Origin of the sequence: Mesorhizobium escarrei (assembly GCF_935825525.1) — a bacterium.
GTDB classification, from domain to species: Bacteria; Pseudomonadota; Alphaproteobacteria; order Rhizobiales; family Rhizobiaceae; genus Mesorhizobium; species Mesorhizobium escarrei.
On the sequence record NZ_CAKXZT010000117.1, the window covers coordinates 59,450 to 115,280 of the forward strand.

The window sequence follows — 55,831 nt, forward strand, 5'->3', positions numbered from 1 at the left end:
CCGGCAGGGCGATGAGGGGCGGCGCCGACTTCGACAAAAACTTGCTGGGCGATCTCAGGCCGTCGCTATATAGGCCCTGATCTCCGCTGCCTCGCGCTCGACATCCTCGATGCGCCGTTTGACCACGTCGCCTATCGATACGATGCCGTCGAGCAGGCCGTCCTTTTCCACAGGCAGATGGCGGAAACGGCCACTGGTCATGATCTCCATGACCTCGTTGACGGTGTGGTTCTCATTGCAGATCTTCACCTTGGGCGTCATCGCAGAACGCACCGCAATATCCAATGCTGCGGCCCCTTCCCTGGCGAGGACCCGCACGACGTCGCGCTCGGAAAGAATGCCGACGATCTTGTGATCGCCATTGGTGATGACCAGCGCACCGATCCTGTGCTCGGCCAGGATGCGAATGGCCTCGCTCAGCTTTTCGTTCGGCCCGAGCGTCAACACGTCGTGGCCTTTCTGCTCGAGAATTGCCTTAACAGTCATGGCGTCCTCCTCAGTTTTACTTGCCGGTTCCTGCCCTGACCGGCTTTTCCTAGTGCCAGACATCGTGCGCCGCGATCGATTGGTTTTCAAGTGCGGCGCCTTAATGCGCATCGCATGTCGTTGTCGCAAACCGCGGCGCAGCCTCGGTTCAAAACCGAGGGCATGCTTTTGGGCGACATACTTCAGGCCCTGAACTCATCCGCCTGCTGCCGCCGATCGAAAGCCCGCAGGCCGAAGAAACCGGCGACGAAACCGCCAATATGGGCCTCCCAGGCGATCTGGCTGTCGATGCCGGGCGCGAAGGCAACGAGGCCGGTGGCGAGATTGATCACCATCCAGATGACAAGAAAAGTCACAACGCCGCGCGAGCGGAACACTGCCGCCATCGGCAGCGGCGCGCCGGCGAAGGCGGCCTTGCCGGACGAGCGGTCGATGCGGAAGCCGAAGCGGGCGGCGGCCCCCATCATGCCGGAAATCGCCCCCGATGCGCCGACCAGCGGCGTCTGGCCGATCGGATGCACCGCCCAGAACAGCAGTACCGCCGCCAGCCCCGTCGCCGCGAAGAACAGGCTGAAACGAAGCGCGCCGAAGCGGTTCGCCAGCGGTGAGCCGAAAGCCGCCAGCCACACCATGTTGATGGCTAGATGTGCAAAGCCACCATGCAGGAAGGCATAGGTGAATGGGCTCGAAAACGCGTAAAAATCGAGGTCGAAGCGACCGGAATAGCGGATCGGAATGAAGGCGGTCCGGATCAGCAGGGAGAAATCCTGGTCGTCGGTGAGCCAGTAGAACCGGATCAGGTGAACGACGACGCAGATGCCGATCACCGCCAGCACAACGGGCGGCATGTTGAACACCGGCTCGCGGCGCGGCTCCGGCTCGCGGCCGACAGGTCCGCCCTCGCCCTGTTCGATTTCCGAGGGGCTTGCTGGTTCGCTCATATGGCTCGCACTCAGTCGCTGGATTCGACTTCGCGAGCATGTAGATCACGGTCACCCGATTCACAAAGGGGCGAATCGCCCCACGCAAATCAAAAATGGCGCGAATCAAAATTGGCGCGAATCAAAAAGAAGCCGTCCAAGGTTGCCCTTGAACGGCTGGTCGAGCCCCCGTGCTCCCCAAAACTCTTGACTGAAATGCTGCCGATCGCTGCGAAACGACCGCTTCTGGAGTGGTTTTAACGTGCCACGGGCCCGGGCGGAGCGCAACGTAAACCACTTGTTAACCTTAACGGCCCCGACCCGTGAACAAGTGTTAACGATGCTGGCACGCATCCTGCTCCGCAACGCATGTAGGTCCTCGGAGGGCGCCCTTCTGTTCACCGATGGGACATCAGACGACAGATTGCGCGGAGCAGCATAGCATGAACCAGAACGGATCGATCACGCTGTTCCATTATTGGAACCGGCTGCGTGACGGGCGCCCTGCCCCCAAACGTTCGGAAGTCGAGCCAGCCGACATCAAGTCGCTGCTGGCCGACACATTCATCCTGGAAAAGGATACGCGCGGCGAAGCGGTATTCCGGCTCGCCGGCACCAGGCTTTGCGCGGTCTATGGCCGTGAACTCAAGGGGTTTTCCTTTCCCTCGCTGTGGCGCGAGAAGGACCAGCGGCTTATCTCGAAACTGATCCACGGCGTCTTCGATCAGAAATCCGTATTGCTCATCACCTATGAAGGTTTCAGCCGCACCGACCGTTCCAGCAAGTTCGAGCTGCTCGCCCTGCCGCTCGACGGCGGCGTCGAAAATCCGCGCTGCCTTGGCGTGATAAGCGCCGCTGAAAAACCCTTCTGGCTGGGCGCGGATCCGATCGCCGACGCCCTGATCGATTCGATCCGTGTCGTCGATCCGGACAAGGAACCGATATTCCTCAAGAACCGGCCGGCCATCGACGTTCCCTCGCTTGTCCCGTCGGAACTCGATCCGCCCCAGACGATTTCGGCGCTCGGCCAGGCGCGCCGCATCCGCCATCTGGTCGTATTCGAGGGCGGGCGCGAGGAATAATCTAAAACCCTAAAGTAGCGGCGTCAGGTTTTCCCCTTTGTTAACCCGCTTCGCTGTAGCTTTCCGACGAAGTTCCTCGCATCAACGCGCGGAATGCCAAACGGGGTGTAGGCAGTCATGAGGTCAGCGGCGGTCGACACCGCGCCGTCCCAAGCTGAAAGGCGTAACTTTCAGCGCGTCCGCGTGAAGATTTACGGACGCTTCATGCTGGAGGATCGCACCGAACATCCGTGCCAGGTGGTCGACATGTCGCCGGGCAATGTAGCGCTTCGCACCGAGCGCATCGGCATGCCGGGCGAGAAAGTCATCGCCTATATCGATCACATCGGCCGCATCGAAGGCGTCGTCACCCGCATCTTGCAGGACGGTTTCGCGATGACGGTCATCGCGTCGGAACGCAAGAAGGACAAGCTTGCAGCGCAATTGACCTGGCTTGCCAACAAGCACGAGCTCGATCTGCCGGAAGACCGCCGCCACGAACGCGTGGCGCCGCGCAATCCGAGCAGCGTGCTTCAGCTTGGCGACGGGCGCCAATACCAGTGCCGCATCATCGACCTGTCGCTTTCGGGCGCCGCGGTCGAGATCGACGTCAAGCCGGCAATCGGCATCCAGGTCATGCTGGGCACCATGCGCGGCCAGGTGGTGCGCCATTTCGAGGACGGCATCGCCATCGAGTTCGCGGTCATCCAGCGGCCAGAGACGCTCGATTCCGAATTCAACGCATCCGGCACCTGACAAACTACAAACATTCCCGCAATCGAACCGGCCCATTTCGGCCGGTTTTTTGTTGCCTCGCGCCGGCCGACGCGGCCTGCCACCGATGCCGCGCCAAGGCGCCGCGCCGCGCCGATGTGATCCCCGCGAAAACGCCTCAACAATTTTATACTGAAATGATTCAAATTTTATGTCTATTCTATAGGCGTTTTACTTAATGTCTACTTCGAGCCTTTGCGTCGAATAAATCCAATCGTGTCATTGTCTCCTCAAACGGGGAGACTGGACGATGAAGAAGACGAGGGGCAAGCTGTTGCTCTTGGCAATGGCGACGCAGCTTACCGCCTGGGGAACAGCGTATGCAGCGGGACCTGCCTTCATGCACACCGGCAGCCGCACCACACAGCCGGTCGGCCATTACGAGTTCTGCCAGAAGATTCCGCAGGAATGCAATCAGCGGACGCCGAAGCAGGCGCCAATCGAGCTGACCCGCAAGCTGTGGGCGAAGATCGTGAGCATCAACAATTCGGTCAACAGCAGAATCACGCCGCGCACCGATATGGAACTGTGGGGCAAGGAAGAGGTCTGGTCCTATTCCAACAGCGAATTCGGCGACTGCGAGGACTATGCGCTGGAAAAGCGCCGCGCGTTGATGAGCATCGGCGTTCCGGCCGGCGACCTGCTGATGACGGTTGCGCGCCAGCCGAACGGAGACGGCCATGCGGTGCTGACAGTGCGCACCAGCCTCGGAGAGTTCATCCTCGATAATCTCGAAACCAGGGTGCTGTCTTGGACCGCCACCGACTACACCTACCTGAAGCGCCAATCGAGCCAGAATTCGGGCGCTTGGGTAACGATCAACGACGGCCGCTCCGGCGCGGTTGCCAGCGTCCGCTAAGGACGCGACGCAAAGACCCGGTCGAGTCCCCACTCCCCGTCCCCACGACCGGGTTTTAGGAGCCGGCCCCGTCCCCGGGCCGGCTCCACCTTTTTCAAGCGGCACGCTGTCCCAGAAGCGCCGCGCACTTTTGCGCGACATGCATTTGCGACGGCCGTGCCAGGTAGGGTCCGCACTCTAGGGGCGAGCCTCCAGCACCATGTTGAACGGCGTCTCCGCGGCGCGACGGAATCGCTTGAAGCCGCCGGCGGTCACCACCTTGCGCAACCTCGCCTCGCCGGCCTGGGCGCCAAGCCCAAGCCCGACTTCCTGCGACAGCGAGGCGGGCGTGCACACGAATGTGGAAGCGGCATAATAGACGCGTCCGACGGGATTGAGGTTCGCCGCTAGATGGTCATGCGCGAACGGCTCGACGATCATCCAGGTGCCATCCGGCTTGAGCGACCCGCGGACATGGGCGGCGGCGCCCTCTGGATCGCCCATGTCGTGAAGGCAATCAAAGAAAGCGACGAGGTCATAAGTGCCGGGATAAGTCTTGGCGGCCGCGATCTCGAAGCGCGTGTTGGCGCCGACTCCGGCTTCCTCGGCGGCCTTTCGGGCGCGCTCGATTGAAGCGGCGTGATAATCGAAGCCGACGAAGCGCGAATTGGGGAAAGCACGCGCCATGAGCACGGTCGATGCGCCGTGACCGCATCCGACATCCGCGACCTCCGCGCCGCGTTCGAGCTTCTCGACCACGCCCTCCAGAGCCGGCAGCCATGAGTCGATCAGATTGGCATTATAGCCCGGGCGGAAGAACCGCTCCGTGCCCCGAAACAGACAGGCGCTATGATCGTGCCACGCGACGCCCTTGCCGGACTGGAATGCCTGCCTCACCTTTTCTTCATCGAGCCACAGCGCGGATAGAACCTCGAATGCGCCAGCCATGAAGGCCGGGCTCTCTTCGTCGGCGAACACCAGTTCCTGCTCGGCGTTGAGATAGAATTGTTCGTTGGCTTCATCATAGTCAACATAGCCTGCCGCCGCCTGCCCGGAAAGCCATTCCCTGACAAGGCGTTCCTGGGTTCCGGTGCGCGTCGAAAGCTCGGCGGCCGTCATCTTGCCGCCTTCGCGCAATGCCTTGAACAGGCCGAGTCTGTCCCCCAGCAAGACCCCCGCGCCGGTAGCGATCGCGCCGAGATCGCCGACCATTTTCCCCAAGAATGCGTCCAACTTTTCCTGACTCGCTTCAGACATCGGAATCTCCCTTTGGGCTCGACGCCGATCGTGGTCTCTGGTCGGCTCCGGCAGCGGCCAAGCTGCCATAAAGGCTGGTGAAGTTTACTTGAGCGCGATGGCGGCGGATAATGCCGAGTTGTCATCGCCACGATGCAGATGAGACATCGGCGAGAGGGCGTTTCATGGAGATGCACGAAATCCGCTATTTTCTGGCCGCCAGCCAGACTCTCAACTTTCATCGCGCGGCGGACCTCGTTCACGTCGGCCAGCCGGCGCTGACGCGGGCCATACAGAAGCTGGAGGCGGAACTTGGCGGCTATCTTTTCCACCGCGAGAAAACGCGCGTCCGGCTCACCGATTTTGGCTGTCTGATGCGGACCCATCTGGACGAAGTTCTCCAGCGTTCGGAGACGGCCAGGAGCTTCCTCTCCCTGGAAACCGCGTCGCTGACGCTCGGGGTGATGTGCACCATAGGGCCCGCTGCGCTTCATCGGTTTCCTCAATGCCTTTCGAGAGCGCTATCCAGGCATAGAAGTGACCGTCATCGAGGGCGCGGCAAGCCATCTCACCGACCTTTTGACCGAGGGCAAGCTCGACGTCGCGCTGCTGGCCAGGCCCGAACCATTCGACCATGGCCTGAAGGCGGATCCTGTTTACCGGGAGCGTTTCGGCCTCGCTTTCGCGACCGGCCATCCTTTCGAGATGCGCAATACGCTTCAACTTACCGACGTCCGCGGCGAAGCCTATCTTGAACGCATCCATTGCGAATATGGCGATCACATTGACGGGCTCTGCCGCGACATCGGCTTGGAAATTCGCAGCTCCTTTCGCAGCGAGCGCGAGGATTGGATTCTGGCGATGATCGCCGCGGGCATGGGCGTCTGCTTCATCGCGGAATACTCGGCCAGCCATCCCGGTGTCTGTCACAGGCCCGTCGCCGACCCTGAAATCATACGCGAGGTATCGCTCGTTTCGGTGGCCGACCGCTTGCCTTCACCTGTTGTTTCGGCTTTTGCCAAGGCGGTGAAGGAGCACGACTGGCAAACGGCGCAATAGGTGGTCCGGTCGTTGTCCATAGCCGAACATTTTTGGGCAAGGCTGCGCGCTCAAGCCTTCGTCAGCCCCGCCTTGAAGCGTTTGCCGTTGGCGACGTAGTGCGCGGCCGAAGCGCGCAGGCTTGCCACCGCGGCATCGTCCAGTGTTCGCACCAAACGGGCGGGCGAGCCGACGATCAGCGAATTGTCGGGGAATTCCTTGCCTTCGGTGACCAGGGCGCCGGCGCCGACCAGCGAGTTCCTGCCGATCTTCGCGCCGTTCAGCACGATGGCGCCCATGCCGATCAGGCTGTTGTCGCCGATCGTGCAGCCATGCAGCAGGGCGCGGTGGCCGATCGTGCAGCCTTGTCCGATGGTCAGGGGAAAACCTGGATCGGTGTGCATGACCGTGTGTTCCTGCACATTGGTATCGACGCCGATGATGATCGGCTCGTTGTCGCCGCGAATGACGACGCCGAACCAGAAGCCCGCGTTGCGGCCGATCTGTATGTCGCCGATCAGGGTGGCGTCGGGCGCGATCCAGTTGCTGTCGGCGTCCTCGAAACCGGGGGCTTTTCCGTCGATCGAATAGAGCGGCATTTTTCTCCTCCGAATCGTCTCAGGCTGAAAGATCTGTCGACCCTAGGAGAGTGCCTGCCTGGGATGCAATGTCGATCAGCACGACGCCCAACGCCAAGATCGTCGCGGTGCAACCGCAAGAGATCAGCGCCGTCAGCCAACTGTAAAGCAAGGAGTGGGTGTTCGACCGGACCCATCTTTACCTTCCATTTACCATGAAATCGCACAGTCGTGTTTCGACAGGCGTGCTGCAAGAGCCGTGCCGCGCCACCGCCTGCGACACGCCCAGGATCGGGCGGCCGAAATTGGGGATCGCGATGAAGCAGGCAGCCACCGCCAACGGTCCGCAACTCACCGTCGTCGATTCCAGGCTGATGAAGCGGGTGTTTTACGTGTTCGCGACGCTGGCAGTGCTTTCGATGACGATCAGCCTTGGCGGCAAATGGTTGGGCCGCTCGATCGCCATGGCCGGATACACCGACGACACGACAATCCACGAGGTGGTGATCGGCAACAACGTCATCGCCGTACCGGCCAATGTCATCCGCTTCGACCAGGCGCGGCGCGACGGCATCGCCTCGCGCCTCGATCTCTATCTGCGTTATCCCGAAATGGACGGCTACAGCGAGGCCGCCCGCGACGATTTCAACCACACTGGACCCAGCAAAAGCATCATCTTTCTGTCGTTCGAACGACAGGTCATGTCGCGTGACATGAGCGGCCGCTTCGCCCCGATCTACAGCGCCCTGATCGTCGAGCCCGGCACGCCCGGCCCGGGCGGCACGACGCTCTACCGCTTCACCGAAAAATCAGGCTATTTCAACGAGGTGCTGGCGGTCGGCAATCGCCGGGGCAAGGACCCGTTCGTGGCCCGCTGCCTGAGCGGACCAAGTGCCGCGCAATCGCTGGCGCCCTGCGAACGCGACATTCTGGTCGGCGACAACCTCAGTCTCACCTACCGCTTTCCCATGGAATTTCTGAGCGACCGGCAGGCGCTCGAAGCAGCCATCGCCGCCGAGGCCGCGCGTATGCTGAAGGCAGGGCATTAGGATGATGGTGAACCGCCGCAGCGCTTGGAGGTATGGGGCTGCCTGCCGCCAGTCCCGGCTCAGGCCAGATCGATGTCGAGGATCGCCATCGAGAAATTATAGTCGCCGTCGTCCTCGTCCTTGAAGACGATGCCGAGGAATTCGTCGCCGACATAGACCTCGGCCGAATCGTCCTTGCGCGGCCGCGCCTTCACTTCAAGCTTGGGGTTCTGGAAGACGCGCTTGAAATAGGCGTCCAGCTTTCTGATTTCGTCCGGCTTCAAAAGTCTTCTCCGATCGTCGGTCTTGCTCGTTTGAGCGCGCTTCTGGCACGTCGACAATGGCGATGTAAAGGCAAGCTGGCGAGAGAACCAAGGCAATCGCTTGAGGTTTGCGCTGCCCCTCATTGCCCTGCCGGGCATTTCTCCCCGTATAGTGACGGCGAGAAAGACGCCTTTGCAAAGGATTTCGCCAATCTGCAGCGCTGCGGAAAAGGATGCCGACGTCGCGGCCAGCCCCTTCTCTCCCCGTCACGATGCGCCGACGTCCGACGCGACGAGCCCCTGCCCGAGCGCTCAGATATCGAAGCTGACGACGTGGTCCATCGACTGCGACGGCAAAAGCTGGTCCATCTGCCGCGAAGGCTGGTCGCAGCCGGTCTCGCCGACGACGCGGGCCGGCACGCCGGCAACCGTCTTGTTATGCGGCACCGGCGACAGCACCACCGAGCCTGCCGCGATCTTCGAGCAATGGCCGACTTCGATGTTGCCGAGGATCTTGGCACCGGCGCCGATCAGCACGCCGTAGCGGATTTTTGGATGGCGGTCGCCGCCGGCTTTGCCGGTGCCTCCCAGCGTCACGCCGTGCAGGATCGACACGTCGTCCTCGATCACCGCCGTCTGGCCGACGACGAGGCCGGTGGCGTGGTCGAGGAAGATGCCCTTGCCGATGCGGGCGGCCGGGTTGATGTCGGTCTGGAACACCGAGGACGACCGGCTCTGCAGGTAGAGCGCGAAATCCTGGCGGCCCTGGTTCCACAGCCAATGCGCCAGCCGATGGGTCTGGATGGCGTGAAAACCCTTGAAATAGAGCACCGGCATGATGAAGCGGTCGCAGGCCGGATCGCGGTCGTAATAGGCCTGGATGTCGACACGCACCGTCGACGACCAGTCATTGTCGTCGGCTGCCATCGCCTTGAATGTCTGGCGGATGAGATCGGAACCGATATCCTGATGGGCGAGTCGCTCGGCCAGCCGATGGATGACCGCCTCCTCCAGGCTTTCCTGGTTGAGGATGGTCGAATAGAGGAACGCCGCCAGCAACGGATCGCGGTTGACCGCCTCCATCGCCTCGTCGCGGATCGAGCGCCAGATCGGGTCGATCGGCTTCACCATGGTCGGGCGGGTAATCGTAACGCTGTTCATCAATGGTCTCCGGCCATCTGGTGTCTCCGGCTTGGCGCTCGCCTATTCTCCGGCCACATTCTGCGTATCGCGATCAAGATGATTCAGACGATGCGCATGTGCCAAAACCGCTGCGCACTTTTGGGCGACATGCTCTATAAGCCAGATCATAGCACGGTTGAACTCAATTTTCCTTAGTGCTTTGTCAAATGGATTTGGTTCACGGAAATTCAAGCGGCCATGGAAAACGAAGCCTTGATCGACGAGCCGCTGAAGAATGAGCTTTCCGCGCATTACCGGGCCGAAGGCCGCCACTATCACAGCCTTGCCCATATCGAGGCGATGCTGGTGCTGGCCGGCCATTATCGGGCATCGTTGCACGACCCCGAGGCGGTCGAGACGGCGATCTGGTTCCACGACGCCATCTACGACAGCCGGGCCAAGGACAACGAGGCGAGGAGTGCAGCCCTTGCCGAGAAAAAGCTAGCCGGCCGCATCGATGCGCAACGCCTTGGCCGCATCACGGCGATGATATCAGCCACCGCCACGCATGAATTGCCGCAGTTTGGCGACGAGAATGCCGTCCGCGACGCAGCGCTGTTCCTCGACATGGACCTGGCGATCCTGGGTGCGCCGCCTGATGCCTTCGACGCCTACGAACAGGCGGTGCGCCGCGAATATGGCTGGGTGGAGGAGCCGATGTGGCGCGCCGGCCGCAGTGCTGTTCTGAAGAGTTTCCTCGCCCGCGCGCATATCTTCCACACCGAGGAGTTCCGCCAGCGGTTCGAGGCTCAGGCTCGAGAAAACATGGCGCGCTCGCTCGAAGCGCTCGGGGCATGACCTTACGCAACTGCTAAAGCGCGTCGCAACCACCGGATCAGCGCGCTGCGGTGCAGAACCTTTGATGCCGGAGGGACAGCGCCCTGGACAGCGCCCCCCTCTGTCCTGCCGGACATCTCCCCCACAAGGAGGGAGATTGGCAGCTTCGGCGCTCCGCTGACTCTTGCGGCGGTAGCGATTGGCGAAAGCGGCGGTGACGGCCGATCTCCCCCCTCGTGGGGGAGATGTCCGGCAGGACAGAGGGGGCGCGACGGATCGCTACAGATCGGCTTTGCGCTCACAGCGGATTTTCGGCATAGAACTCCAGCACCCGCTGCTTGAAGGTCTTGTCGCCGACGGCCAGCATGTGGTCGCGGCCCTCGATGTGGAAAGCACTGGCGTTCGGCATCAAGGCGGCCAGTTCGTCGGGCGAACCGCCGATATCGTCCTTGGTGCCGACGGCAATCAAGGTCGGCTGGGCAATGCGCGCAATGTCGGCCTCGGCCAGCAATTCCCGCGAGGTAGCAATGCAGGCGGCCAGAGCCCGGCGGTCACTGCGGGTCTGGTCGGCGAAGGCGCGAAACGAGCGGCCGCGCGGATGGCTGGTGGTATCAGGATCGTCGGCCAGAAGGGCGGCGGCGATCGGGTCCCAGTCGCCGACGCCGTCGACCATGCCGACGCCGAGACCGCCGAAGACCAGCGTCGCCACCTTGTCCGGATCCGAAAGCGCCAGGAAAGCCGAGATCCGGGCGCCCATCGAATAGCCCATGACATGGGCGCGTTCGATGCCGAGATGGTTCAGCAACGCTGCCCCGTCGGACGCCATTCTTGCCGGCGTATAATCGGCCTCCTGATAGCTCTTCGACGAGGCGCCGTGGCCGCGATTATCGAAGGCGATGGCGCGGTAGCCGGCATCGTTCAGCGCCTTGAACCAGCCGGGCGACACCCAGTTGACGTAATGGGTCGAGGCAAAGCCATGGATCATGAGCACCGGATCGCCCTGCCCCGATGCCGGCTGGCGGTCGAGGAAGGCAAGATCAAAACCGTCATGGGAAAAAAACTGCATCTGCGATGGATCCTGCGCGTTCAGTTTTGCGCAGTGCCGATTGCCGGGTGACGCAACAAATCGCCGTCCTCGATGCCGCTCCTGGCGGCGGTGCCTGCCTTGAGCTCGAGCACGAAACGAACCGGCTCGCCGGGCGAGATCATCGCCTCGGATTGCGGCTTGCCTTGCTTGATCGCCCGGATCCTGCCGTCCTGACCGGCAAAGATCAGGTCGAGCGGCATCGGCGTGTTCTTCATCCAGAAGCTCACATCCCGAGCCTCCTCGAACACGAACAGCATGCCATGATCGTCGGCCATCTCCTGGCGAAACATCAGGCCGGCCTCGCGCTCGGCCGAGGTGTCGGCGATTTCGACGGAGAAAGAGCGTTCGCCGCCTTTCGTCACCGCGACCAGCGGCTGCGGGTCGACGGCAAGGATCATCGCCCGGCTGTCTGCCGAAGCCGGTCGCTGCGAATGGAAGAAAGCGCCTGTGGCGATGACAAAGGCGATCGCGGCGCAGACTACGCCCGTTGTCAGCCAGTTCCTGTAAGTCATTCAGAATCCTCGGCCATCGTCCTGGACCACGATCCCGAACCTACGGTTCGAAAAAGATCATGGTCAAGCAGAAAGCACCAGGTCGCATCCCGATTCGATTGGGGAGACTTTAGTGCGAGACGGGCAAGGTACCCATATCCGGGTGAATTTCGGCAGCCATAAGGCCTTTGTCGCCGCGCCCGAAGCGGACCAGCACGACCTGCCCCGGCCTGAGCTCGGTAATGCCGTAACGGCGCAGCGTCTCCATGTGGACGAAAATGTCCTCGGTGCCCTCGCCCCGGGTCAGGAAACCGAACCCCTTGGTGCGGTTGAACCATTTCACCAGCGCCCGTTCGAGGCCGCTTTCCGGCGTCACCGAGACGTGGGTGCGCTGCTCCTGCATCTCCGCCGGATGGGTCGCCGTGGTGAGATCCATGGAGAGGACGCGGAACGCCTGCAATCCGCGCTCACCTTGCTTGACCAGGCAGACGACGCGCGCACCTTCCAAGGCGGTCTGGAAACCGTCTTTTCGAAGACATGTCACATGGAGGAGAATATCGCCGGAAGAGCCGTCATCGGGAAGAATGAAACCGTAACCCTTGGCCACATCGAACCATTTGATAGCGCCCGCAACCTCGACAAGATCGGCCGTGTCGCCGCTCTCGTCTCTTTGCAAGGCGTCGTGACCGGTTCCGTCCCGCCCCATGAAAGAGGCTTTTTCCCCCATAAGAACGCCCCCTTTTTCCAAGAATACCGCAACTGATTCTTGACGTTAGATTAACACTTCCGCTTCTGGTGTATGCAAGACCTGAGCTGCCTTTTTTCACGGCTCATTTGCAGGAGTACCGGATTTGTTGTTTGCCGGCACGACAGGCTATCGGGAATTGCCCTTTGGCCGGGTGGTCCCTATGTTCCGGCGCAACGCAACATCTCGAGGGAAATCACATGCGCTATCTCCACACCATGGTCCGTGTCGCCGACATCGATGCATCGCTCGATTTCTACTGCAACAAGCTTGGCCTCAAGGAAGTGCGCCGCCACGAAAACGAACAGGGGCGCTACACGCTGATCTTCCTCGCCGCGGACGAAGACCAGCAAAGCGGCATCACCAACAAGGCGCCGCTGATCGAGCTTACCTACAATTGGGATCCCGAGGACTACAAGGGCGGCCGCAATTTCGGCCACCTCGCCTACGAGGTCGACGACATCTATGCCACCTGCCAGCAGCTGATGGACAATGGCGTCACCATCAACCGGCCACCGCGCGACGGCAACATGGCCTTCGTCAGATCGCCGGACGGCATCTCGATCGAGCTTCTGCAGAAAGGCCCGGCCAAGGCCAAGGCCGAGCCCTGGGCGTCGATGCCCAATACCGGAAGCTGGTAACCGGCCACATTGGGAAAGAATCCATTCATGCCGACCAGCCATGCCGATGTCGTCACTGAACATGCGAGCCGCTATCTGCAGCAGCTCTGCAAGCACTGGGCGCACAAGTTTCCCGTCGAGTTCGATCCGAACCACGGCACGATCGATCTCTCACTGGGCCGCACAGTTCTCGATGCCGACCCGGCAGCGCTGCATATCGCGGTAACCGCTGACGAAGCCGGCTCGCTGGAGCGCCTGGAGACGGTCGTCGCCGACCACATCAAACGCTTCGCTTTCCGCGAAGAGCTGACCTTCGATTGGAAAAAAGCTTCGGCAGCGTAGGCGACTACGCTCTGCCATTCCGGCCGGCCATCTCCAGCAGCGCTTGTATCGTGCGCCAGTTGCGCGCGGTGCCGGGCACTTTCAGCGTGCGCGGGATGAGGATGGCAAATACCGATTTGCCGAGGCCTTCCGGTGCATGCAGGTAAAGCACGTCGCTGTTGATCTTGAACCGTTCGGGACCGGTGCATTTTTCGGCCAGCCGCGCGACCTCGTCGGCGGTCGGCGAGCGCTCCAGCACATAGGCGTGAAGCTTGGTCGGCTCGCCGGCGACTTCCGGATACGGATTTTCAGCCACCAGCCGCTCGAACCAGCCGAGATCGCGCACCATGATGCGCGAAAAAAATCCCCATTTCTTCTCGAAGGCCGCTTCCAGCTTTTTGGTCAGCGTGGCCGCGTCGCCCTTTGCCGAACGGAACACGACGTTGCCGCTCTGCACATAGGTGGCGACGTCGCCAAAGCCGAGTTCCTCGAAGAACGACCGGAGTTCGGCCATCTTGACGATGCGGTTGCCGCCGACGTTGATGCCGGAAAACAACGCAACGAATATCTTCGGCCGGGCACTCATATTCGGGCGCTCATATGATGAACCCAGCGAGCGTCTCGTTGTCGGTGATGTCCTGATACTGGACGCCTTCGGCCTCGAAATTGGCGTTGAGCAGCTCGAAATTGCGGCGGTCCTTGGTTTCAATGCCGATCAGCACCGAACCGAAATTGCGCGCCGATTTCTTCAGATATTCGAAGCGGGCGATGTCGTCGTCAGGCCCGAGCAATTCGAGAAAGTCGCGCAGCGCGCCCGGCCGCTGCGGAAAGCGGATGATGAAGTATTTCTTCAGGCCCTCGAAACGCAGCGCCCTTTCCTTCACGTCCGGCAGCCGCTCGAAGTCGAAATTGCCGCCCGAAACCACCGCGACGATGGTCTTGCCCCTGATTTCCTTCTTCGAAAAATCCTTGAGCGCGTCGATCGCCAGTGCGCCGGCCGGCTCCAGCACCACGCCTTCGACGTTCAGCATCTCGATCATGGTCGCGCAGAGCCGGTTTTCCGGGATCAGCCGCACCGCCTCAGTGGCAAACGCCCTGAGATGCCGCAACGGCTCGCGGCCGATCTCGGCCACCGCGGCGCCATCGACGAAATTGTCGACCCTGGCGAGCTTGATGCGCTTGCCGGAGGCGAGGCTCTCGCTCAGGCTTGGCGCGCCGGCCGGCTCGCAGAAGACGAAGCGCGTGTCGCGGCGCTGGTCGGCGAAATAATGCGTCACCCCGGCCGCCAGACCGCCGCCGCCGACCGGCAGCATGATGATGTCGGGCATGCGCGCGCCAGGCATCTGGCCTGATATCTCGTAGGCAACGGTCGCCTGCCCCTCGATGATGTCCTTGTGGTCGAACGGCGGCACTATGTGCGCGCCGGCGCTTTCGGTGAATTCGAAGGCGGCGCGGTAGCAATCGTCGAAAAAGTCGCCGACCAGCCTGATCTCGACAAATTCGCCGCCGAACAGCCGCGTTTTGTGGATCTTCTGCTGCGGCGTCGTCACCGGCATGAACACCACGCCTCGCTTGCCGAAATGACGGCAGACGAAGGCAAAGCCCTGCGCATGGTTGCCGGCGGAAGCGCAGACGAACAGCTCGGCATCGTTGCCGGCGTCTAGCGCCTTGCGGAAGAAGTTGAAGGCGCCCCTGATCTTGTAGGAGCGCACCGGCGACAGGTCCTCGCGCTTCAGCAGCACGCGCGCTCCGGTCTTCTTCGACAGATAGTCGTTTTCCTGCAGCGGCGTCTCCGGGAAAATCTGGCGGATCGCGGCAGCGGCGACAGCGACGCGGGAAGAGAAACTGGACATGGCAAGAACACCCCGGATCGTCTGTGGTGTTCGCGAAGCTAGCACACGCCGTACGTGTTTGATTTGGCTTTCGCGCAACAGTGCGATGACTGTCGCACGCCGCTGAGCGCATTTCGGCAGGAAACGACTTACTTCTGCCGCACTTCGGCTGTCCGGGAGGGTTCGCGGAGGTTGGATCAAGCCTTTCGGCCGGAGTGGAATTCTAGCGTTGAAGAAGATTTGCATCCTTGTCCTTGCCTTGCTCGTTGCCGGCTGTGGCGGCCGGCAGACCGAGGAACTGCTCGGCAGCGCCATGGTGTCCGCGCCGGTGACCGAAATCGCCGGCAACCACAGCATCTTCATCGCCACGACGCGCAAGCGCTCCGACGATCCCAGCAAGGTTTTCGACCGCGAGCGCTCGGCCACGCTGAACTATGCCCGCGTCAACGTCACCGTGCCGGGAACCCACGAAGCCGGTCGGATCGAGCGGCGCTCGCGCGGCAAGTCGAACGATCCGGCCAAATACTTCATGGCCTCCGACGTCGTTGGCTACGACACCGCGCCGAAATTCTCCAGCGCGCTCAGTGCTGACATCGCCGCGCGCGGCGGCCGCGTCATGGTCTTCGTCCATGGCTACAACACCGGCTTCGACGCCGCCGTCTACCGCGTCACCCAGATCGCCCATGATTCCGGCTACCCGGGCACGCCGGTGCTGTTTTCCTGGGCGTCGGGCGCCAAGACCAGGGACTATGTCTACGACAGGGAAAGCGCCAGTGCTGCCCGCGACCAGCTGGAAGTGACGCTGAGAATGCTCGCGCAGACCGGCGCGCGACGCATCGACATCGTCGCCCATTCGCTTGGAACCTGGGTCACCATGGAAGCGCTGCGCCAGCTCGCCATCAATGGCGACCGCGATCTCGGCGGCAAGCTCGGCGACGTCGTGCTGGCCTCGCCCGACATCGATGTCGATGTGTTCAAGAGCCAGATGCGACGCTACGGCAAGCCGAACAAGCCCTTCATCCTGCTTTTGTCCGACGACGACCGGGCGCTGCGGCTCTCCGGCCTGATCGCCGGCTCGCGGCCGCGCGTCGGCGATTACAAGGACGCCGCCGACCTCGCCGACTATGGCGTGAGCGTCGTCGATCTCTCCAGCGTCAAGGGATCGGACCGTTTCAACCACACCAAGTTCGCCGACAACCCCGAGCTGGTGAAGATGATCGGCCAGCGGCTGCGCGAGGATGATGGATTTGCCAGCGACCGCGAGGTGACGGACCGCATCAGCCTGCTCGGGCAGTGAGGTGCGTTCCACGCCCTGTTGCGCAGGCTTTCGTCGTGCGTGTTCACGGTTGCGGCCCCATCGTATTACTTTCAACTGGACCAGGCCGGCCGCTGGCTTTATCGAAATAGCGAGCGACGTCACCAGCTTGGCGTCGCTCCTGCGGGAGCCTGCGTGACCGTGCGTTCGAAGATTTTTCTCGTCGTAGCGTTTACGCTCGCCGTTACCGGCTGCGCCGGCCGCAAGACACACGACCTTCTCAACACGACGACCGTGACGGTGCCTGCCTCCGACATCGCGGCCACGCATGAGATCTTCGTCGCCACCACCCGGAAAAGAGCAACGAAAGATCCGCGGCAGGTGTTCGATGGTGACCGTTCACCGACCACCAGTTTTGCCAGTGTCGAGGTCACCGTCCCGAAAATCCATCAGGTCGGCGCCATCGAGCGGGTCAGGGGCTCCGCCAACAGCAATCCGGCCAAGGATTTCACGGCAACTGAGGTCGAATTCTACGAAGGCGCCCCGCAATTCGCCAAGGCGGTCGGCGCCGACATCGCCATGCGCGGCGACCGCGCGCTGGTTTTCGTGCACGGCTTCAACAACGGTTTCGACGACGGCATCTACCGGCTGACGCAGATCGCGCACGACACAAAATACTCCGGCACGCCGGTGCTGTTCTCATGGGCGTCGAGCGGCAAGACCACCGGCTATATCTACGACAAGGAAAGCGCCAACGCGGCGCGCGACGATCTCGAAGAGACCTTGCGGATGCTGGCCAAGACGAAGGCCAAGAGCATCGACATCATCGCCCATTCGATGGGCACCTGGGTGACGATGGAGGCGCTGCGCCAGCTTGCCATTACCGGCGACCGTGATCTGAGCGACAAGCTCGGCTATGTCATCCTGGCCTCGCCCGACATCGATGTCGATGTGTTCAAGAAGCAGATGATCCGTTACGGCAAGCCGGACAAGCCCTTCGCCATCCTGCTTTCGGGCGACGATCGCGCCCTGAGACTCTCCTCCCTGATCTCCGGCGACAAGCCGCGCGTCGGCGACTATGGCGACGCGGCCGACCTCGCCAGCTATGGCGTGTCGGTGGTCGACCTGAGCAAGACCAAAGGCGGCGATCGCCTGAACCACGCCAAATTCGCCGACAACCCGTTCCTGGTGCAGTTGCTCGGCGACCGGCTGCGCGCGCCGGCCGGCCTGGCATCAGACGAGGTCGATCCGGCGCAGCCGATCGACAATCTCGGCCAAGGCATTGGCAAGGCGGTCGGCTCCGTCGCAGAAATCGTCATCACCACGCCGTTCAAGGTGCTGACCATCGCCACCGGCGGATGAAGAGCGGACAACAGGACCACGCTGTGCCGGGCTGGCCGGCTCAGTAGGATATCTCGCCATCGACAATCTCTGCTTCACGATAAGGGTCTCGTTTGAAACCCCTTCGCCGCCAACTACGGACATTGGAGCCACAACTGCCGCTCGCGCTGCGAACCGGCGAGCCTAGCCGTCCGGGTCGCCGCCATCCTCACTCGACCTGCGAAGGTGGCCTGCCCTCCTTCCAAAGACTGGCCGGCCAAGCCCCGCCCGAGAAGGCGAATCATTTCGGGGCTGTCCGTGAACGCATTGTGACCGAGCGGATCGTGTTGATCGACGGCGCTCGCATCGATCACGGTTATTCCGAGCCGCTTGATATCAGCGGAGTAAGGACCGAGATCGACGCCGCCGACAGCTCCGACGCGAATGACGCCGCCCGAGATCAATCTTGAAACCTCCAGCGCCTTGTCCTCAGTCGAGGTGAAGATGGTGAAATGCGGCAGTTTTGGCCCCATCTCAATGACTTGGCGACGAAATACGTCCACGTCGATGTCCGGCGACGCCAGGATGACATTGTTGATTTTGGCTGGAATTGTCCCGTTGCGCATGCCGACGCCACGCAGCGCCTCCGCCGTAAGCCAGGCTCCCAAGGAATGGGCGAGTATCGTGACTTCGCCGACGTCGGGGCTTCCGGCGGCTTGAAGGATCATGTCTTCCAAAGCCCGACGCGAATAGTTGGTGCTTTCCTTGTCGTAGAGATAGCCGGACACGCTGGCGCGCGAAGGCCAGGTGAAGAGTATCGGCGCTGCATCCGTTCCGGAATCATGAACGATCTGGGCAAAGCGGAAGACCGCATCGGAATAGCTGCTGTTGAAACCGTGGACGAAGATGACGGCCTGCCGTTTGGCGTTCCGGTTCTTGCGAAACCACCGCAGGACATTCTGTTCCGATGCGACTTTGCCGACCTTCAGGACGGCAAAGTCCTTCTCGGGATTGGCCGGCACGTATGTGGGCCACTGGACCTCGCCGATTTTGCGATTTCGATCTGGGGGAATGGAGACAACGATGCTGTTGAATGAGATCGCCGTGCCTCTGTCGCCAGAATAGAGCCGGCCGGGATCCTCGACCGGCTTGCGGGTCGTGGCGACAAGCATGTCGACCTGGGCGGCATCGTCGCCGGGGGCGAGCGCAAGCGGCTTGAGCACGCTCTCCGGCCGCGTCGCGCAGGCAGCCAGGACGCACAGGATAATCGGCGGCAAAAGCAATGCACGGCACCAGGAGCGAAATGCCGTCACGTCATTGCTCCCCGGCATCGGGACGAATCCGGAACCATACGACGTAGAGCGAAGGCAGAAAGAGCAGGGTCAGCACTGTCCCGACGATGATGCCGCCCATCATTGAATAAGCCATCGGACCCCAGAAGATCTGCCGCGATATCGGGATCAGGGCAAGCGTGGCGGCTGCGGCCGTCAGCATGATCGGCCTCATACGGTGTTCCGTTGCCTCCACGACTGCTTGCCATGGAGACATTCCAGATCCGCGCAATTCCTCGATTTGTACGACCAGGATGACCGAATTGCGGATGAGGATGCCGATGAGGGCCAGCACACCCAGCAGGGCGACGAAGCCGAGCGGCGCGTTGCTGAGCAGCAACGCTGCGACAACGCCGATCAAGGCAAGCGGCGCGACAGAGAAGACGAGGAACAGCCGGTGGAAGCTCTGGAGCTGGATCATCAGGAGCGTTGCCATGGCAAACAGCATGACCGGCGCCACCGCCAGGATAGGACCTTGGGACTTGGCGCTTTCCTCCACAGACCCGCCGACCGCGACGGAGTATCCGACGGGCAATGTCGTCTTGAACGCCTCGACCTTTTCGGCAAGCGCCGCCACAATGGTTGCTGGCTGCGTCGCATCCTTGATGCCGGCCTTGATGGTGATGGTCGGGATCCGGTCGCGCCGCCAGATCGTCGGCTGTTCGAGTTCGTAGCGGAACGTCGCCACGGATGACAGCGGGATGACCTTGCCACTGCTGCTCGATAGTTGAAGATCGAGCAACGTGTCGACGGAACCGCGCTCCTCTGCTTCGGCACGGCCGGTCACGTTCACGAGATAGATGTCATCCCTGACCTGCGTCGCGGTTGCTCCCTCGACGATGCTGTTCAGCGCCGTGGCGATATCCTCCGAGGAAACGCCCAACTGTCGCGCCTTGTCCTGCAAGACATCGATCTTCACCACGCGCGCCGGTTCGTTCCAGTCGAAGGCAAGATTGGTCAGCGATGATTGGGTATCGACGATGGAGCCCAGCTTGCCCGCGAGATCGCGAACCGTCTGGATATCAGGGCCCGATACCCGATATTGAACCGGCTTGCCGACTGGAGGACCGATATCGAGCAGCTTCACGTAGGCGTCGGTGCCCGGAAACATCTGATGCAGGTAATCCTGCAGGTCCTTTCTAAGCTTGTCGCGGACGTCCAGTCCCTTGGTCACAATGATGGTCTGCCCGAAGGTGATGTCGTTCGGCTGCGGATCGAAGGAGAGGATGAAGCGCGGTGCGCCCCTTCCGACATAGGTCGACCAATGATCGATATCGGGATTGCCGGCGAGCTTCTCCTGTTCGAACCGTGCCATCTGCCGGCTGGTTTCGCTGATCGAGCTGTTGTGCGGAAGATTCCAGTCGACAATCAGTTCCGGCCGATCGGAACTGGGGAAGAACTGTTGCTGGACCAGCGACATGCCTGCAACGGACAAGGCGAAGATAGCGACCGTCACGGCGATCGTCACCCATCGCCAGCGCAGGCAAAGATGAAGAATGCGGGCAAAGGCGGCTGCAAACCAGCCCTTGTGATCCGCATGCCTTTTCATGGTTTTCGGCAGTATCGTCACGCCGAGCAACGGCGTGAACAGAACCGCGACCACCCAGGAAACGATGAGCGACACGGCAATGACGACGAAAAGCGAGAAGACAAATTCGCCCGCGCTGCTGCTGTTGAAGCCGACCGGGATGAAGCTCGCGACAGTGACAAGCGTGCCCGTCAGCATCGGGAAGGCGGTCGAGGTGTAGACGTGGGTAGCGGCTTTTTCGAGACTGTCGCCGACCTCGAGCCGGGCTACCATCATCTCCACGGCGATCATGGCGTCGTCGACGAGAAGACCAAGGGCGATGATCAGCGCCCCAAGCGAGATTCGCTGCAGCGAGATGCCTGTGTATTGCATCACCAGGAAAGTAATGGCGAGAACCAGCGGAATTGAAATCGCCACCACCAGTCCAGCCCTCATCCCGAGGCTGACGAAGCTTATGGCAAGCACGATGGCAATCGCTTCGAACAAGGCATGCGTGAAGCTCGATACCGCTTCATCGACGACTGCCGGCTGGTCGGACACGCGCTCTACCGCGGCGCCGACCGGAAGATCCTGGGTAATTTCGGCGATCATCTTTTCCAGCGCCTTGCCGAAGTCGACGAGATTGCCGCCGGCCTTCATCCCGACAGTCAGAGCGATCGCCGGCTTGCCGTTGAAACGAAACAGGGAGGTCGGCGGATCGACATAGCCGCGGGTGATGGTTGCGACGTCGGTCAGCGGAAAGAACCTGTCATTGACCCGCAGATTGATCGCTCGCAGGCTCTCCTCGGAGATGAAGCGGCCACCGACGCGCAGGGCGATACGTTCCGGTCCCGCCTCGATGAATCCTGATTGGGCGACGGCGTTTTGCGCCTGAAGAGTGGAAATGATCGAGGACCGGTCGATGCCGAGCACAGCCATTTTGCGGGTCGAGAATTCGAGAAAGATCGCTTCATTCTGCGCCCCTACGATCTCGACCTTGCCGACATCTGGAACCGTCAGAACCTTCGTGCGGGCGCCCTCGACGAGATCGCGCAATTGCCTCTGGCTCAGCCCATCACCGGTGAAGGCGAAGATGTTGCCGTAGACGTCGCCGAAGCGGTCGTTGAAGAAAGGTCCGACGACACCCGAAGGAAAATCAGCCTGGATATCGGCGATCATGTTGCGGACGCGCAGCCAGGTTGGCGCGACATCCTTTGCCTTCGTCGATGGCAGGAGATCGACGAAGACAATCGTCTGGCCGGCGGTGGTCAGGCTGCGGGTATGCTCGACAGATTCGAGTTCTTGCAGCTTCTTTTCGATACGGTCGCTAACCTGCTGCGTTACTTCCTGGGCCGATGCACCCGGCCATTGCGCCTGGATCACCATGGTCTTGATGGTGAAGGATGGATCTTCCTCGCGGCCGAGCCCGACATAGGCAAGGATGCCCGCCAACGCAAAGGCAATCATAAAATACCAGACAAGGGAGCGATGCTCGAGCGCCCAGTCAGAAAGGTTGAACTTGTTCACTGGGGTAGCTCCTGTGCGGGTCTTATCCTTTGGCCGTCCGCGAGTTCATTGGCGCCGGCGACGGCAACTTCTTCTCCGTTTTGCAGTCCCGACAGGACCCGGACACGAGCAGCCCCGGCGGGCCGGGCTTCGAGCCGGACCGGTCTCAGGGAGATTGTGAGTTTGGCCCGGTCGATCACCCAGACATGGTCGGCGCCATGCCGCTCAAGGATCGCGGAGGCCGGCAGCGCGATCGCGCTGGTCGACGCTTGGCTTGCCGTAGCCGTGACGACGGAACCGAGACGGAAAACCTCGGGTGCCTCGTTCAAGGCGATCTTCAACCTGTGGGTGCGGGTATTGGCGTCGGCTTCCGGGCCGATCTCTCGCAGAACGCCCGCCGTCCGAAGAGTGTCGTCAAGCTGAAGAGCGATGTCGAAGCGCATCCCCAGGCGTAGTGAATCGACCTGGGCTTCGGGCACATCGACCACAACATCACGACGATCGAGGCCGGCGAGTCTCAGAACCGTCTGACCGGCCGTGACCGTTTGTCCGACCTGGACCGAAGTCGCGGTCACCACGCCATCGAATTCGGCTTTCAACCTCGTGTATCCAAGCTGCTCGCGTGCCTTGTCGAGACGAGCCTGCGCCTGTCCCACATCCGCCTCGGCCGACTTGAGGCCCTGCTCCGCAACTTCGGAATCGGCAACGCTGCCGGTTTTTGCAGACGCGAGATTGCGCTTGCGCTTTTCGGTGGCTGTGGCGTTCTCGAGTTGCGCCTCGGCGTTGCGCAGATCAGCCTCGGCGCTCGTCACAGCAAGCTGCAGCGCCAGAGGATCGAGCTCGGCCACAACATCGCCCCTGTGCACCAGATCGCCGACATCGACGCTGCGCGATATGACGCGGCCCAATGCCCGGAATGCCAGATCTGTTTCAACCCGCGCCTGCACGACGCCGGCGAAACTCAAAACAGCGGGCTGCTCCGGTTTCGCCGTGATGACGTTGACCGGCCGTGGTGGAGCCGCTTTCGCGGCTGGGCTTTGGTCGCAGCCCGAAACAAGCAACAGCAGCAGAACGGCCTGAAGCAGATAAGAATCGTTATCACCTGAACGAACCGACTTGAGATGCGTGAACGGAAGTTGGTCATGTCACTTCTCCTGCCAGGCCACAGGCTGGCCTTGCTTGAGGAATTTTCCGCCGTCGGTGACGATCAGCTCCTGTGGCGCGATCCCACCGGTCACGATGAAATCGGCTGTTCGATAGCGGGCGACCGCGACCTTCCGCAGCGAGACAGATTTGCTTGCCGCGTCGATGACCCATACGGCCGGCTCACCCCCGGCGGAGGCCATGGCGCTCCACGGCAGGATCACACCTTCACGAGACGGCGAATGGAATTCACCCACCACCGACGTTCCGAGCGACCATTGCGCCTCTTGCGGAAGCGCCACCTTGACGCGGATGGTCCCGGTGCTCGTATCGATGACTGGAGAGACTTCCCGGATGTTCCCCCGTGCCGTGCGCGCCCGATCACCCACCGGAGCAACCTCGACATCAGGCGTCGGTGAGCCTGGGAGCAAAAAGGCTTCGAACACGTCGAATGAGGCGTCCCGCGGGCCATCGCGAGCAAGCGTCAGCCGGCTGCGCCGCAGAGACCACTTGGCCTGCTTCGACGCTGCGCGAAGTGATGACGCCATCTGCGTCGGCTTTCAGCTCGGTATGGGAAAGAGTATCCAGCGCCGTTTCTAAACTCGCCTGGGCGACTTCCAGAGAGCCCTGCGCTGTCGTCAATGCCTCTCGCGCCCCATCATAGGTCGACTGAGCGATTGCTCGCGATTTCAGCAATGTCTTGTAGCGTTCGAAGGCAAGCGCCTTCTGCTTGACGGTGGCTTGTGCCGACCGCAGGCCCGCCCGGGCGGAATCGACATCGGCGCGTTGCTCGGTGTCGTCGATGCGCATCAGGACGTCGCCCGCACGCACCCGTGATCCGACATCCACGCGCCGTTCTCTCACCCTGCCGCCGGTCCGGAAAGACAACTCGGATTGAACCCGAGCCTTCACTTCCCCCGTGACCTCGGCGCCCGGTTGGTATTGAGCCAGCGAGGCGGGAATTGCTCGCACCGGCTGCGGTGCCGCATGGGTTGAGGTATGGTCTTCGCAGCCGACCAGGGCGGCACAGGCGAGACCCAGAATGATCGGGCGAAATGTGTTCATTGCTCCAGCCACCGTTGCATCAGACGAAACGGTGGGCTAGATATCGCTGACTGACGAGTTAGTCAATGGATTTTTTTTAGATGGAATCGTGTGACCGGTTCAACGAAGGATGTCAGCTATGGAAAAGAAACTTTCTCGAGCAGAACAGAAAGCGAGGCGCCCGCACGAGATCCTCGATGCAGCCTTCGAGGAGTTTGTCGAAAAGGGATACGCAGCCACGCGCGTGGAAGACGTCGCTGCACGGCTTGGCGTCACAAAGGGCACCGTCTACCTATATTTTCCGACGAAGGAGGCTTTGTTCGAGGCAACGATCGGACATGTCTCGGCGCCGTTCGAAGACGTTCGAGCTTCTATCGATGCTCTGCTAGGCACTCATTCCGACCGGTTGCGCCAATTGCTTCTCCTGGGGTACGACAAGCTCGCCGGCGACAGAAAGACGAGAGAATTGTTGCGCCTCCAATTGGCTGAAGGTTCGCGCTTCCCCAACATCATCGACCGGCATCATGGCGAGTTTATCGCACCCCTGCTCGACGCAGTTCGCGCGCTTATCGAGCAAGGCGTGGCTTCGGGCGAGTTTCACCCGGGCGCCGCTGCAAATATGCCGGAAGTGGCGATCAGCTCGGCTATTCACCTCACTATCTGGAAACTGATCTTCGCAGACAGAAATCCTATCGATGAGGCGGCCTTCATCGAGGCACATATCGATCTCGTCCTCTACGGCTTGTTGGCACGTCCCCGGTGAGGCGACGGTAGGCTGGTGGCTAGCGGCGCTGGGCCGCTCGTGGGCTAAACGAACAGGTCGACCTTCTGGAACGTCGTCACGTCGACCAGGCCGACATCGGAAATCCTCAGTTCCGGGATGACGACCAGCGCCAGCAGCGAGTGCTGCATGTAGGCGTTGTTCAGCGAACAGCCCATCTTGCGCATCGCCTCGGTCAGCTTGTCGGCCTTGGCCGCGACGATTTCGGCGCGCTCGTCCGACATCAGGCCGGCGATCGGCATTTCGACCAGCGCCAGTTCCTTGCCCTTGGAGAACAGCACAACGCCGCCGCCGACCTCGCCCAGCCGGTTGACCGCCAATGCCATGTCCTGCTTGCTGGTGCCGACGACGATGATGTGGTGCGCATCATGCGCCACGCTGGAGGCCATGGCGCAGTCGCTCATATAGCCGAAGCCGGAGACGAAGGCGTTGGTGACGCCGCCCGTGCCGCGGTGGCGCTCGACCAGCGCGATCTGGCAGACGTCGTTGCGACGGTCCATGGCGACCAGTCCGTCCTCCACCGGAAGGTCGGCCTCGAGCGCCCGCGTCGGCGCCTGGTTCTCGATCACGCCGATGACCCGCACCCGAATTTCGTTGGCGCCGATAGGCGCCACGATGTCGAAATCCCCCGGTCTGAGCTTCTTGCCGAGCTTGACAGTGTTCTTTGCCGTCTTCGGATAGTCATAGGCCGGAATGTCGATGTCGAGCTTGCCGCCCTTGGCCAGCCTGACGCCGCGGCCATAGACCTCGTCGATGGTCATTGCGGCCAGATCGGAAACGATCAGCAGATCGGCGAGCCGCCCCGGCGCGATCGACCCCAGATCGCGCTCCAGCTTGAAATGCTGGGCGGTGTTGAGCGTCGCCATCTGGATCGCGGTCACCGGCTTCAACCCCTGGCTGATGGCGTGGCGGACCACCCGGTCCATATGGCCTTCATGGACGAGCGTCCCAGAATGGCTGTCGTCGGTGCACAGGATGAAGTTGCGCGGATCGAGCCCGCTCTCCGTCACCGCCTTGATCTGCGAGGCAACGTCGTACCAGGCCGAGCCCAGCCTCAGCATTGCCTTCATGCCCTGGCGGACGCGGGCGATGGCGTCCTCGGCCCGCGTGCCTTCGTGGTCGTCCTCGGGGCCGCCGGCGACGTAACCGTGGAACGGCAGGCCGAGATCGCGCGAGGCATAATGGCCGCCGACGGTCTTGCCCGCCCTCACCGTCGCGGCGATCTCGCCGGCCATCACCGGATCGTTGGCAGCCACACCGGGAAAGTTCATCACCTCGCCAAGCCCGATGATGTTTTCCCACCCCATCGCCTCGGCCACATCGGCGACCGTCAGCTCGGCGCCGGCATGCTCCAGCCCCGGCGCCGAAGGCACGCAGGACGGCATCTGCACAAGCACGTTGATCGGCATGGCGACGGCCTCGTCATGCATCAGCCGCACACCCGGCAGGCCAAGCACGTTGGCGATCTCGTGCGGATCGATGAACATCGAGGTGGTGCCGTGCGGGATGACCGCGCGGCAAAACTCCGTCACCGTCACCATGCCGCTCTCGACATGCATGTGAGCGTCGCAAAGGCCCGGCACCAGATAGCGGCCGCCGGCGTCGACCACCTTGGTGCCCTGGCCGATGGCGTGACCGGCATTCGGCCCGCAATAGGCGAAACGGCCGCCGGCAATGGCAATGTCGGTGCCGGCGATGATCTCGCCGGAATGAACGTTGACCCAGCGCCCGTTGCGGATGACGAGATCGGCGGGCCTCCTGCCCATGGCGACGTCGACCAGATGCGTCGCCGCCTCGGCCCAGGGTTTTGGTTTCGTCGCACGCGCGGTCTTCGCCATGAGGAGGACTCCTGTTTTCCCGACTGTGCCAAGCCGATGGCGTTTTGACCAGCGAGGAACTGTGGGTCGTGTGCGGCTACGTTGTGTGCTGCTACTCACCTCTCGTTGCCGGACTCCGGAGTAGGCGCCGTCGGCGAGGCTGCCGATCTCCCCCTTGCGGGGGAGATGCCTGGCAAGGCAGAGGGGGGTGCTGTCCCTCCAACTTCTCAAGACCTGAGCTTCCTCGCCCACTACTTTCGTGGGGAGAGGAACCCAAGCTGGAATGAAGCCGCGATCCTTCCCACCCCCCTCTGTCCTGCCGGACATCTCCCCCGCAAGGGGGGAGATCGGATGTCGCATCGGCTTTCGCCAACCACCAGCGCTGGAACGCAGGCGATAGGGCGCGGCCCGCTCCCGAGGTGGCCTGGGAAGCGGCCGTCAAGTATCCTGCCGCTGTTCCCTGTCGCGGCAGTTGAGAAGGTCGACCAGATCGTCGGCCTCTTCGATGGGCATGTCGATCAACGGGACGCCGACCTCGACAACGGGCAGCCCCGTGAACACATCGATGATGTCCCACGTGCCTTCAGGTGTCTTCTCAATGTCGTAGCGTTGAGTCATGGAGTGTAGGAGAAGATGGGGGTGCAGGAGAAGATTAGCGCGTTTACCCGGTTATCGCTCGTTTGGGCTCCGCGGAAACGGTTCCCGCCCGGCCTGATCAAGCGCCTCAACCAACGACGCAAGGGGGCTGGGCAGGCGCAGGTCGACGGCAAGATCCAGCGCGTCGTGTAAATACCGGCGATTGTCTTCGGAACGGATCAGTTGCCGTATGGCGTTGGCAACAGACTTCCCTTGTCTTGTGTCAAATTCTGCCATGTTCGGGATTCCAGTAGCTTCCGTCCGAAACTCAGCCGTTGCAAAATGGTTCCGGCATCTTATCAACTTTGAATCAGTGGATTGCCCCTCGCTGGCGAGGGTTGCCGCTGGCTCGACGACGGCAGCCACGCCGTCGATTTGGTGCACTGTGCTGATTTTGCGCCCGACGACCCGCCGCCAAGGCGGGTTTTTGGTCCAGGTTTTAGCGCCATCAATGGACATTGAGGCGAGGTTCAGATTTTAAGCCACATGTCGTTTCTTGCAGCGCAGCGACAAAGCGTGCTTCCAGTGTCAGATTTTTCGATGGCAGAAGATGGCTTGACGGCCTTCGGTTGGCGTCTGAAAAGGACTGGCCTGCGGACGTGGCGGAATTGGTAGACGCAAGGGACTTAAAATCCCTCGATCTCTGATCGTACGGGTTCGATTCCCGTCGTCCGCACCAGATTTGAACTATTCGGGACAGCTTGGCGGACGAGTCATTTCGCAGGACCGCAACTGCCGACGTCTCGCGCATTGGGCTTGCCGGCCTTCAAATCCGAAAGTTGCGGAATGGACGGATCTGGTCCTCCGGAATATTCTTCGTAGACTTTCCTGTCCGCCGGGATTTGCCGGCCTGACGAGGTAAACGCGACCATACCTGTATTGCCCACATAGGCGACCGCCACTCGCATTCTGCAGAAGTACATTTTCTCGCCGCTGGAAACGAACCAGCCCAGCGAGCCTGATGAACCTCGCGACAGCTTGCCGGTCTTGTATCCCTTGCCTTGCAGGTTGGAATAGGATTCTGCGTGTGACGGGGTAATCGATGCCAGGAGAAAGACGGCCATCGAAGTTGCACCGAACCACTTCGGCAAGTTTTTGACAATCATGGATCTGCTTTCCTCCTGTTGCATCTCAGCTTCAGTTGCATCTCAGCCCGTTGCGGAAAGCAATTAAGGCCCTCACACCCGGATCGGGTTCAGCTTCAGATGCTGGATCAGGATGATGGTCTTGGCGTCGATGATGCTGCCGTCGTAGATGCCGGCCAGCGCTTCGTCGAGCGGCATTTCCAGAACCTCGATGTCTTCGCCTTCTCCCGGCGCGCCGCCACCGTCGGAGATGCGGTCGGTCGGCGAATAGCGCGCGACGAAAAACCAGAGCCGCTCGGTCACGCTGCCAGGGCTCATAAAGGGGGAAAACAGCCGCTCTACGTCCTTCAGTCGATAGCCGAGTTCCTCTTCCGCCTCCTTGCGAATGCAGGTTTCGGGATCATGTTCATCGAGCAGGCCGGCGCAGGCCTCGATCAGCGGCTCGCGGTGGCCGGTGGCGTAGGCCGCGTAGCGGAACTGCCGCACGAGCAGAACCGTCGAGCGCTCCGGGTCGTAAGGCAGGATCACCGCGCCGTCGCCGCGATCGTAGGTCTGGCGAATCTGCGTCTCCCATTGCCCGTCGCGCCGGCGATAATCGAGGACGGTCTTTTTCAGGACGGCCCAGTCGTCGGAAAGGACTTCTTCCGAACGGATGCGAATGCGGTCTTCCATGGTGAACTCCGTGTTGCCGGCGAGGCGTAGCGGTGATCTGGCATTCGCGCAATCCCGACAGCAATTCAGGGAAATCGCTTCAGGGGAAGGATCGCGGCTTCATCCAGCTTGGGTTCCTCGCCCCACGGGAGTGGGGAGAGGTGGCTCGGCGGCGCCGAGACGGAGAGGGGCCGCGCCTTACGAAAGCCCCCTCTCCGGCCGCTTCGCGGTGGGCGAGGAACCCAAGTCTTGACAGGTCGCTCTGCCCGGCACCCAGCGGCGTCCTTCACCGCCTCGTGTATGGCGCAGGCGCAAACCACCGCCTAAATAGCGACAGCCCCTCCCCGGAGTTTTCCTCATGACCCCTTCCCTTTTCCAGCCGATCACGCTTGACGGCCTGACCTTTCCCAATCGCATCGCCGTGGCGCCGATGTGCCAGTATTCCGCCGAAGACGGCTCGGCCAGCGACTGGCACCTGTATCACTGGATGAACCTGGCGATGTCCGGCGCCGGCATGGTCACCGTCGAGATGACCGACGTCGAGCGGCGCGGCCGCATCTCGCATGGCTGCCTCGGCCTTTATTCCGACGACAACGAGGCCGCCGCCCGGCGCGCGCTCGATGCCGCCAGGCGCGTCGCCGCCCCCGGCACCAAATTCGGCACGCAGCTTGCCCATGCCGGCCGCAAGGCCTCCAACCAAAAACCTTGGGAAGGCGGAGGGCCGCTGAAGGCCGATCAAGACCCGTGGCCGATCGTGTCGGCCTCGGCAATCGCCTACGACACGGGCTGGCAGGTGCCGCGGGCGCTGGAGGAGGAGGAGATCCTGCAGATCATCGAGCGCTTCGCCGAGGCGGCAAGGCGGGCCGAACGTGCCGGCTTCGACTTCATCGAATTGCACGCCGCGCACGGCTATCTGATCTTCCAGTTCCTGTCGCCGCTTTCCAACCAGCGCACCGACCGCTGGGGCGGCTCGCTGGAAAACCGCATGCGTTTTGTCGTCGAGATCGCCAAGGCGGTGAGAAAGGCAGTGCCCAAGCTGATGCTCGGGGCGCGCCTGTCGGTGAAGGAATGGGTCGATGGCGGCTTCGACATCGAGGACGCGATCGAAGTGGCCAAGGCGCTGAAATCAGCGGGGGTCGCCTATCTCTGCTGCTCGAGCGGCGGCAATTCGCCCCTGCAGAAGCTGCCGACAGGTCGCGGCTACCAGGTGCATCTGGCGGAAGCCGTTCGCAACGGAGCTGGCATCCCGACACGGGCCGTCGGCCTGATCGACGATCCGAAGCAGGCCGAGGCGATCGTCGCCGAGGGCCGTGCCGACATGGTGGCTTTGGCCCGCGCCTTTCTCGCCGATCCGCGCTGGGCGTGGCGCGCCGCGGCCACCTTCGGCGAAAAAATCCAGCCGGCGCCGCAGCTTGCCCGCTCGGTGACGACGATGCAGCACTGGATGAAGGCGGCCGGCTGACCGGCCCGATTGCATGGCTGCCGCCCAAACAACCGCTACCCCCGAGACATTTACGCACGCCGAGGGGCGTGCAACCAAATTGGCCGCTCCGCGTTGGCGGCGATGATGGACAGCAAGCCCTTTGAAAAGCCGGTCGTGGTCGAACTTGGCCATGTTGGCAAATACCGCGAGATCCGCAGCACGCAGGAAGCGGCGGAGTGCCTGATGACCGTCTGGCCACTCAATCGTGGCCCTCGGCATCGCGATGCTCTCGACACTTGCCTAAAAGTGCTGGAAGGTTATCGTTCGACAGCGGATGCGCGCCGGGCATTGGTCGAGGCCGCCAAGGAATCGGACGTGCTAGTTCCCGACGAGAGATTGCCCGAAGGCAAACTGCCCGAAGGCAAATTGCCCCAAGGCAAACTGCCCCAAGGCAAACTGCATTGAGCAAACCGAGCTTTTTCCACTGGAGGATTTCATGGCCAAGCTGACCTACAAGATCGTCGAGCATGACGGGGGCTGGGCCTATAAGGTCGGCGAGACCTTTTCGGAGACGTTCCCTACCCACGAGGACGCACTGCGCGCCGCCGAGATCGCTTCGGCCGAACAGCAGGTCGCCGGCACCACCGACGGCATCCAGTACGAGGACGCCGACGGCAAATGGCACGACGAGCTTGCCGACGGCCGGGACCGGCCGCAAACCGAAGTTTCCGACTAGGCAAGTGTCGTTTGCGGATGGCTTTTCGCGTCTCTGGTTGTAAGAGCTGGGGCTTGACAAGTTATGCTCTTGTCATGATCCCGGACTTGGCGAATTTCGGCCCTGCCAGGGACGCCCACAATCACGCGCGACGAAGAAGGGCGCTTGCCACGCAGCCGCTTTACAGGGCAGTCTGGTAGCGCTACCGTTTCATCATCGCGCGTGACCAGGGAGGAGCTTGGGAACTGCCGCGGCCAGTCAGGAAAGCGGTTTCCTTCGAAGACGTCGCAGGAAGCATTCGGGAGGAAATCGATGGCGTCTGTCGCGATTGGCGATGTCTACAAATCATTCGGAACGGTCGAAATCCTCCACGGTGTCAGCGTCGACATAGAGGATGGCGAGTTCGTCACGCTGGTCGGGCCGTCGGGCTGCGGAAAGTCGACCCTTCTCAGGATGATCGCCGGCCTGGAAAAGATTTCGCGCGGCCAGATCGCGATTGGCGAGCGCGTCGTCAACAACGTTGCGCCAAAAGAGCGCGACGTCGCCATGGTGTTCCAGAACTACGCGCTCTACCCGCACATGACCGTCGCCGAGAACATGGCGTTCTCGCTGATGCTCAAGGGTGTTGCGAAAGCCGCAAGCGCTGCCAGCGTCAAGCGCGCCGCCGAAATCCTGGGGCTGGTGCCATTGCTGGAGCGCTATCCCAGGCAGCTTTCCGGCGGCCAACGCCAGCGCGTCGCCATGGGCCGAGCGATCGTGCGCGATCCGGCGGTCTTCCTGTTCGACGAGCCGCTGTCCAATCTCGACGCCAAGCTCAGGGTGCAGATGCGCGCCGAGATCAAGGAACTGCACCAGCGCCTGAAGACCACGACGGTCTATGTCACCCACGACCAGATCGAGGCCATGACCATGGCCGACAAGATCGTGGTCATGCATGACGGCATCGTCGAGCAGATCGGGCCGCCATTGGAACTCTACGACCGGCCCAACAACCTCTTTGTCGCCAGCTTTATCGGCTCGCCCGCCATGAACATGCTGAGGGGCGAAATCGTGACGGATGGCGGCTCACCGCATTTTCGCGGCTCCGGCGGGATTTCCCTGCCGCTGGCCGCAGTACCGTCGACCGGCAGCGGCGAGCAGGTGGTGCTGGGGATACGCCCCGAGCATCTGCGGCTATCCCAGGACGAAGGCATTCCAGTCACAGTCGTGGTGGTCGAGCCGACCGGGTCGGAAGTGCAGCTCATCGGCCGGACGGCCGGCGGTGACGAGATCGTCGCCAATTTCCGCGAGCGCCATTCCTTCACGCCGGGCGAGACCGTACGGCTCACGGCCGAGCCGGGCCTCATCCATCTCTTTCATGGCGAAACCGGGCAGCGCTTTGAAATGCGCGCCCGGCAGTAAAACCACAGCGTGGAAATAAACAGGAGGAAACGAGCATGAAATTCACCAGACGTGACGTGATTCGCACGACTGCCGGCGTGGCGGCGGGAGCCTTGGGAAGCCGCATCGTCGGCTCTTCCGCCTTTGCCCAGGAGGGGTTGACGTACAAGCCCGAAGACGGCGCAAAGCTGCGGATGCTGCGCTGGTCGCCGTTCGTTCAGGGCGATGAAGACCAATGGCTGGCCAACACCAAGCGGTTCACCGAGGCGACAGGCGTCGAGGTCCGCGTCGACAAGGAAAGCTGGGAGGACATTCGCCCCAAGGCGGCGGTCGCCGCCAATGTCGGCTCCGGTCCAGATCTGATGCTGGTCTGGTTCGACGACCCGCACCAGTACCCCGACAAGCTGCACGACGTGTCGGAACTGGGTGAGTATCTCGGCTCCAAGTACGGCGGCTGGCACGACGGACCAAAGCAATATGCGACGCGCGAGGGAAAGTTCCTCGGCCTGCCGCTGGCCACCATTGGCAATGCCATCGTCTATCGGGAAAGCTGGGTGAAGGAGGCTGGCTTCTCGGAATTTCCGAAGGACACCGCGGGCTTCCTCGAGCTTTGCAAGGCCTTGCAGGCGAAGGGCCATCCGGCGGGTTTCACACACGGCCATGGCGTCGGCGACGGCAACAACTATGCTCACTGGCTGCTTTGGAGCCATGGCGGCCAGATGGTCGACGAGAGCGGAAAGGTGACTATCAGCAGCCCCGAGACGCTCAAGGCGATCGAATACGCGCAGGAACTCTACAAGACCTTCATCCCCGGCACCGAAAGCTGGCTCGACGTGAACAACAACCGCGCCTTCCTGGCCGGCGAACTGGGCGTGATCGCCAACGGCATTTCCGTGTATAACACGGCCAAGACCAACAAGGACAATGATCCGAAACTGGCTGAAATCGCCAAGGACATGCGCACGACCAGCCTGCCGATCGGTCCCGTCGGAAAATCGGTCGAGCTGTTCCAGGTGACCACGGCCGTGATCTTCGACTACACGCCCTACCCCAACGCGGCCAAGGCCTATCTGCAGTTCATGTTCGAGGAACAGCAAATGGCGGAGTGGATCACCTCCTCGGCCGGCTACTGCTGCCAGACACTCAAAGCCTTCGACAACAATCCGGTGTGGACGGCTGACCCGAACAACGCAGCTTACGCCAAAGCCTCGGCGACGCTGCGTCCCAACGGTTATGCCGGGCCGCTCGGCTACGCTTCGGCGGCGACCATGGCCGACTATGTCCTGGTCGACATGTTCGCCAAGGCGGTGACGGGCCAGGCGACGCCGCAGGAGGCGATGGAAGAGGCGGAGAAACGCGCCAACCGCTACTATCGCGTTTGATCACAGCCGAGCCGGGCAGCAGCGACCGCGCTGCCCGGTCTGATTCCCAGAATCGCGTGGCGGCCTCCCAGGCCACCATGCCAGCAGACCGTATGAGGAGCCGTCCCATGGCCGTGTCGTCCGCTGCCGTTCAGCCGCGTCCATCGATCCTGTCGCGGAGCCTGTCGCTCCTGGCCGACAGCCGCAACGCGCTTGGCTTCGGCTTCATGCTGCCGGCGGCAGCGCTGCTGCTGGTCTTCCTGACCTATCCGCTCGGGCTCGGCATCTGGCTCGGCTTCACGGATGCCCGCATCGGCCGCCCCGGTATCTTCATAGGCATCGAAAACTACCAATATCTGTCGGATGACGCCGTCTTCTGGCTCTCCGTCTTCAACACCTTGCTCTACACGATAAGCGCCTCGATCCTGAAGTTCGCGCTCGGCCTCTGGCTGGCGCTTATCCTCAACCAGAACCTTCCCTTCAAATCGTTCTTCCGCGCGATCGTGCTGCTGCCATGGGTGGTGCCGACGGTGCTGTCGGCCATCGCCTTCTGGTGGATCTACGATTCGCAGTTCTCCATCCTGTCCTGGGCGCTTATGGAAATGGGGCTGATCGACCATCGCATCAATTTCCTCGGCGATCCGGAGAACGCGCGCGCTTCGGTGATCGCGGCCAATGTGTGGCGCGGCATTCCGTTCGTCGCCATCACGCTGCTAGCCGGCTTGCAGACCATACCCCAGTCGCTTTACGAGGCCGCCACGCTCGACGGTGCCAGTCGCTGGCAATTGTTCCGTTTTGTGACCCTGCCGCTGCTGACGCCGATCATCGCCATCACCATGACGTTTTCGGTGCTGTTCACGTTCACCGATTTCCAGCTGATCTATGTGCTGACCCGCGGCGGACCGGTCAATGCCACCCATCTGATGGCGACATTGTCGTTTCAGCGCGGCATTTCGGGAGGCCAGCTTGGCGAGGGCGCCGCCATCGCGGTCGCCATGATCCCGTTCCTGCTTGCGGCAATCCTGTTCAGCTATTTCGGCCTGCAACGCCGCAAATGGCAGCAGGGCGGAGGAGACTGACATGGCTGAGATCAAGAGGGCCGAGATCAAGAGCGCCGCGATCAAAAAAACGAAACGGCAGGAACTCGACGAAGGCGGCATGGGCTACCTTCAGAGCCTGCCGCGGCGCGTGGTGACGGTCTATCTGCCGTTGCTGGTGTTCGTCATCGTGCTGTTGTTCCCGTTCTACTGGATGACGATCACGGCGATTAAGCCCAATCACGAGATGACCGACTACGCCAATTTCAATCCGTTCTGGGTCGTGCATCCGACATTCGAGCACATCCGCTATCTCTTGTTCGACACGTCCTATCCGGGCTGGCTGCTCAACACGATCATCATCTCCACCGCCGCCACGTTCCTGTCGCTGCTGGCTGCGGTGTTCGCGGCTTATGCGATCGAACGGCTGAGGTTTTCGGGGGCGCGGCAGGTTGGGCTGGCGATCTTCCTCGCCTATCTCGTGCCGCCCTCGATCCTGTTCATCCCGCTGTCGGTGATGGTGTTTAACCTTGGGCTTTACGACACCCCCTTCGCGCTCATCCTCACCTACCCGACCTTCCTGGTGCCTTTCTGCACCTGGCTGCTGATGGGTTACTTCCGTTCCATCCCGTTCGAACTGGAAGAATGCGCGCTCATCGACGGGGCGAGCCGCTGGCAGATCCTCATGAAGATCGTGTTGCCGCTGTCGGTGCCCGGCCTGATTTCGGCCGGCATCTTCGCATTCACCCTGTCATGGAACGAATTCATCTATGCGCTGACGTTCATCCAGTCGTCCGAAAACAAGACCGTGCCGGTCGGGGTGCTCACGGAACTTGTCCGCTCCGACGTCTATGAGTGGGGAGCGCTGATGGCCGGAGCCCTGATCGGCTCGCTGCCGGTGGTGGTGCTTTATTCGTTCTTTGTCGAGCACTACGTTTCCTCGATGACCGGTGCGGTGAAGGAATAGCGCCTGCCGCAGTCGGCGCTCGACTGGCCAATTGTCGAAGTCGGCGCCGCCCCTCATCCGCCTGCCGGCACCTTCTCCCGTTTAGTGACGGGGAGAAGCGGCTGGCCGCGGCCTCGGCTCTGCAACGCTGGAGATTGGCGAAATCCTTTGGGAAGGCGTCTTTCTCCCCGTCACTATACGGGGAGAAATGCCCGGCAGGGCAATGAGGGGCGGCGCCGACTCAGTGCGATTGCTCTGCTGGAGCAGCGTTATCAATACGGGCATTGCCGCCAACCATCCGCCGCGTTATCTCAACTGACCTTCTGCCGGAGCCTCCAATGCCTGAAATCGTCACCGCAGCCATGCTCGTCATTGGCGACGAAATATTGTCCGGCCGCACCAAGGACAAGAATATCGGCCACCTCGCCGACATTATGACGGCGATCGGCATCGACCTGAAGGAGGTGCGCATCGTTGCCGACGAGGAAGACGAGATCGTCGCCGCAGTGAACGCCCTGCGTGCCCGGTACACCTATGTTTTCACGACCGGCGGCATTGGTCCGACGCATGACGACATCACCGCGGACGCCATTGCCAAGGCCTTCGGCGTGCCTTGCGAATACGACGCCAAGGCCTATGCCATGCTGGAAGCGAGCTATGCCGCGCGCGGCATCGAATATACCGAGGCGCGCAAGCGCATGGCGCGGATGCCGCGCGGTGCCGACCATATCGACAATCCTGTGTCGATCGCGCCGGGCTTTCGCATCGGCAACGTCCATGTAACGGCCGGGGTGCCGGCGATTTTCCAGGCGATGCTCGACAATGTCGTGCCGACGCTCAAGGCCGGCACCAGAATGCTGTCGGCCACGGTGCACTGTCCGTTCGGCGAAGGACTGGTCGGCGGACCGCTGGGCGACATCCAGAGGGCGCATCCGGACACGATTATCGGCTCCTACCCGAAATACAGCGACGGCAAGTTCTGGACCGAGCTGGTCGTCCGCGCCCGCAGCCAGGAAGCGCTGGACGCCGCCCGCGCCGATGTCGAAGCGATGGTCGCAGGCCTCACCAGCGCGGCCAGTTGATCTAAAGCGCGTCGCGTCTGAGAGGATTTTATGCAACGCGCTTTAGGTTCTTGTCTTTATGCATGTCGTTATCCCAAAACCGCTGCGCACCTCGTGCCCGAGGGTATGTTTTTGGGCGACATGCATCAGCCCGTATCCGGGTTAGCCGGAACCAAGCATAGTGCAGTGACGTTTCATGCGGGCGAGTTTCAATCGCCGTAAATTGAGGGGTTACCATGCGATTCAAGACCATCGTCGCCATACTGCAGAACGAACAGGACGCGGAGCGCGTGCTCGAATGCGCCATTCCGCTTGCCGACAGGTTTCAGAGCCATCTCATCGGTATTCATGCCGAAGCGCTTCCCGTCCCCTACACCTCGGCCACCGGCTTTCCCGACACCGAGTTCCTACAGGTTTCGGCCGACATGAACAAGGAACGCGCTGAAAAACTGCGGGCGGTTTTCCTCCGGCATGTCGGGGATTCCGGCCTGTCCTTCGAGTGGCGCAGCCTCGAGAGCTTTTCCGGAGACAGCGCGCTGACCGGCATCCCAACCGTTCGCACCGCGGACCTGATCATCGCCGCGCAGCGCGAGTCGGGCGGCGATCCCAGCGCCGATGTCGACACGCTGGTCTACGACGCCGGCCGGCCGGTGCTGGTCGTGCCTCACTCAGGCCCGCTCATCACCAGCTTCAAGCATGTGCTGCTCGCCTGGAATGGCAGCAAGGAAGCCGCGCGCGCCGCCTTCGACGCCCTGCCCTTCATCATCGAGGCCGAAAAAACCGATATTGTCGTCATCGACCCGCCGGATACGCTCGACGAAGCCCCGGAGGCGGCCGGCGCCGAAATCGCCGCCGCCCTGTCCAGGCATGGCGCCACGGTCAGCGTCTCGGTGCTGCAATCGGCCGGCCTCTCGGTCGACGAGGTGCTCCAGACCAGGGTTGCCGAAACCGGCGCCGACCTGCTCGTGCTCGGCGCCTACAGCCATTCCTGGCTGCGCCAGCTTCTGTTCGGCGGCGTCACCCGCACGGTGCTGCGCACCCTGCCCGTGGCAGCTTTCCTGTCGCGGTAAATCCACAAGCGGCAAGTCCACAGGCGGCAAGTCCACAGGGATCGCCTGCCGCCGCCCTGTCTTGCATCGCCCTTGCCAAGGCCAAGGCTTTCCAGTTAATTCCGCGCGTTCCTTCAAGTGTCTGCGCGCGTTTTTGGCGCGCTGCGGAGTGCGCAAAAAAATGTCCCTTCCCGAAAAGGCCTTTCCTGTCTCGTGGGATCAGTTCCACCGCGACGCGCGTGCGCTCGCCTGGCGCCTTGCCGGCGCCAACAAAGGCCAGTGGAAAGCGATCGTCTGCATCACGCGCGGCGGCCTGGTTCCGGCCGCGATCATCTCGCGTGAACTCGGCATCCGGGTCATCGAGACGGTTTGCGTCGCCTCCTATCACGACTATGCCAGCCAGGGGCAGTTGCAGGTGCTGAAGGAGGTCACGCCGGCACTGCTCGCCGATGACGGCGCCGGCGTATTGATCATCGACGACCTGACAGACACCGGCAAGACCGCGGGCATCGTGCGCGCCATGATGCCCAAGGCGCATTTCGCCACCGTCTACGCCAAGCCGAAAGGCAGGCCGATGGTCGACACCTTCGTCACCGAGGTCAGCCAGGACACCTGGATCTATTTTCCGTGGGATATGGGCTTCACCTACCAGAAGCCGATCGCCGACGACCACGCCGGCTGATTCGCGGCAACTGCCTTTTTCTTCCGGGACACGCCGGAGCACTTCTTGCCGGCGAGCACGTCTTGAAAGAGTGCCGCGGCGCACAATATGCCTGTTGGTGTGGTTAACCAGTTCGTGTGAGGTTTTTTACTTTTATTGCTTATGATCAACTGTAAGATTCACGAGACAAGTGATTCTGGAGGCTGGGGCAAGCTTCTACGATGTTGACGAGGCCAGCAACGCACAACCATTTGGCCGAAAGGGTTCAGCGGCTCTTCGGTGCAGCGCCGTGCCGCCTGCAGGTTGCAGCATTGCCCTGGCGCGACACCGGGCATGGCGTCGAGATCATGTTGATCACCAGCCGCGATACCGGTCGCTGGGTGCTTCCCAAGGGCTGGCCCGAGGCCAAGGAACTGCTTTGCGAAGCGGCGGCGCGCGAGGCCGGCGAGGAAGCCGGACTGCGCGGCACGGTCTCCCACCACGAAGCCGGTCGCTACTTCTATGCCAAGGCTTTGGCTTCCGGGGAGGAAGTGCCTTGCGAGGTTTTGGTGTTTCCGCTGCAGGTCGAAAAGGTCGCCGGCCGGTGGAAAGAAAAGCGGTCGCGCATCCGCAAATGGGTCAGCCCCGCCGAGGCCGCGCGCATGGTCAACGAGCCGGACCTCGGCCAGATCATCGCCTATTTCTGTGCCGACCCGTACCAATTCTCCTGAGCAAAACCAGGCGCACCCGGCCAAAGCCGCGCACCTGCCGCGCATCGCCGGCGATGCTCTTTGGCGAAGAGAATCGATTTCGCCACCACGGCTTTGGCATGCGTCGTCACGGTCGTTGGCCTCCCGCGTTGGTAAAAATCGAAATCCTCCGCGCCACTTCTATCCCCGTTATCCACATATGTGACACACAAGATGTTGGGGTCACAAAAGCTACGCAAACGAATCCTTGACGGCGTAAAACGAGTCGCCTTTTATAGGCCATGCGCCCCTGTTGAGAGCGCGACCGGAAAGTTCTGAGCCCGGTCTTTTTTCCCGGACTAAGTGCGTTTGGCCGCATTTCCGCCTGGCTACGAGGCCGGCGGAGGCGTCGGGATTGTGGGGTTTTTTGGGGACGAAAGGGAAAAATGTCGGACTGGAATAAATTGTCTGTTAATACTATATTTAGTGTTTGCAGGTAGGTTCGACGCTAGATAGTGTGAAGTTCCCTCGATTGAGGGAGTCGCAAAAAAGTTTCAGTTTTGAGGGACCCGCAGGGTCCGTCGGCGCGTTGGACGGCTACTTCGCAAGGAGTTCGACCAGCAGGGCGGGCGGAGCCTGTGAAAAGGAGCCGGCCGTTTTCGAACGCCGGCAGACGGCGGACATGCGCGTTTCGAAATGGGGGGCAGAAATCCCCTGGGAAAGGCGCTATATGTAGACAAGCAAGGGATAGGACCAATGCGCATCGAGCGTCGTTTCACCAAGCAGGGGCAGTCTGCTTATTCGGAGATCGAATTCCGCAAGGCGCTTTCGGAGATCAAGAATCCGGATGGCTCGGTGGTGTTCCGCTTGGACAATATCGATGTGCCGGCTCAGTTCAGCCAGGTTGCCGCCGACATCCTGGCGCAGAAATATTTCCGCAAGGCCGGCGTGCCGGCACGGCTGAAGAAGGTCGAGGAGAACGACGTCCCCTCCTTCCTGTGGCGCTCCGTAGCCGACGAGGCCGAGCTGGCAAAGCTGCCGGAGGCCGAGCGCTACGGCTCCGAGACCGATGCCCGCCAGGTCTTCAACCGTCTTGCCGGCACCTGGACCTATTGGGGCTGGAAGGGCGGCTACTTCAACTCGGAGGAAGACGCGCGCGCCTTCCGCGACGAGCTCGCCTATATGCTGGCCACCCAGCGCGTTGCGCCGAACTCGCCGCAATGGTTCAACACCGGCCTGCACTGGGCCTACGGCATCGACGGCCCGAGCCAGGGCCACTTCTATGTCGACCCGTTCACCGGCAAGCTGACCAAGTCGAAGTCTTCCTACGAGCATCCGCAGCCGCATGCCTGCTTCATCCAGGGCGTGCAGGACGATCTCGTCAACGAAGGCGGCATCATGGACCTTTGGGTGCGTGAAGCGCGCCTGTTCAAATACGGCTCCGGCACCGGCTCCAACTTCTCGTTCCTGCGCGGCGAAGGCGAAAAACTGTCCGGCGGCGGCCGTTCGTCCGGCCTGATGAGCTTCCTCAAGATCGGCGACCGCGCGGCGGGCGCCATCAAGTCGGGCGGCACGACGCGCCGCGCCGCAAAGATGGTCATCGTCGACGCCGACCATCCCGATATCGAGGAATTCATCGACTGGAAGGTCAATGAGGAGCAGAAGGTCGCGTCGCTGGTCACCGGCTCGAAGATCGTTAAGAAGCACCTCGAAGCGATCATGAAGGCCTGCATCAACTGCGAAGGCCAGGACGACGATTGCTTCGACCCGGCGATCAACACCGCGCTGAAGCGTGAAATCAAGCTGGCCAAGAAGGACGGGGTGCCGGAGAACTACATCTACCGCGTCATCCAGTTCGCCAGGCAGGGCTACACCTCGATGTCGTTCAAGACCTACGACACCGACTGGGATTCGGATGCCTACCTCACGGTTTCGGGCCAGAACTCCAACAATTCGGTCTCGCTGAAGGACGATTTCCTGCGCGCCGTCGAAGAGGATGCCGACTGGCACCTCACCGCCCGCAAGGACGGCAAGGTGCTGAAGACGCTGAAGGCCAGGGATTTGTGGGAAAAGATCGGCTATGCCGCCTGGGCGTCGGCCGACCCGGGCCTGCACTTCAACACGACGATGAACGACTGGCACACCTGCGCCGCGGCCGGTGCGATCCGGGCGTCCAACCCGTGCTCGGAATACATGTTCCTCGACGACACCGCCTGCAACCTGGCCTCGATCAACCTGCTGCCCTACCGCAACGCGGACGGCACCATCGATGTATCAGCCTACGAGCACACGGTCCGGCTGTGGACGATGGTGCTGGAAATTTCCGTCATGATGGCGCAGTTCCCGTCGAAGGAGATCGCCAAGCTTTCCTACGAATACCGCACGCTCGGCCTCGGCTACGCCAATATTGGCGGCCTGCTGATGACCTCGGGCATTCCCTATGATTCCGACGAGGGCCGCGCCATCTGCGCAGCACTCACCGCAATCATGACCGGCACGGCCTATGCCACCTCGGCCGAAATGGCCGCCGAGCTCGGCGCCTTCCCCGACTACGACCGCAATGCGCAGAACATGCTGCGCGTCATGCGCAACCATCGCCGCGCCGCCTATGGCGACAGAGACGGCTACGAGAAACTCGCCGTCAACCCGGTGCCGCTGGTCGCCTCCGACCTGAAGCAGCCGGAGCTTGCCGCCCATGCCAAGGCCGCCTGGGACCGCGCCATCGAACTCGGCGAGGAGCATGGCTACCGCAATGCGCAGGCGACCGTGATCGCGCCGACCGGCACGATCGGCCTGGTCATGGATTGCGACACCACCGGCATCGAGCCCGACTTCGCGCTGGTGAAATTCAAGAAGCTGGCCGGCGGCGGCTACTTCAAGATCATCAACCGCGCCGTCCCTGAAGCGCTGCGCACGCTCGGCTATTCGGAAAGCCAGATCGCCGAGATCGAAGCCTATGCGGTCGGCCACGGCAATCTGAACCAGGCGCCTGCCATCAATCCCGGCTCGCTCAGGGCAAAGGGTTTTACCGACGACAAGATCGCGGCACTTAACGCCGCGTTGAAGTCGGCCTTCGACATCAAGTTCGTCTTCAACCAGTGGACACTGGGTGCCGACTGGGTGAAGGAGACCTTTGGCTTCACCGACGAGCAGCTCAACGATTTCTCGTTCGAGATGCTGCCGGCGCTCGGCTTCTCGAAGAAGGACATCGAGGCCGCCAACATCCATGTCTGCGGAGCGATGACCCTCGAGGGAGCACCATTTCTGAAAGACCAACATCTGCCGGTGTTCGACTGCGCCAGCCCGTGCGGCAAGATCGGTAAGCGTTCGCTGTCGATCAACAGCCACATCCAGATGATGGCGGCGGCGCAGCCCTTCATCTCCGGCGCAATTTCCAAGACCATCAACATGCCGAACGACGCGACGGTGGAAGACGCCAAGGGCGCCTACATGCTGTCGTGGAAGCTGGCGCTGAAGGCCAACGCGCTCTATCGCGACGGCTCGAAACTCTCGCAGCCGCTCAACGCCTCGCTGCTTGCCGACGTCGAAGACGACGAGGACGATGCCGTCGAGCAGCTGATCGGAGCACCGGCTTCACAGCGCGCCGTGCAGGTGACTGAAAAGATCGTCGAGCGCGTCGTCGAACGCCTCTACCGCGACCGCGAAAAACTGCCGAACCGCCGCAAGGGCTATACCCAGAAAGCGGTCGTCGGCGGCCACAAGGTCTATCTGCGCACCGGCGAATTCGACGACGGTCGCCTTGGCGAGATCTTCATCGACATGCACAAGGAAGGTGCGGCCTTCCGGGCAATGATGAACAACTTCGCCATCGCCATCTCGCTCGGCCTGCAATATGGCGTGCCGCTCGAGGAATATGTCGAAGCCTTCACCTTCACCAAATTCGAGCCGGCCGGCATGGTGCAGGGCAACGACGCCATCAAGAACGCCACGTCGATCCTCGACTACGTGTTCCGCGAACTTGCCGTGTCCTATCTTGCCCGCCACGACCTCGCCCATGTCGACCAGTCGGATTTCGACAAGACCGCACTCGGCCGCGGCATCAACGAAGGCAAGGCGACGCCGTTCTCGAAGGGGCTGACCCGCGGCGTCTCGCCCGTCAAGCTGGTATCGGGCATGGGTGCCGACCCCAAGGGATTTGGGGGTTCAAGTCCCTCTCCCGCTACCACTCGCTCGGCGCCGACGGCGTTCTCAGGCTCCAACGTGCTGGCACTGAAGCCGGCCAGCGACGAAGCGATCGCCTATAAGCGAGACTACGAAGAGCGGGCCAGGGAACTGGTCGAGGACATCGTCTACGAAGAAGCAACCGACCCGACTGGGCTGTTCACCGACGATGCCGCGAAAGAAGCGGCCGAGGCCAAGGCGCTTGCCGCTACAAGGCGTCAGCAATCCTTGATGCAGGGCTACACCGGCAACGAATGCTCCGAATGCCACAACTTTACGATGGTGCGGAACGGCACGTGCGAGAAATGCGATACCTGTGGGGCTACGAGCGGGTGCAGCTGAAAATCTGCACCGCTAAAACGCAACATGATCGGCCCAGTCGTAAGATCGGGCCGAATTGCCAAGCGCCGTGATCAGGCGCAGCTCCTTCCCTTCTCCCCCCTTGTGGGAGAAGGTGGCCCCGCGAAAGCGAGGTCGGATGAGGGGTGTTCCAGTGTGGCAAAAACCGCACTCCGTCCAGCACCCCTCAACCGTCTCGGCGCTGCGCGCCGATCCACCTTCTCCCACAAGGGGAGAAGGCAAGACCGCGCTATTACCGCCACGGTTGCAAACTCTCATCGCCGACATAAGCGATGATGGTGTCGCAGACAGCGTTTCAAATCCCGCAGACACAATCGTCACGCAAATCGCTGACGTTCGAGCTTGGCTCCCCCTTCTCCCCCTACACAAGGGGAGAAGGTGGCCGCGAAGCGGTCGGATGAGGGGTGCTCCAGCTTGGCACCGTTGGCGATCCTTCCAACACCCCTCAACCGTCTCGGCGCTGCGCGCCGATCCACCTTCTCCCACAAGGGGAGAAGGCAAGACCGCGCTATCGCCACGGCTGCAAACTCTGGTCGCCGACATAAGCGATGATGGTGTCGCAGACGGCGTTCAAATCCCGCAGCACCTCGTCGTTCCAGAAACGCAGCACCCGAAAGCCCCTCGCCTTCAATTCGCCGTCTCGTTCCCGATCGTAGTTTGAATCCGCATGCTGGCTGCCGTCGATCTCGACGATCAGCCTGGCCTCGGCGCAAACGAAATCGGCGATGAATCTGCCGATCGGAACCTGACGCCGGAATTTGATGCGATCGAGCCTGCGTCCGCGCAGCTCGTGCCACAGGCGGTCTTCCGCCTCCGTTGGCTCGCGGCGCATCGAGCGGGCGAAACGACGTTTGGTCGGAGCGACAGGCTGATGCGGCATCGGGCGAGATTACCTCGGCGCTCCGTCCAATCCGTCGTCATGCAATCGCTGACATTCGAGCTTGGCTCTGGACAAGACTTCTAAGAGCAAGCAGCCGATCTGGACCCGGGCCGCCGATGTCGATCATGACTGCTTCTCGCACATCGCCGGAGAAGCGTATCCAGCCGAAAGGGGCCGGAATTCCAACCTCAATGTTCCCGAGCTCAAAGGCCTGGCGTTGAGCCGCTTTTTCCCGCAAACGCTCGACGAGGCGAAGACCATCATCGATTTCCTCTGCGGCCGAGCCTCGATCTAAGCCGTTCCGGTTTCCGAGAGCAACGCCCCGCTTTCCGCACTGACTGTCCCGGCCGCTCGCTGGGCTGTGCTGCAGGCGTCAGGCAGCTTGCTCCACCCAACGCGAGATCAGCGGCCGAAACAGCGTGACCAGCCTGTTGGCACCTTCGCGCAGCCATTCAAGCTGGGCGATGTCATCGACAAGTTCCGCTTTTGGCACGGTGAGGCTGACCTGCCCCTTGTTCGATCCACTCGGACCTTGCTCGAACGTCAGTGGAAGGCCGCTTTCCTGCCTGAGAGCGTCGGCCTGCCCTTCGAGCCATTCATAAAACGCAAAGCCCTCATCATCTGACAGGGCGAGAAACAGTCCCAGCTTGTCCCGGCTTCGGTAAGCCGTCATCCATTTCACGGGTTTCGGCAACGGAACTCGAACCCAGTTGTTGCCTCCGTGCCGCGGAACTGGCTGGTCAGGGTGGTCGAACTTCACGGTGTCAATGAACGATTGCCAGAATATCCGGTTAGATGTCCGCTGCTTGGCCTGCTCGGGATCGACCACCTGTTCGCTCGCCTCAGCTACGTCATCGCCAGTTTCCTCAATGCGCAACGGTCGGCCCGTCTCTGTCATCAGCACGCGCTGCTGAATGACCTCCGTCCTGACGGGAACGGACGGAACAATCAGCGTGCGGTCTTGGTCGTCTTTCCAGAGCTGGATTTCCAGCAAGGAGAATCGCGCCGCGGCCAGGCCGGAGGCGTTCAAATGATCGGAGATCGCGTGGAGGTCGGAGCGGATGCCGTCACCTGCTACGATCAGGTGGAAATCGCCGAGGTCAAGCGAGCGAGAGACCGCATCAACGAAAACGCTTTCATCCAGGTCCGGCCACTTCTGCCTCGCAAGTTCATACATGGGATTGGCAGAAGAGCGCCGTGCCGTGCTCTGGCGCACTTTTGCAGTGAGGTCACCGTAAGACAATCCGCGGGCGAGCGCGGCATATTCAAGTATCTGGGCGATCACCTCGCGGCGTGCTTGGGGATTGCGCCAAAGCTTGCATTCGACCAGGACCAGGCGTCCGGATCGGCTGATCCCGAGAATGTCCAGAAAAACGACACCGCCTTCGCGCGCCAGCGGCAACTCCCGAGCAATGGGAACGAAAGCCCCCGCGTCCGCTTCCATTCGGTCGAGAATGACCAGATCAGGACGGGCAAACAGCAGCGTCTGCAGCCACTTCTCATCCTGCGTGCCTTCGCCAGCGCGAATACGCGTACGTCTGAACGACGACGAGTGTTGCCCGTCGCTTTCGACCAACATTGCAACCAATTTGAACCCCCGCAACCGATATCGAAGCGACATCATGCGTATGCGTTGTTGTCAATGAGCGTCCGCTGGTTCAGAGGTCGGGACGGTGTGATTTGGGCAAGGGCGCGTCTAATGGCGAACGAGAGCATGAGGCTGGTAGCGTGGAATTGTGCTGGAGGGTTTCATCGAAAAGCAAAAGTCCTGAACGCTCATGCGCCTGATATAGTCGTTCTCTCCGAGGCATCGAAGGACTGCGTATCTCTTGTCGGTGGCGATGCTTCCGGTCTCTGGGTCGGTTCACATCCCGGATATGGCTTGGCAGTGCTAGGGATGAACGGATGGAAAATCGAGACCATGGAAATTGCTGTCGAGGAGTCGCTCTTTCTGCCCGTCAGGGCCGTTCGAGGTTCGGAGCAGCTACATCTGGTCGGGCTCTGTGCCAAGAAGGATGGCGACTACGTTGCTCCGACGCTTCGGGCGCTGTCCAGGCTGTCAGCCTTCATCTCCGAAAAAGGCGCGATCCTAGCGGGTGATTTCAATCAATCGGTCAAATTCGATGCAAAGAGAAGTGCTGCCGGACATTTCGGTCGGGTGCTGGATGTCCTTGAAAGCCTCGGCGTTATCAGCGCGTGGCATCATACTCGCGACGAGAAATTCGGTTCGGAGACATCGTCCAGCTACTTCCATCGCTGGCAGCAAGGACATGGCTCCCACATCGATTACGCATTTGTGCCGCGAGGATTCGCGATTTCGTCAGCAAGGCTGGGTACTTACGATGACTTTGTCGCGGCCGGATTGAGCGATCACGTGCCCCTCACGGTAGACCTGAAGCTGTCGAACGGTCTGCCATGCTAGAACTTGAATCCCGCAAAGCGCGCCTTGGCCTTCAGCCGATCCCATCGCTCGGGCCTAATGCGTCGACAATTGCGGTTGCTCGAACCAAGGCGGAGCGCACGGCCGCGATCTCAAGCGCCAGTTCCGGTGGCCGGCAAGCCGTCTGAAGGAATTGCACCGGGAACACTGAATCGCATCCTCAAGCAGTCCGGTTTAAAGGAGTGATGACATGCGTTACGCGGTGGTGATCGAAAAAGCTGGAAACAATTTTTCCGCTTACGTGCCGGATCTACCCGGCTGCATCGCGACCGGCGCGACGGTGCCTGAGGTGGAAACGGAAATTCGCGACGCAATACGAAGGTTTGCGTGCCGATGGGCTGGATGTGCCCAAAGGTGTCAGCGTGGCGGAATATGTAGAGGTGCCCTAGGCTACGCCGCAACCGATGTGCTGCGGATTGGGTCTGCGGAAACCGCCGCGGATGCCATCCACGAAAACAGCCGCAGCGAAGACCGCGGCTGTCGATGTCCCGTCAGGCAAGACCTCGCGCGCTGGCTAAGCGACCGTGCCACGCCCCACTTCGCGGAAGTACCCCCTCACCCGGATTGCCAACCAAATTGCGAAGAGCAATTCGGGGCAATCCGACCTCTCCCCAAGGGGAGAGGAGTTCGCCAGCGTTGAAGTCAGCCTCTTCTCCCCAGCGGGGAGAAGGTGGCCGCGAAGCGGCCGGATGAGGGGGACACCCCGCATAACAGCCTCAGTTCACGGCGCTGATGTTGCCCAAGCGTAAAAACAGCGTTTCGCCGGAAGAATCGTCGACGCCGTCATTGTCGGTGGCGACGAAGATATCGCCGTTCCTGTCGATGGTGAAACCTTCGACCTTGTCGACGACATAGCCGTTGGTGGCTGATTTCAAGTCGCCGATGATGTCGCGCACCAGCGTCTTTTCGACCAACGGCAGGTCGTCGCCGAGCTTGGCCGGTTTGAAGGCATCGAGCGCCACCGAATAGATGCGCTTCACCTTGGCCAGGTCGCCGATCTGGTTGTCGCGTTCGAGGATGTAGAGCTTGCCGTCATGCGCGGTGATCTCCGACAGGCCCATCCAGCCAGCGTCGGTCGCTTCGAGCGGGTAGCGCACCGCCGACCATTCCTTGGCCTTGGGCTTGTAGGCCAAAAGCTTGACCTGGCGCTTGGGGTCGTCGGCCCATTCGCGCTGGACAGCCATCACCAGCGTCAGGTCGTCGCCTCCGCCGACCGCAGTGATGCCTTCGAGACCGAAGCGGGTCTGGTGGGCGAGCAGTTCCATCGGGAAGCCGATTTCCTGCTTGATCTCGCCCTTGTCGTCGACGCGCAGGATGGCATGGGGGACGAGCTTTGCCGGATCGCCTTCATTGGCCAGCCAGAAGCCGCCTTCACCGTCGGCGACAAGACCCTCGATGTCGAGCTTCTGCGCAGGATGGCCGCCACGCGTGACGATGGTTTTTCCAGTGATCAGCGCCGGCGTCTGGGTAGCATCGATCTCGAAGATCGACGGCGCGTTGGCGTAGAACGAGTCCGAGGCAGCGAACAGCCTGCCGGCAGCATCGCTGGCCGCGAGCGCCGAAAGCGCGCCCCAGCCGAGCGGCGTGCCGTCTGCCGTGGGCTTTGCCGTGATCATCGGGTAAGTGGCGGAGCCTTCGGAGCGCTCATAAATCATCACGTGCGAGCGGGCGAGCCCGTCCTCGACCAGGTCCGCCTCGTTGGCGGTGACCAGGAGATTGCGCGACGGGATCGCGACCAGGCCTTCCGGGCCGATGCCGGACGGCAGGATCTGGACAAACTGAGGCTCCGCACCCGTGTCCTTGTAGACGCCGACAACCGAGCCACGCTCCGAAGCGACGAACATCAGCCTGTCTTCGCCGAACGTGCCGGTCTCGAGACCTTCCGGCTCGATGCCCTTCTTGTTGCGCTCGTCGGGATAATGGCCGGCATTGGCCACCTGGTACTCGAAGGACGGGCCGGATTCGTACAGGACCTCGCCCTTCTTGCTGAAGATGGTGAAGCCGCGCGAGCCACCCTTGTAGTCGCCTTCGTTGGCGACGACGAGGCGGTCATTGTCGAGCCATTTCACGGCGTCGGGCTCACGCGCGACGTTTTCCATCTTGCCATCGAAGGACAAGGCGCCGTTCTTCTTGGTGTCGATCTTGTCCAGCGCGACTGAGCCTGCCGAGAAGTGCGTGACGATCGCGCCGGTCTCGGCGTTGACTATGGCAATGTGATTATTTTCCTGCAGCGTGACCGCTATCTCGCCGGCCTCGTTGAAGGCGACGAATTCCGGCTCCGGATCTTCCCCAGCGACTTCGGCAATGCCCGCCAGGTTGACGGTCTTCATCGTCGCGCAATCGGGCTGGCCTTCGGCAAGCGTGAAAATCCTAAGGTCGCCCGCCGGCATCTGCGGAATTTCTCCGTCGTTCAGCTCCTCGTCGCGCTCGTTCTCGATGGCGATGGCCAGGAACTTGCCGTCCTTGCTGAACGCCAGCGAGTCCGGCTGACCGCCGAGGTCGCAGGTGCTTTCGATTGCCTTTGAGGCGAGGTCGATGACGGTGAGATTGCCGGAAGGCTTGGCTTTGCTCTGGGACGTGTTGACGCCGGCCAGAACCTTGCCGCCGATGACCACGACCGAGGTTGGCTCGCCGTCGATCTTGACGATGCCGCCGGCCTTGGGCGACTTGGGATCGGCGATGTCGATGAAGCCGACCGCACCGAGCGGGCTATCGGAATAGACCAGCGTCATGCCGTCTTCGCTCGCCGTGATGATCTCGGACGAAGTCGGCGTGGTCTTCTCGACATCCGCCGGGAGGTTTCCGGCGACCGCGAAGCTCGCGACCCGGTTGAACATCATGTCGGCATGGGCCGGCAGCGAAACGGAGGCAGCAAGCGCTGCCGTCAGGACGAAAAGCGCGGAATGGCGGGGCACGGGCGGCGTCTCCTGTTCGAATGGAAGCCACCTGATTGCGGGAACGACATTTCAAAGCGATGACGGATCGATGACACTTCCGCGACAGGCGGTCAGGGTCCGTCGATATTCACCTCATGCTGGCCTGCAAATGGCGGCTTTCTGCGGCCGCGATCAGCACCCCCGAGCGCGAGCAGCAAGAAGTTCCAGCCCCGGACCGCATCCCCTACTCCGCCTCGGCCACCATCTGCCGCCCACCAACCCAGTTCTGCCAGGCTCTCTCGTCGCCGTGGAAAACGTTGAGGTCGATGCGCCCCCTCACCCCGTGCGACAGGCCGGAGCCGGAATACTGCCAGAACACCCATTTGCGGCCGGGATAGACCTTTGAGGGGTGCTGTGCCACCGCGCGCAGCCAGAATGGATAGTCCAGAAATGCGCCTCTGAGATTGTCGCGGTAGAAATCAGGCGCAGTGTAGATGATGGGCCGCTGGCCGTAGTGGCGCTCGAGCTTGTCCATGAACACCTGCATCTTCTCCAGCACCTTTTGCCGCGACGGCCGCCGCTTGCAGCTGGATTCGCCGTTCCACTCGACATCGATCACCGGCGGCAGGGCGCCCTCGACCCTCGGCACGTTGCGGATGAACCAGTCCGCCTGCTCGCCGGCGGTGCGGCACCAGTAGAAGAAATGGTAGGCGCCGCGCTTGAGGCCGGCGGCGTCGGCATTTCGCCAGTTCTTCCTGAACATAGGGTCGAGATGATCGCCCCCGTCGGTCGCCTTGATATAGGCGAAGTTCGCGCCCTGCGCGCGCAGCTTGCCCCAGTTCACGTTGCCCTGCCAGCGCGAGACATCGACGCCGTGAACGGCGAGGTGTCTGGGCGAGGCCTTGCCGAAATTGATCGGCTTGGCGTCACGGAAACGATAGCGCTGGACCGGCTCGGCAAGTATCGGTGCTGCCCGTGCCAGCCGCTTCGGCGCCACCAGGGCAATCGGCTCGACGGGTGGTTCGATGCTTTCGGCAGGCTCCGGAGTGGCCATTGCCACAGTCTGCTCCGTCGCCTCCTCCTGCGCGAAGTCGGGTTCGGCATCGGCAGCGCCGACCGACGCCACCGGCGCGGGCGGCCGCACAACCGAGCTGGTCGTCTCGCTGGACGGCACTTGCAGCGCGTCAACGCCGGACGTGGATGTGCAGCCGGCAAGGCAAAGTGACGCGATCGAGAAGATGACGACGCCTGATAACCGCATCTGGACCTGTACGCAGAACACAACAGACCGAGGGCAAGACAACGCCGCCGGACAAACCAGTCCGGATTACTAACGAGAAATTACCAACAAAGTTTGAATCAAATTGTTAGGGCAGATGGGCTGGGCAAGCAGAATACATGGCAGGCTCGCTTATCACCGTAGCGGTGAGAGCCTGGAAACGCCGCAGAGAGGGCACGAAGGATCGCCGACACCTGCAGGCCCGCTGCCTAGCCGCACAACCACAGCTTGTGGCAGCTCTCGGCTACCATATGAGCGGGCGGGATGGAGCGGTCCGCGCCGGGGCGATCGGTGACGGGATTGACCCGCGCATCATCATCCCGGCGAACCTTTTCTTCAAGCAGCGAGCGAAGCTCGGCCGGCTGAACGCGGTCACGCTCCATCACGAGCTTCACCATCGGATCGCTCAAAAGCTCATCCAGGGTGTTGATTCTGTCGTTCATCCGTCGCCTCCTCGACCGCCGACCCGCACGTAATAGATAGGCGGCAATGATGGCTCGCCAATGACGCTTTGCCGGCTATCTCGTGTCCCGGATGAAAAAAATTAGGCGCGCCTTGTGCCTGAGTTCGCCTGTGCTTCGGTTCGCCTGTGCTTCAGTTCGCCCGTGCTTCAATTCGGGGTGGGGCGCCTTCATATTGCGGCAGTCCGTCGTCGAGCTGTACCCAGGGCTGCTTCGAGGCGGTCCACATATGCATCTGTGGCTTGAACACGGAAGGATCGTCAAGCGAGCCGGAGGTGACGCCGATGATGCCGGCGGAGTCGCGCCGGGAAAACATCGTCGTGCCGCAGCTCGGGCAGAAGCCGCGCTTGAGATCGGGCGAGGAATTCACCGTCGCCACCGGCCCGTCGATGGTCACATCGTCGATACGGAACAGCACGCGGGCGTTGAAGGCAGCGCCCAGCGCCTTCTGGCAAAGCCGGCAATGGCAGACGCGCTCGTTGATCGGCGCGGCCTCAGTGCGGTAGCGCACCGCCCCGCACAGGCAGCCACCCTGATATTTCGCCATTGCCTGAGCCCTCTTTCTGAAGATTGTCGGCAAGGTAGCTGCCGGGATAGGAGCGTCAATTGAAAAGCCTTGATAGGGCCATCTATGGCTGTGTTGCGGAAATGCCATTGGCCCAACGACGTGTGCCGGGATTACCAAGGCTTATAGCCGGCTTCAGAGAATAAGCCTGTCCGGCCATCTCGCGGGATATGGGCCGGACAGGCCGTTGTCAGGTGGTTATTCCGTTTCGCTGATGACCTCGTCCCAGGTCTTGACCTTGGTCTCGCCATTGAGGAAGGGCAGCGTGACTGCTGTCAGTTCCGGCGCGAAAAACACGTCGTAGTGGGTGCGGTTCGGCAGGATGGCCAAGCGGTTCTGCGCCAGGTTCTCGCGCATCCAGCCGGCGTCCTTCAACCCGCCGCCGAGCATCTGATAGAACTTGATCTCATGCTCGGGCCGATACATGTCGCTGTCGCCGAACACTAGCATGACAGGCATCTTCAGCTTCGGCACGTCGGCGGAGTAATCATAATCCTTGCGCATGTAGGCGCCGAGCTGATCGAGCAATTTCGGAAAATCCTGCGGGCGCGGCGCGACCGCCACGTAGGATTTGTACATCGGCGTGTCCTTCATCATGTCGGCCATCGCCGCGCCGACCTGCGCCTGCTGAGTGCGCATGTCGGTATAGAAGCCGTCCGAGGCATAGCCGGTCGAGACCAGCACCAGCCGGCCCACTGTCTCGGGATGCTGGACGGCCATGCGGAAGGCGACGCCGCCGCCCAGCGAATAACCCATGACGTCGACTTTGTCGTAGCCGAGCGCCTTGACGATCGCCGCCATGTCGTCGCCCATCGCCTCCAGGCTCAACGCCCGGTCGCCGAGCGCGGTGCGGCCGTGACCGTGCAGGTCGACGCCGATGACGGTGCGGTTCTCGGCAAGCTTCGGCAGGATCGGCGCGAACATGTCTGTGGTGCCGAGCCCACCATGCAGCAGAAGCAGCGGCTCGCCCCGACCAAAGACGGCGTAATAGTAATTCAGGCCGTTGATCGGCAGCAGGCCGGATTTCGCCGGCTTCGGCATTGCTTTCGTTTCGGAGGTCATGGCGGGCTTTGCCTCCTCGGCTTTGGTGGCCCCCGGCGCGGCGAAGAGCGCTGCGGCCGAGGCGAAAACGGCGAAAATCATCGATCTGGACATGTCGGTCTCCTTGCGTCCCGCCGATATCAAAGCCGCTTGGCGACATCTTCGAGCTGGTCGGCGCACTGGCCCCAGCCCTCGTGAAAGCCCATCTTCTCGTGCTGTTCGCGGTCAGTGACCGACCAATGCGCAACCCGGGCGATGTAGCGGGTCTTGCCCTCGCCCTCATCCTCGAAGGTCAGTACGACCGTCATGAACGGCTTTTCGGAGGGCTCCCAGGCCTTTGTATAGGCGTCGGTGAGAACGATCTTCCTGCCCGGCACGACTTCGAGGAAGATGCCGGGGTTCGGGAATTCGTTGCCGTCGGGTCCGGCCATGACGACCAGGCTGGAGCCGCCGGTGCGCACGTCCATTTCAGCGCGCGGCGTCGTCCAAGGCTTTGGCGCGAACCATTGCATCACGAGCTTCGGCTCGGTCCAGCAGCGATAGACGTTCTCGCGCGGCGCATCGATGATGCGGGCAAGAACCAGTTCGCGGTCCGAGCTGGGGGCGATATCGAGCTTGGTGGTCATGACGGTCTCCTCACTTGCTTGCTAAAGAGTTGGCTTGAATGCCGGTTCCGTCTCAAGGACGAGCGGGCAACGCGCAGCCCGACACGGTCTCGCGAAAAATTTCGCCTGGCCGATTCCGGCGGATGCCGAGCTTAGTGCCGCTTGGCTTGCACCAGATAGGCGTCGATCTCGGTCTCGCCGAGCCACTTCGCCGCTTCCAGCCGGTGCAGGCCTTCAACCAGGATATGGCGCTTGCCGTCGTGGCGCACCTGGATCGGCGTCTTCATGCCGTTTTCCAGAATGTCCTCGGCCAGATGCCGGACGGTCTCGGGATGCAGCGTCTTCCTGCGCGCGGTCGGCACGTAGATGTCGTCCACCCTGACCTTTTGCACTCTCAGCATGTCGGCTCCCGTGGCGGAAAAGGCCGCCTTTTGTGAGATAGTCGGTTTGACAGGCAAGGCCAAGGCCGGCCGTCAGCTATCGCTGGCCTGATCGTTTCCGATTGACGCTTGCCGAGCAGATGGCCGAAATGGCGATCTTCGATCATGCCGGTATTCATGACTGACTTGCCGACCGAATTCCCCGATTTCGGACTGACGCCCCACCAGCGCCGGCAAGCGGTGCGCGGCCACTACTGGGAATGGCCGGGCATGGACGGCAAATGCGGCGAGATCTGGTGCTACAGCAACCGTTTCTCATACCGTCGGGGCGAGACGGTGGTGCTGCATGTCAGCTCGACAGCCTCCAGCTTCAGCATGTCGATCGTCCGCGACGGCGGCGCCGAGACGCAGCTGTTCGAGAAGGCTGGGATCGCGGCACGCTGGCAGCATACACCCGACCAATGTTCGGTCGTGGGCTGCGGCTGGGACGCGTCGTTTGAATTCCGCGTCGGCGACGACTGGCCGTCCGGGGCCTACCGCGTCACGCTGACGGCGGATGGCCGCGACGGCAAGCCGATCCGCTGCCATCATCTTTTCATCGTTAGCCCCCAGCCCGGCAAGAAACGCGGTCGTGTACTGCAGGTTGCAGCCAGCGGCACCTGGCTTGCCTACAACACCTGGGGCGGCTCCAACCACTACGAAGGCATCACCGGCCCGAACCGCGACCAGTATGCCCCAATGGTGTCGACGCAGCGGCCATGGTGCCGCGGCTTTGTTGTTCTGCCGAAGGAGGCGCCGCGCGTGCCGCTCGAGGTCGCCGTGCCGCCGAAGACCGTGCCGCGCTATCCACATATGGAATGGGCCTTCGCCACCGGCCATTCGAAGAAATATGCCTCGTCCGGCTGGGCAAGCTATGACAGCCACTTCTTTCGTTTTGCCGAGCGCGCCGGCTATGCCGTCGACCTCGCCAGCCAGCACGAATTACATTTCTCGCCCGAAATCCTCGACGGCTATGACTGCGTCGTCTTCGTTGGCCATGACGAATATTGGACCTGGGAGATGCGCGACGCGGTCGACGCCTATATCGAGTGCGGCGGCCACGCGGCAC

General features: G+C 61.9%; 56 protein-coding genes, 1 tRNA gene and 2 pseudogenes (1 of these 59 only partly in view). 29 read left to right on the forward strand and 30 right to left on the reverse strand.

The genetic code is table 11. The features are described from left to right. Positions 1–54: 54 nt before the first annotated feature. Together NMG80_RS10240 and NMG80_RS10245 are read right to left on the reverse strand one after the other, a co-directional pair. Positions 55–486, reverse strand: a complete 432-nt coding sequence (locus tag NMG80_RS10240; RefSeq protein ID WP_023798170.1) for a CBS domain-containing protein — start codon at positions 484–486, stop codon at positions 55–57. A 182-nt stretch (positions 487–668) separates the two neighbouring features. Then, positions 669–1,427, reverse strand: coding sequence for a rhomboid family intramembrane serine protease (locus tag NMG80_RS10245; RefSeq protein WP_254017981.1), 759 nt, complete (start codon positions 1,425–1,427; stop codon positions 669–671). A 422-nt stretch (positions 1,428–1,849) separates the two neighbouring features. On the opposite strand from NMG80_RS10245, the gene NMG80_RS10250 reads away from it, so the two are divergent. The 3 genes from NMG80_RS10250 to NMG80_RS10260 all read left to right on the forward strand — a co-directional run bounded on the left by NMG80_RS10250 (position 1,850) and on the right by NMG80_RS10260 (position 4,100). Next, positions 1,850–2,488, forward strand: coding sequence for a PAS domain-containing protein (locus NMG80_RS10250; RefSeq protein ID WP_254017982.1), 639 nt, complete (start codon positions 1,850–1,852; stop codon positions 2,486–2,488). Positions 2,489–2,605: 117 nt separating this feature from the next. Beyond that, positions 2,606–3,223 carry a PilZ domain-containing protein gene (locus NMG80_RS10255; protein ID WP_254017983.1) on the forward strand — a complete coding sequence of 206 codons (618 nt, stop codon included), beginning with the start codon at positions 2,606–2,608 and terminating at the stop codon, positions 3,221–3,223. Positions 3,224–3,491: 268 nt separating this feature from the next. Further along, on the forward strand, positions 3,492–4,100 hold the full coding sequence (locus tag NMG80_RS10260; RefSeq protein WP_254017984.1) for a transglutaminase-like cysteine peptidase: 609 nt from the start codon (positions 3,492–3,494) through the stop codon (positions 4,098–4,100). 177 nt (positions 4,101–4,277) lie between these two features. On the opposite strand, the gene NMG80_RS10265 is transcribed toward NMG80_RS10260, so the two are convergent. After that, on the reverse strand, positions 4,278–5,336 hold the full coding sequence (locus NMG80_RS10265) for a class I SAM-dependent methyltransferase (RefSeq protein ID WP_254017985.1): 1,059 nt from the start codon (positions 5,334–5,336) through the stop codon (positions 4,278–4,280). Between the two features lie 170 nt (positions 5,337–5,506). Here NMG80_RS10265 and NMG80_RS10270 point away from each other — a divergent pair. Both NMG80_RS10270 and NMG80_RS10275 read left to right on the forward strand, forming a co-directional pair. Continuing rightward, positions 5,507–5,623, forward strand: a pseudogene (locus tag NMG80_RS10270) (helix-turn-helix domain-containing protein); the annotation flags it as partial. A gap of 229 nt (positions 5,624–5,852) precedes the next feature. Beyond that, on the forward strand, positions 5,853–6,374 hold the full coding sequence (locus NMG80_RS10275; RefSeq protein WP_254017986.1) for a LysR family transcriptional regulator substrate-binding protein: 522 nt from the start codon (positions 5,853–5,855) through the stop codon (positions 6,372–6,374). A gap of 50 nt (positions 6,375–6,424) precedes the next feature. Here the strand turns inward: NMG80_RS10275 and NMG80_RS10280 are convergent, their stop codons facing one another. Further along, positions 6,425–6,952 carry a gamma carbonic anhydrase family protein gene (locus tag NMG80_RS10280; protein ID WP_254017987.1) on the reverse strand — a complete coding sequence of 176 codons (528 nt, stop codon included), beginning with the start codon at positions 6,950–6,952 and terminating at the stop codon, positions 6,425–6,427. A 296-nt stretch (positions 6,953–7,248) separates the two neighbouring features. Between NMG80_RS10280 and NMG80_RS10285 the strand changes: the two genes are divergently transcribed. Beyond that, entirely contained in the window at positions 7,249–7,980 is a 732-nt protein-coding gene (locus NMG80_RS10285; protein ID WP_254017988.1) for a hypothetical protein, read from the forward strand. A gap of 59 nt (positions 7,981–8,039) precedes the next feature. Here NMG80_RS10285 and NMG80_RS10290 read toward each other — a convergent pair whose 3' ends face one another. Together NMG80_RS10290 and cysE are read right to left on the reverse strand one after the other, a co-directional pair. Continuing rightward, positions 8,040–8,243: a DUF3126 family protein gene (locus NMG80_RS10290; RefSeq protein ID WP_013531334.1), complete on the reverse strand. Its 204-nt coding sequence runs from the start codon at positions 8,241–8,243 to the stop codon at positions 8,040–8,042. A 291-nt stretch (positions 8,244–8,534) separates the two neighbouring features. Beyond that, positions 8,535–9,383 (reverse strand): serine O-acetyltransferase, encoded by an 849-nt coding sequence (cysE, locus tag NMG80_RS10295; RefSeq protein ID WP_254017989.1) that lies wholly within the window; start codon positions 9,381–9,383, stop codon positions 8,535–8,537. Between the two features lie 219 nt (positions 9,384–9,602). Between cysE and NMG80_RS10300 the strand changes: the two genes are divergently transcribed. Continuing rightward, entirely contained in the window at positions 9,603–10,202 is a 600-nt protein-coding gene (locus NMG80_RS10300; protein WP_254017990.1) for an HD domain-containing protein, read from the forward strand. 277 nt (positions 10,203–10,479) lie between these two features. On the opposite strand, the gene NMG80_RS10305 is transcribed toward NMG80_RS10300, so the two are convergent. The 3 genes from NMG80_RS10305 to NMG80_RS10315 form a co-directional block, all read right to left on the reverse strand. Further along, the gene (locus NMG80_RS10305; protein WP_254017991.1) at positions 10,480–11,247 is read right to left on the reverse strand and encodes an alpha/beta fold hydrolase; all 768 of its coding nucleotides are present in this window, start codon (positions 11,245–11,247) and stop codon (positions 10,480–10,482) included. A 20-nt stretch (positions 11,248–11,267) separates the two neighbouring features. Continuing rightward, positions 11,268–11,780: a DUF192 domain-containing protein gene (locus NMG80_RS10310; protein ID WP_254017992.1), complete on the reverse strand. Its 513-nt coding sequence runs from the start codon at positions 11,778–11,780 to the stop codon at positions 11,268–11,270. 109 nt (positions 11,781–11,889) lie between these two features. Beyond that, complete coding sequence (locus NMG80_RS10315; RefSeq protein WP_301943347.1) at positions 11,890–12,486, reverse strand: cold-shock protein; 597 nt, start codon at positions 12,484–12,486, stop codon at positions 11,890–11,892. Between the two features lie 218 nt (positions 12,487–12,704). Between NMG80_RS10315 and gloA the strand changes: the two genes are divergently transcribed. Together gloA and NMG80_RS10325 are read left to right on the forward strand one after the other, a co-directional pair. Then, positions 12,705–13,145, forward strand: a complete 441-nt coding sequence (gene gloA / locus NMG80_RS10320) for a lactoylglutathione lyase (RefSeq protein ID WP_254017994.1) — start codon at positions 12,705–12,707, stop codon at positions 13,143–13,145. A 27-nt stretch (positions 13,146–13,172) separates the two neighbouring features. Beyond that, positions 13,173–13,466: a DUF2218 domain-containing protein gene (locus tag NMG80_RS10325; protein WP_254017995.1), complete on the forward strand. Its 294-nt coding sequence runs from the start codon at positions 13,173–13,175 to the stop codon at positions 13,464–13,466. Between the two features lie 4 nt (positions 13,467–13,470). Here the strand turns inward: NMG80_RS10325 and NMG80_RS10330 are convergent, their stop codons facing one another. Both NMG80_RS10330 and ilvA read right to left on the reverse strand, forming a co-directional pair. Continuing rightward, positions 13,471–14,031: a DUF1697 domain-containing protein gene (locus NMG80_RS10330; RefSeq protein WP_254017996.1), complete on the reverse strand. Its 561-nt coding sequence runs from the start codon at positions 14,029–14,031 to the stop codon at positions 13,471–13,473. Positions 14,032–14,041: 10 nt separating this feature from the next. After that, positions 14,042–15,298, reverse strand: a complete 1,257-nt coding sequence (ilvA, locus tag NMG80_RS10335) for a threonine ammonia-lyase IlvA (protein ID WP_254017997.1) — start codon at positions 15,296–15,298, stop codon at positions 14,042–14,044. A 208-nt stretch (positions 15,299–15,506) separates the two neighbouring features. On the opposite strand from ilvA, the gene NMG80_RS10340 reads away from it, so the two are divergent. Then, positions 15,507–16,574, forward strand: a complete 1,068-nt coding sequence (locus tag NMG80_RS10340) for an alpha/beta hydrolase (protein ID WP_254017998.1) — start codon at positions 15,507–15,509, stop codon at positions 16,572–16,574. Positions 16,575–16,727: 153 nt separating this feature from the next. Next, the gene (locus NMG80_RS10345) at positions 16,728–17,894 is read left to right on the forward strand and encodes an alpha/beta hydrolase (protein WP_254017999.1); all 1,167 of its coding nucleotides are present in this window, start codon (positions 16,728–16,730) and stop codon (positions 17,892–17,894) included. 113 nt (positions 17,895–18,007) lie between these two features. Here the strand turns inward: NMG80_RS10345 and NMG80_RS10350 are convergent, their stop codons facing one another. The 5 genes from NMG80_RS10350 to NMG80_RS10370 are packed head-to-tail and all read right to left on the reverse strand — an operon-like array spanning position 18,008 to position 24,404. Then, entirely contained in the window at positions 18,008–19,165 is a 1,158-nt protein-coding gene (locus tag NMG80_RS10350) for an alpha/beta hydrolase (RefSeq protein WP_436798580.1), read from the reverse strand. A gap of 1 nt (position 19,166) precedes the next feature. Beyond that, a complete protein-coding gene (locus tag NMG80_RS10355; protein ID WP_301943348.1) occupies positions 19,167–22,217 on the reverse strand; it encodes an efflux RND transporter permease subunit in 3,051 nt (1,016 codons plus the stop codon). Further along, a complete protein-coding gene (locus NMG80_RS10360; protein WP_254018113.1) occupies positions 22,214–23,281 on the reverse strand; it encodes an efflux RND transporter periplasmic adaptor subunit in 1,068 nt (355 codons plus the stop codon). The genes NMG80_RS10355 and NMG80_RS10360 overlap by 4 nt, the downstream gene beginning before the upstream one ends. A 60-nt stretch (positions 23,282–23,341) precedes the next feature. After that, positions 23,342–23,728 carry an efflux RND transporter periplasmic adaptor subunit gene (locus NMG80_RS10365; RefSeq protein ID WP_254018000.1) on the reverse strand — a complete coding sequence of 129 codons (387 nt, stop codon included), beginning with the start codon at positions 23,726–23,728 and terminating at the stop codon, positions 23,342–23,344. Positions 23,729–23,744: 16 nt separating this feature from the next. Continuing rightward, entirely contained in the window at positions 23,745–24,404 is a 660-nt protein-coding gene (locus tag NMG80_RS10370) for an efflux RND transporter periplasmic adaptor subunit (RefSeq protein ID WP_254018001.1), read from the reverse strand. Between the two features lie 109 nt (positions 24,405–24,513). Between NMG80_RS10370 and NMG80_RS10375 the strand changes: the two genes are divergently transcribed. Continuing rightward, positions 24,514–25,146, forward strand: a complete 633-nt coding sequence (locus tag NMG80_RS10375; RefSeq protein WP_254018002.1) for a TetR/AcrR family transcriptional regulator — start codon at positions 24,514–24,516, stop codon at positions 25,144–25,146. Positions 25,147–25,190: 44 nt separating this feature from the next. Here NMG80_RS10375 and ade read toward each other — a convergent pair whose 3' ends face one another. From ade to NMG80_RS10390, 3 genes are all read right to left on the reverse strand, one after another. After that, positions 25,191–27,002 carry an adenine deaminase gene (gene ade, locus NMG80_RS10380; RefSeq protein ID WP_254018003.1) on the reverse strand — a complete coding sequence of 604 codons (1,812 nt, stop codon included), beginning with the start codon at positions 27,000–27,002 and terminating at the stop codon, positions 25,191–25,193. Between the two features lie 417 nt (positions 27,003–27,419). Next, entirely contained in the window at positions 27,420–27,599 is a 180-nt protein-coding gene (locus NMG80_RS10385) for a hypothetical protein (RefSeq protein WP_254018004.1), read from the reverse strand. Positions 27,600–27,650: 51 nt separating this feature from the next. After that, positions 27,651–28,076, reverse strand: a complete 426-nt coding sequence (locus NMG80_RS10390) for a hypothetical protein (RefSeq protein WP_254018005.1) — start codon at positions 28,074–28,076, stop codon at positions 27,651–27,653. Between the two features lie 134 nt (positions 28,077–28,210). On the opposite strand from NMG80_RS10390, the gene NMG80_RS10395 reads away from it, so the two are divergent. Then, a tRNA-Leu gene (locus NMG80_RS10395) sits at positions 28,211–28,296 on the forward strand. Positions 28,297–28,330: 34 nt separating this feature from the next. Here NMG80_RS10395 and NMG80_RS10400 read toward each other — a convergent pair. Then, positions 28,331–28,723 (reverse strand): hypothetical protein, encoded by a 393-nt coding sequence (locus NMG80_RS10400; protein ID WP_254018006.1) that lies wholly within the window; start codon positions 28,721–28,723, stop codon positions 28,331–28,333. A 72-nt stretch (positions 28,724–28,795) separates the two neighbouring features. Further along, on the reverse strand, positions 28,796–29,374 hold the full coding sequence (locus NMG80_RS10405) for an NUDIX domain-containing protein (protein WP_254018007.1): 579 nt from the start codon (positions 29,372–29,374) through the stop codon (positions 28,796–28,798). Positions 29,375–29,711: 337 nt separating this feature from the next. On the opposite strand from NMG80_RS10405, the gene NMG80_RS10410 reads away from it, so the two are divergent. The 12 genes from NMG80_RS10410 to NMG80_RS10465 all read left to right on the forward strand — a co-directional run bounded on the left by NMG80_RS10410 (position 29,712) and on the right by NMG80_RS10465 (position 44,178). After that, entirely contained in the window at positions 29,712–30,815 is a 1,104-nt protein-coding gene (locus NMG80_RS10410) for an NADH:flavin oxidoreductase/NADH oxidase (RefSeq protein ID WP_254018008.1), read from the forward strand. 105 nt (positions 30,816–30,920) lie between these two features. Continuing rightward, positions 30,921–31,241, forward strand: a complete 321-nt coding sequence (locus NMG80_RS10415; RefSeq protein WP_254018009.1) for a DUF982 domain-containing protein — start codon at positions 30,921–30,923, stop codon at positions 31,239–31,241. A 31-nt stretch (positions 31,242–31,272) separates the two neighbouring features. After that, the gene (locus NMG80_RS10420; protein WP_077371423.1) at positions 31,273–31,512 is read left to right on the forward strand and encodes a DUF2188 domain-containing protein; all 240 of its coding nucleotides are present in this window, start codon (positions 31,273–31,275) and stop codon (positions 31,510–31,512) included. A gap of 291 nt (positions 31,513–31,803) precedes the next feature. After that, positions 31,804–32,892, forward strand: a complete 1,089-nt coding sequence (locus tag NMG80_RS10425; RefSeq protein ID WP_254018010.1) for an ABC transporter ATP-binding protein — start codon at positions 31,804–31,806, stop codon at positions 32,890–32,892. 35 nt (positions 32,893–32,927) lie between these two features. Next, entirely contained in the window at positions 32,928–34,253 is a 1,326-nt protein-coding gene (locus NMG80_RS10430) for an ABC transporter substrate-binding protein (RefSeq protein ID WP_254018011.1), read from the forward strand. A gap of 206 nt (positions 34,254–34,459) precedes the next feature. Further along, positions 34,460–35,311, forward strand: a complete 852-nt coding sequence (locus NMG80_RS10435; RefSeq protein ID WP_370463494.1) for a carbohydrate ABC transporter permease — start codon at positions 34,460–34,462, stop codon at positions 35,309–35,311. Between the two features lie 79 nt (positions 35,312–35,390). Then, on the forward strand, positions 35,391–36,236 hold the full coding sequence (locus NMG80_RS10440; protein ID WP_254018114.1) for a carbohydrate ABC transporter permease: 846 nt from the start codon (positions 35,391–35,393) through the stop codon (positions 36,234–36,236). A gap of 317 nt (positions 36,237–36,553) precedes the next feature. After that, complete coding sequence (locus NMG80_RS10445; RefSeq protein ID WP_254018012.1) at positions 36,554–37,297, forward strand: competence/damage-inducible protein A; 744 nt, start codon at positions 36,554–36,556, stop codon at positions 37,295–37,297. 215 nt (positions 37,298–37,512) lie between these two features. Then, complete coding sequence (locus NMG80_RS10450; RefSeq protein ID WP_254018013.1) at positions 37,513–38,346, forward strand: universal stress protein; 834 nt, start codon at positions 37,513–37,515, stop codon at positions 38,344–38,346. A 160-nt stretch (positions 38,347–38,506) separates the two neighbouring features. Further along, a complete protein-coding gene (gene gpt / locus NMG80_RS10455) occupies positions 38,507–39,007 on the forward strand; it encodes a xanthine phosphoribosyltransferase (RefSeq protein ID WP_254018014.1) in 501 nt (166 codons plus the stop codon). 200 nt (positions 39,008–39,207) lie between these two features. Beyond that, positions 39,208–39,696, forward strand: a complete 489-nt coding sequence (locus tag NMG80_RS10460) for an NUDIX hydrolase (protein WP_254018015.1) — start codon at positions 39,208–39,210, stop codon at positions 39,694–39,696. 714 nt (positions 39,697–40,410) lie between these two features. Next, positions 40,411–44,178: a vitamin B12-dependent ribonucleotide reductase gene (locus NMG80_RS10465; RefSeq protein WP_254018016.1), complete on the forward strand. Its 3,768-nt coding sequence runs from the start codon at positions 40,411–40,413 to the stop codon at positions 44,176–44,178. Between the two features lie 526 nt (positions 44,179–44,704). On the opposite strand, the gene NMG80_RS10470 is transcribed toward NMG80_RS10465, so the two are convergent. Further along, on the reverse strand, positions 44,705–45,076 hold the full coding sequence (locus NMG80_RS10470) for an endonuclease domain-containing protein (RefSeq protein WP_254018017.1): 372 nt from the start codon (positions 45,074–45,076) through the stop codon (positions 44,705–44,707). Between the two features lie 61 nt (positions 45,077–45,137). On the opposite strand from NMG80_RS10470, the gene NMG80_RS10475 reads away from it, so the two are divergent. Further along, entirely contained in the window at positions 45,138–45,371 is a 234-nt protein-coding gene (locus NMG80_RS10475) for a hypothetical protein (RefSeq protein WP_254018018.1), read from the forward strand. A 78-nt stretch (positions 45,372–45,449) separates the two neighbouring features. On the opposite strand, the gene NMG80_RS10480 is transcribed toward NMG80_RS10475, so the two are convergent. Further along, complete coding sequence (locus tag NMG80_RS10480) at positions 45,450–46,655, reverse strand: PDDEXK family nuclease (RefSeq protein ID WP_436798581.1); 1,206 nt, start codon at positions 46,653–46,655, stop codon at positions 45,450–45,452. Between the two features lie 135 nt (positions 46,656–46,790). On the opposite strand from NMG80_RS10480, the gene NMG80_RS10485 reads away from it, so the two are divergent. Further along, entirely contained in the window at positions 46,791–47,498 is a 708-nt protein-coding gene (locus tag NMG80_RS10485; protein ID WP_436798582.1) for an endonuclease/exonuclease/phosphatase family protein, read from the forward strand. A gap of 208 nt (positions 47,499–47,706) precedes the next feature. Then, positions 47,707–47,905, forward strand: a pseudogene (locus NMG80_RS10490) (type II toxin-antitoxin system HicB family antitoxin). A 327-nt stretch (positions 47,906–48,232) separates the two neighbouring features. Here the strand turns inward: NMG80_RS10490 and NMG80_RS10495 are convergent. The 7 genes from NMG80_RS10495 to NMG80_RS10525 form a co-directional block, all read right to left on the reverse strand. Then, the gene (locus tag NMG80_RS10495; protein WP_254018021.1) at positions 48,233–50,431 is read right to left on the reverse strand and encodes an esterase-like activity of phytase family protein; all 2,199 of its coding nucleotides are present in this window, start codon (positions 50,429–50,431) and stop codon (positions 48,233–48,235) included. A gap of 205 nt (positions 50,432–50,636) precedes the next feature. After that, positions 50,637–51,653, reverse strand: coding sequence for a glycoside hydrolase family 25 protein (locus NMG80_RS10500; RefSeq protein ID WP_254018022.1), 1,017 nt, complete (start codon positions 51,651–51,653; stop codon positions 50,637–50,639). 227 nt (positions 51,654–51,880) lie between these two features. Beyond that, complete coding sequence (locus NMG80_RS10505; RefSeq protein WP_254018023.1) at positions 51,881–52,114, reverse strand: hypothetical protein; 234 nt, start codon at positions 52,112–52,114, stop codon at positions 51,881–51,883. A 151-nt stretch (positions 52,115–52,265) separates the two neighbouring features. Further along, positions 52,266–52,679, reverse strand: a complete 414-nt coding sequence (locus NMG80_RS10510) for a GFA family protein (RefSeq protein WP_254018024.1) — start codon at positions 52,677–52,679, stop codon at positions 52,266–52,268. 216 nt (positions 52,680–52,895) lie between these two features. Next, the gene (locus NMG80_RS10515) at positions 52,896–53,852 is read right to left on the reverse strand and encodes an alpha/beta fold hydrolase (RefSeq protein WP_254018025.1); all 957 of its coding nucleotides are present in this window, start codon (positions 53,850–53,852) and stop codon (positions 52,896–52,898) included. A 26-nt stretch (positions 53,853–53,878) separates the two neighbouring features. Continuing rightward, positions 53,879–54,364 (reverse strand): SRPBCC family protein, encoded by a 486-nt coding sequence (locus NMG80_RS10520; RefSeq protein ID WP_254018026.1) that lies wholly within the window; start codon positions 54,362–54,364, stop codon positions 53,879–53,881. Positions 54,365–54,495: 131 nt separating this feature from the next. After that, positions 54,496–54,744: a ParB N-terminal domain-containing protein gene (locus tag NMG80_RS10525; protein ID WP_077371468.1), complete on the reverse strand. Its 249-nt coding sequence runs from the start codon at positions 54,742–54,744 to the stop codon at positions 54,496–54,498. A 156-nt stretch (positions 54,745–54,900) separates the two neighbouring features. Here NMG80_RS10525 and NMG80_RS10530 point away from each other — a divergent pair, with 156 nt between their 5' ends. After that, positions 54,901–55,831, forward strand: the 5' portion of a protein-coding gene (locus tag NMG80_RS10530; RefSeq protein ID WP_254018027.1) for a N,N-dimethylformamidase beta subunit family domain-containing protein. Its footprint extends 710 nt past the window's final position; 931 of the gene's 1,641 nt are visible here — the first part of the coding sequence; the start codon lies at positions 54,901–54,903; its stop codon lies beyond the right edge, outside the window.

Coding starts and splice junctions, on each gene's coding strand:
- NMG80_RS10245 (WP_254017981.1), bottom strand. CDS start 1,427: ATGAGCGAACCAGCAAGCCCCTCGGAAATCGAACAGGGCGAGGGCGGA.
- NMG80_RS10260 (WP_254017984.1), top strand. CDS start 3,492: ATGAAGAAGACGAGGGGCAAGCTGTTGCTCTTGGCAATGGCGACGCAG.
- NMG80_RS10465 (WP_254018016.1), top strand. CDS start 40,411: ATGCGCATCGAGCGTCGTTTCACCAAGCAGGGGCAGTCTGCTTATTCG.
- NMG80_RS10435 (WP_370463494.1), top strand. CDS start 34,460: ATGCTGCCGGCGGCAGCGCTGCTGCTGGTCTTCCTGACCTATCCGCTC.
- NMG80_RS10405 (WP_254018007.1), bottom strand. CDS start 29,374: ATGGAAGACCGCATTCGCATCCGTTCGGAAGAAGTCCTTTCCGACGAC.
- NMG80_RS10515 (WP_254018025.1), bottom strand. CDS start 53,852: ATGTCCAGATCGATGATTTTCGCCGTTTTCGCCTCGGCCGCAGCGCTC.
- NMG80_RS10510 (WP_254018024.1), bottom strand. CDS start 52,679: ATGGCGAAATATCAGGGTGGCTGCCTGTGCGGGGCGGTGCGCTACCGC.
- NMG80_RS10385 (WP_254018004.1), bottom strand. CDS start 27,599: ATGACTCAACGCTACGACATTGAGAAGACACCTGAAGGCACGTGGGAC.
- ade (WP_254018003.1), bottom strand. CDS start 27,002: ATGGCGAAGACCGCGCGTGCGACGAAACCAAAACCCTGGGCCGAGGCG.
- NMG80_RS10420 (WP_077371423.1), top strand. CDS start 31,273: ATGGCCAAGCTGACCTACAAGATCGTCGAGCATGACGGGGGCTGGGCC.
- gpt (WP_254018014.1), top strand. CDS start 38,507: ATGTCCCTTCCCGAAAAGGCCTTTCCTGTCTCGTGGGATCAGTTCCAC.
- cysE (WP_254017989.1), bottom strand. CDS start 9,383: ATGAACAGCGTTACGATTACCCGCCCGACCATGGTGAAGCCGATCGAC.
- NMG80_RS10325 (WP_254017995.1), top strand. CDS start 13,173: ATGCCGACCAGCCATGCCGATGTCGTCACTGAACATGCGAGCCGCTAT.
- NMG80_RS10315 (WP_301943347.1), bottom strand. CDS start 12,486: ATGGGGGAAAAAGCCTCTTTCATGGGGCGGGACGGAACCGGTCACGAC.
- NMG80_RS10330 (WP_254017996.1), bottom strand. CDS start 14,031: ATGAGTGCCCGGCCGAAGATATTCGTTGCGTTGTTTTCCGGCATCAAC.
- NMG80_RS10520 (WP_254018026.1), bottom strand. CDS start 54,364: ATGACCACCAAGCTCGATATCGCCCCCAGCTCGGACCGCGAACTGGTT.
- gloA (WP_254017994.1), top strand. CDS start 12,705: ATGCGCTATCTCCACACCATGGTCCGTGTCGCCGACATCGATGCATCG.
- NMG80_RS10410 (WP_254018008.1), top strand. CDS start 29,712: ATGACCCCTTCCCTTTTCCAGCCGATCACGCTTGACGGCCTGACCTTT.
- NMG80_RS10400 (WP_254018006.1), bottom strand. CDS start 28,723: ATGATTGTCAAAAACTTGCCGAAGTGGTTCGGTGCAACTTCGATGGCC.
- NMG80_RS10265 (WP_254017985.1), bottom strand. CDS start 5,336: ATGTCTGAAGCGAGTCAGGAAAAGTTGGACGCATTCTTGGGGAAAATG.
- NMG80_RS10445 (WP_254018012.1), top strand. CDS start 36,554: ATGCCTGAAATCGTCACCGCAGCCATGCTCGTCATTGGCGACGAAATA.
- NMG80_RS10285 (WP_254017988.1), top strand. CDS start 7,249: ATGAAGCAGGCAGCCACCGCCAACGGTCCGCAACTCACCGTCGTCGAT.
- NMG80_RS10470 (WP_254018017.1), bottom strand. CDS start 45,076: ATGCCGCATCAGCCTGTCGCTCCGACCAAACGTCGTTTCGCCCGCTCG.
- NMG80_RS10250 (WP_254017982.1), top strand. CDS start 1,850: ATGAACCAGAACGGATCGATCACGCTGTTCCATTATTGGAACCGGCTG.
- NMG80_RS10310 (WP_254017992.1), bottom strand. CDS start 11,780: ATGACTTACAGGAACTGGCTGACAACGGGCGTAGTCTGCGCCGCGATC.
- NMG80_RS10450 (WP_254018013.1), top strand. CDS start 37,513: ATGCGATTCAAGACCATCGTCGCCATACTGCAGAACGAACAGGACGCG.
- ilvA (WP_254017997.1), bottom strand. CDS start 15,298: ATGTCCAGTTTCTCTTCCCGCGTCGCTGTCGCCGCTGCCGCGATCCGC.
- NMG80_RS10505 (WP_254018023.1), bottom strand. CDS start 52,114: ATGAACGACAGAATCAACACCCTGGATGAGCTTTTGAGCGATCCGATG.
- NMG80_RS10430 (WP_254018011.1), top strand. CDS start 32,928: ATGAAATTCACCAGACGTGACGTGATTCGCACGACTGCCGGCGTGGCG.
- NMG80_RS10370 (WP_254018001.1), bottom strand. CDS start 24,404: ATGAACACATTTCGCCCGATCATTCTGGGTCTCGCCTGTGCCGCCCTG.
- NMG80_RS10440 (WP_254018114.1), top strand. CDS start 35,391: ATGGGCTACCTTCAGAGCCTGCCGCGGCGCGTGGTGACGGTCTATCTG.
- NMG80_RS10390 (WP_254018005.1), bottom strand. CDS start 28,076: ATGTCCATTGATGGCGCTAAAACCTGGACCAAAAACCCGCCTTGGCGG.
- NMG80_RS10460 (WP_254018015.1), top strand. CDS start 39,208: ATGTTGACGAGGCCAGCAACGCACAACCATTTGGCCGAAAGGGTTCAG.
- NMG80_RS10485 (WP_436798582.1), top strand. CDS start 46,791: ATGAGGCTGGTAGCGTGGAATTGTGCTGGAGGGTTTCATCGAAAAGCA.
- NMG80_RS10255 (WP_254017983.1), top strand. CDS start 2,606: ATGAGGTCAGCGGCGGTCGACACCGCGCCGTCCCAAGCTGAAAGGCGT.
- NMG80_RS10240 (WP_023798170.1), bottom strand. CDS start 486: ATGACTGTTAAGGCAATTCTCGAGCAGAAAGGCCACGACGTGTTGACG.
- NMG80_RS10300 (WP_254017990.1), top strand. CDS start 9,603: ATGGAAAACGAAGCCTTGATCGACGAGCCGCTGAAGAATGAGCTTTCC.
- NMG80_RS10425 (WP_254018010.1), top strand. CDS start 31,804: ATGGCGTCTGTCGCGATTGGCGATGTCTACAAATCATTCGGAACGGTC.
- NMG80_RS10375 (WP_254018002.1), top strand. CDS start 24,514: ATGTCAGCTATGGAAAAGAAACTTTCTCGAGCAGAACAGAAAGCGAGG.
- NMG80_RS10280 (WP_254017987.1), bottom strand. CDS start 6,952: ATGCCGCTCTATTCGATCGACGGAAAAGCCCCCGGTTTCGAGGACGCC.
- NMG80_RS10500 (WP_254018022.1), bottom strand. CDS start 51,653: ATGCGGTTATCAGGCGTCGTCATCTTCTCGATCGCGTCACTTTGCCTT.
- NMG80_RS10305 (WP_254017991.1), bottom strand. CDS start 11,247: ATGCAGTTTTTTTCCCATGACGGTTTTGATCTTGCCTTCCTCGACCGC.
- NMG80_RS10415 (WP_254018009.1), top strand. CDS start 30,921: ATGGACAGCAAGCCCTTTGAAAAGCCGGTCGTGGTCGAACTTGGCCAT.
- NMG80_RS10480 (WP_436798581.1), bottom strand. CDS start 46,655: ATGTTGGTCGAAAGCGACGGGCAACACTCGTCGTCGTTCAGACGTACG.
- NMG80_RS10525 (WP_077371468.1), bottom strand. CDS start 54,744: ATGCTGAGAGTGCAAAAGGTCAGGGTGGACGACATCTACGTGCCGACC.